The sequence below is a fragment of the Pseudomonas sp. BGI-2 genome (assembly GCF_004310295.1).
Classification (GTDB): Bacteria; Pseudomonadota; Gammaproteobacteria; order Pseudomonadales; family Pseudomonadaceae; genus Aquipseudomonas.
The window spans coordinates 113,172-170,842 of sequence record NZ_SISB01000004.1 but is presented as its reverse complement, the minus strand read 5'-3'; the positions used below and the strand labels follow the sequence as shown (position 1 = coordinate 170,842).

At 57.2% G+C, this 57,671-nt stretch carries 54 protein-coding genes (1 of these 54 only partly in view); 32 read left to right on the top strand and 22 right to left on the bottom strand.

Translation table 11 applies throughout. The annotated features are described in order from the left end of the window. Positions 1–1,431, top strand: the 3' portion of a protein-coding gene (locus EYC95_RS04495; RefSeq protein WP_131059287.1) for a bifunctional diguanylate cyclase/phosphodiesterase. The gene continues 852 nt to the left of window position 1, outside the view; the window shows 1,431 of its 2,283 coding nt (coding positions 853–2,283); the start codon falls outside the window, past its left edge; the stop codon is at positions 1,429–1,431. On the opposite strand, the gene EYC95_RS04490 is transcribed toward EYC95_RS04495, so the two are convergent. Beyond that, positions 1,322–2,218: an NAD(P)-dependent oxidoreductase gene (locus EYC95_RS04490; RefSeq protein ID WP_165557425.1), complete on the bottom strand. Its 897-nt coding sequence runs from the start codon at positions 2,216–2,218 to the stop codon at positions 1,322–1,324. The two genes, EYC95_RS04495 and EYC95_RS04490, sit on opposite strands and share 110 nt — an antisense overlap. 197 nt (positions 2,219–2,415) lie before the next feature. Here EYC95_RS04490 and EYC95_RS04485 point away from each other — a divergent pair, with 197 nt between their 5' ends. Further along, positions 2,416–4,617 carry a hypothetical protein gene (locus EYC95_RS04485; RefSeq protein WP_131059286.1) on the top strand — a complete coding sequence of 734 codons (2,202 nt, stop codon included), beginning with the start codon at positions 2,416–2,418 and terminating at the stop codon, positions 4,615–4,617. Between the two features lie 303 nt (positions 4,618–4,920). On the opposite strand, the gene EYC95_RS04480 is transcribed toward EYC95_RS04485, so the two are convergent. Beyond that, a complete protein-coding gene (locus EYC95_RS04480; RefSeq protein WP_131059285.1) occupies positions 4,921–5,226 on the bottom strand; it encodes a DUF2288 domain-containing protein in 306 nt (101 codons plus the stop codon). Positions 5,227–5,565: 339 nt separating this feature from the next. On the opposite strand from EYC95_RS04480, the gene EYC95_RS04475 reads away from it, so the two are divergent. The 5 genes from EYC95_RS04475 to EYC95_RS04455 all read left to right on the top strand — a co-directional run bounded on the left by EYC95_RS04475 (position 5,566) and on the right by EYC95_RS04455 (position 10,568). Then, complete coding sequence (locus tag EYC95_RS04475) at positions 5,566–6,693, top strand: branched-chain amino acid ABC transporter substrate-binding protein (protein ID WP_131059284.1); 1,128 nt, start codon at positions 5,566–5,568, stop codon at positions 6,691–6,693. A 232-nt stretch (positions 6,694–6,925) separates the two neighbouring features. Then, positions 6,926–7,849, top strand: a complete 924-nt coding sequence (gene livH, locus EYC95_RS04470; protein WP_007947264.1) for a high-affinity branched-chain amino acid ABC transporter permease LivH — start codon at positions 6,926–6,928, stop codon at positions 7,847–7,849. After that, positions 7,846–9,102, top strand: a complete 1,257-nt coding sequence (locus tag EYC95_RS04465; RefSeq protein ID WP_131059283.1) for a high-affinity branched-chain amino acid ABC transporter permease LivM — start codon at positions 7,846–7,848, stop codon at positions 9,100–9,102. The genes livH and EYC95_RS04465 overlap by 4 nt, the downstream gene beginning before the upstream one ends. After that, on the top strand, positions 9,099–9,866 hold the full coding sequence (gene livG / locus EYC95_RS04460) for a high-affinity branched-chain amino acid ABC transporter ATP-binding protein LivG (RefSeq protein WP_131059282.1): 768 nt from the start codon (positions 9,099–9,101) through the stop codon (positions 9,864–9,866). The genes EYC95_RS04465 and livG overlap by 4 nt, the downstream gene beginning before the upstream one ends. Beyond that, a complete protein-coding gene (locus tag EYC95_RS04455) occupies positions 9,867–10,568 on the top strand; it encodes an ABC transporter ATP-binding protein (protein WP_083374874.1) in 702 nt (233 codons plus the stop codon). It begins immediately after the preceding gene. A gap of 103 nt (positions 10,569–10,671) precedes the next feature. Here the strand turns inward: EYC95_RS04455 and EYC95_RS04450 are convergent, their stop codons facing one another. Continuing rightward, entirely contained in the window at positions 10,672–11,910 is a 1,239-nt protein-coding gene (locus EYC95_RS04450; RefSeq protein ID WP_131059281.1) for a DUF2599 domain-containing protein, read from the bottom strand. Between the two features lie 34 nt (positions 11,911–11,944). Then, on the bottom strand, positions 11,945–13,639 hold the full coding sequence (locus EYC95_RS04445; RefSeq protein WP_131059280.1) for a DUF2599 domain-containing protein: 1,695 nt from the start codon (positions 13,637–13,639) through the stop codon (positions 11,945–11,947). Between the two features lie 403 nt (positions 13,640–14,042). On the opposite strand from EYC95_RS04445, the gene EYC95_RS04440 reads away from it, so the two are divergent. Genes EYC95_RS04440 through EYC95_RS04425 form a run of 4 tightly spaced genes read left to right on the top strand, consistent with a single transcriptional unit; the run spans position 14,043 to position 16,481 of the window. Continuing rightward, positions 14,043–14,351: a DUF2282 domain-containing protein gene (locus tag EYC95_RS04440; RefSeq protein WP_131059279.1), complete on the top strand. Its 309-nt coding sequence runs from the start codon at positions 14,043–14,045 to the stop codon at positions 14,349–14,351. Between the two features lie 26 nt (positions 14,352–14,377). Then, on the top strand, positions 14,378–15,232 hold the full coding sequence (locus EYC95_RS04435; RefSeq protein ID WP_131059278.1) for a DUF692 domain-containing protein: 855 nt from the start codon (positions 14,378–14,380) through the stop codon (positions 15,230–15,232). Next, positions 15,229–15,990 (top strand): DUF2063 domain-containing protein, encoded by a 762-nt coding sequence (locus EYC95_RS04430; RefSeq protein ID WP_131059277.1) that lies wholly within the window; start codon positions 15,229–15,231, stop codon positions 15,988–15,990. Before EYC95_RS04435 ends, EYC95_RS04430 begins: the two co-directional genes overlap by 4 nt. After that, positions 15,987–16,481, top strand: a complete 495-nt coding sequence (locus EYC95_RS04425) for a DoxX family protein (RefSeq protein ID WP_131059276.1) — start codon at positions 15,987–15,989, stop codon at positions 16,479–16,481. The genes EYC95_RS04430 and EYC95_RS04425 overlap by 4 nt, the downstream gene beginning before the upstream one ends. A 121-nt stretch (positions 16,482–16,602) precedes the next feature. On the opposite strand, the gene EYC95_RS04420 is transcribed toward EYC95_RS04425, so the two are convergent. Then, on the bottom strand, positions 16,603–17,517 hold the full coding sequence (locus EYC95_RS04420; protein ID WP_131059275.1) for a LysR family transcriptional regulator: 915 nt from the start codon (positions 17,515–17,517) through the stop codon (positions 16,603–16,605). 105 nt (positions 17,518–17,622) lie between these two features. Between EYC95_RS04420 and EYC95_RS04415 the strand changes: the two genes are divergently transcribed. The 3 genes from EYC95_RS04415 to EYC95_RS04405 all read left to right on the top strand — a co-directional run bounded on the left by EYC95_RS04415 (position 17,623) and on the right by EYC95_RS04405 (position 20,768). Then, complete coding sequence (locus EYC95_RS04415; RefSeq protein ID WP_131059274.1) at positions 17,623–18,222, top strand: short chain dehydrogenase; 600 nt, start codon at positions 17,623–17,625, stop codon at positions 18,220–18,222. A 181-nt stretch (positions 18,223–18,403) separates the two neighbouring features. After that, positions 18,404–19,060, top strand: coding sequence for a COG3650 family protein (locus tag EYC95_RS04410; protein ID WP_131059273.1), 657 nt, complete (start codon positions 18,404–18,406; stop codon positions 19,058–19,060). Positions 19,061–19,154: 94 nt separating this feature from the next. Further along, complete coding sequence (locus EYC95_RS04405) at positions 19,155–20,768, top strand: NAD(P)/FAD-dependent oxidoreductase (protein ID WP_131059272.1); 1,614 nt, start codon at positions 19,155–19,157, stop codon at positions 20,766–20,768. 131 nt (positions 20,769–20,899) lie between these two features. Here EYC95_RS04405 and EYC95_RS04400 read toward each other — a convergent pair whose 3' ends face one another. Next, positions 20,900–21,997 (bottom strand): PLP-dependent cysteine synthase family protein, encoded by a 1,098-nt coding sequence (locus tag EYC95_RS04400; RefSeq protein WP_178083818.1) that lies wholly within the window; start codon positions 21,995–21,997, stop codon positions 20,900–20,902. A gap of 247 nt (positions 21,998–22,244) precedes the next feature. On the opposite strand from EYC95_RS04400, the gene nhaA reads away from it, so the two are divergent. The 4 genes from nhaA (at position 22,245) to EYC95_RS04380 (ending at position 25,329) form a co-directional block, all read left to right on the top strand. Then, positions 22,245–23,432, top strand: a complete 1,188-nt coding sequence (gene nhaA / locus EYC95_RS04395) for a Na+/H+ antiporter NhaA (protein ID WP_131059270.1) — start codon at positions 22,245–22,247, stop codon at positions 23,430–23,432. Positions 23,433–23,553: 121 nt separating this feature from the next. After that, positions 23,554–24,780, top strand: coding sequence for a colicin E3/pyocin S6 family cytotoxin (locus EYC95_RS04390; protein ID WP_131059269.1), 1,227 nt, complete (start codon positions 23,554–23,556; stop codon positions 24,778–24,780). Further along, positions 24,737–25,042, top strand: a complete 306-nt coding sequence (locus EYC95_RS04385) for a colicin E3-like toxin immunity protein (RefSeq protein WP_371928404.1) — start codon at positions 24,737–24,739, stop codon at positions 25,040–25,042. The genes EYC95_RS04390 and EYC95_RS04385 overlap by 44 nt, the downstream gene beginning before the upstream one ends. 56 nt (positions 25,043–25,098) lie before the next feature. Further along, a complete protein-coding gene (locus EYC95_RS04380) occupies positions 25,099–25,329 on the top strand; it encodes a hypothetical protein (protein WP_131059268.1) in 231 nt (76 codons plus the stop codon). A gap of 67 nt (positions 25,330–25,396) precedes the next feature. Here the strand turns inward: EYC95_RS04380 and EYC95_RS04375 are convergent, their stop codons facing one another. Then, a complete protein-coding gene (locus EYC95_RS04375) occupies positions 25,397–25,861 on the bottom strand; it encodes a glycine zipper 2TM domain-containing protein (protein WP_131059267.1) in 465 nt (154 codons plus the stop codon). 165 nt (positions 25,862–26,026) lie between these two features. On the opposite strand from EYC95_RS04375, the gene EYC95_RS04370 reads away from it, so the two are divergent. Next, a complete protein-coding gene (locus EYC95_RS04370; protein ID WP_131059266.1) occupies positions 26,027–26,263 on the top strand; it encodes a hypothetical protein in 237 nt (78 codons plus the stop codon). 5 nt (positions 26,264–26,268) lie between these two features. Here the strand turns inward: EYC95_RS04370 and pdxH are convergent, their stop codons facing one another. The 5 genes from pdxH to dinG all read right to left on the bottom strand — a co-directional run bounded on the left by pdxH (position 26,269) and on the right by dinG (position 34,273). Further along, complete coding sequence (gene pdxH, locus EYC95_RS04365) at positions 26,269–26,916, bottom strand: pyridoxamine 5'-phosphate oxidase (RefSeq protein WP_131059265.1); 648 nt, start codon at positions 26,914–26,916, stop codon at positions 26,269–26,271. Between the two features lie 24 nt (positions 26,917–26,940). Further along, entirely contained in the window at positions 26,941–28,059 is a 1,119-nt protein-coding gene (locus tag EYC95_RS04360) for an OmpA family protein (RefSeq protein WP_131059264.1), read from the bottom strand. A gap of 114 nt (positions 28,060–28,173) precedes the next feature. Beyond that, on the bottom strand, positions 28,174–29,319 hold the full coding sequence (locus EYC95_RS04355; RefSeq protein WP_131059343.1) for a serine hydrolase domain-containing protein: 1,146 nt from the start codon (positions 29,317–29,319) through the stop codon (positions 28,174–28,176). Between the two features lie 218 nt (positions 29,320–29,537). After that, positions 29,538–32,033 (bottom strand): beta-galactosidase, encoded by a 2,496-nt coding sequence (locus EYC95_RS04350; RefSeq protein ID WP_131059263.1) that lies wholly within the window; start codon positions 32,031–32,033, stop codon positions 29,538–29,540. 95 nt (positions 32,034–32,128) lie between these two features. Next, on the bottom strand, positions 32,129–34,273 hold the full coding sequence (gene dinG / locus EYC95_RS04345) for an ATP-dependent DNA helicase DinG (RefSeq protein WP_131059262.1): 2,145 nt from the start codon (positions 34,271–34,273) through the stop codon (positions 32,129–32,131). 99 nt (positions 34,274–34,372) lie between these two features. Between dinG and EYC95_RS04340 the strand changes: the two genes are divergently transcribed. Further along, positions 34,373–34,831: a CopD family protein gene (locus tag EYC95_RS04340; RefSeq protein ID WP_131059261.1), complete on the top strand. Its 459-nt coding sequence runs from the start codon at positions 34,373–34,375 to the stop codon at positions 34,829–34,831. A gap of 109 nt (positions 34,832–34,940) precedes the next feature. Here the strand turns inward: EYC95_RS04340 and EYC95_RS04335 are convergent, their stop codons facing one another. From EYC95_RS04335 to EYC95_RS04320, 4 genes are all read right to left on the bottom strand, one after another. Then, positions 34,941–35,699 (bottom strand): collagen-like protein, encoded by a 759-nt coding sequence (locus EYC95_RS04335; RefSeq protein WP_131059260.1) that lies wholly within the window; start codon positions 35,697–35,699, stop codon positions 34,941–34,943. Further along, positions 35,692–35,970, bottom strand: a complete 279-nt coding sequence (locus EYC95_RS04330) for a DUF1145 domain-containing protein (protein WP_131059259.1) — start codon at positions 35,968–35,970, stop codon at positions 35,692–35,694. Before EYC95_RS04330 ends, EYC95_RS04335 begins: the two co-directional genes overlap by 8 nt. Positions 35,971–36,117: 147 nt before the next feature. After that, entirely contained in the window at positions 36,118–36,831 is a 714-nt protein-coding gene (locus EYC95_RS04325) for an OmpA family protein (protein WP_131059258.1), read from the bottom strand. Positions 36,832–36,921: 90 nt separating this feature from the next. Beyond that, complete coding sequence (locus tag EYC95_RS04320) at positions 36,922–37,617, bottom strand: OmpA family protein (RefSeq protein ID WP_131059257.1); 696 nt, start codon at positions 37,615–37,617, stop codon at positions 36,922–36,924. A gap of 189 nt (positions 37,618–37,806) precedes the next feature. Between EYC95_RS04320 and EYC95_RS04315 the strand changes: the two genes are divergently transcribed. From EYC95_RS04315 to EYC95_RS04285, 7 genes are all read left to right on the top strand, one after another. Continuing rightward, positions 37,807–38,304 (top strand): DUF6231 family protein, encoded by a 498-nt coding sequence (locus EYC95_RS04315; protein ID WP_131059256.1) that lies wholly within the window; start codon positions 37,807–37,809, stop codon positions 38,302–38,304. 4 nt (positions 38,305–38,308) lie between these two features. Further along, positions 38,309–38,785, top strand: coding sequence for a YchJ family protein (locus EYC95_RS04310; RefSeq protein ID WP_131059255.1), 477 nt, complete (start codon positions 38,309–38,311; stop codon positions 38,783–38,785). 177 nt (positions 38,786–38,962) lie between these two features. Next, positions 38,963–39,445, top strand: a complete 483-nt coding sequence (locus EYC95_RS04305; protein ID WP_131059254.1) for an LEA type 2 family protein — start codon at positions 38,963–38,965, stop codon at positions 39,443–39,445. A 202-nt stretch (positions 39,446–39,647) separates the two neighbouring features. After that, positions 39,648–40,931, top strand: coding sequence for a tyrosine-type recombinase/integrase (locus EYC95_RS04300; RefSeq protein WP_256656904.1), 1,284 nt, complete (start codon positions 39,648–39,650; stop codon positions 40,929–40,931). Beyond that, positions 40,928–41,728 carry a hypothetical protein gene (locus EYC95_RS04295; protein WP_131059252.1) on the top strand — a complete coding sequence of 267 codons (801 nt, stop codon included), beginning with the start codon at positions 40,928–40,930 and terminating at the stop codon, positions 41,726–41,728. Before EYC95_RS04300 ends, EYC95_RS04295 begins: the two co-directional genes overlap by 4 nt. A gap of 593 nt (positions 41,729–42,321) precedes the next feature. Next, positions 42,322–42,615 carry a hypothetical protein gene (locus tag EYC95_RS04290; protein ID WP_131059251.1) on the top strand — a complete coding sequence of 98 codons (294 nt, stop codon included), beginning with the start codon at positions 42,322–42,324 and terminating at the stop codon, positions 42,613–42,615. 115 nt (positions 42,616–42,730) lie between these two features. Next, positions 42,731–43,060 carry a hypothetical protein gene (locus tag EYC95_RS04285; protein ID WP_131059250.1) on the top strand — a complete coding sequence of 110 codons (330 nt, stop codon included), beginning with the start codon at positions 42,731–42,733 and terminating at the stop codon, positions 43,058–43,060. Positions 43,061–43,490: 430 nt separating this feature from the next. Here EYC95_RS04285 and EYC95_RS04275 read toward each other — a convergent pair whose 3' ends face one another. The 3 genes from EYC95_RS04275 to EYC95_RS04265 are packed head-to-tail and all read right to left on the bottom strand — an operon-like array spanning position 43,491 to position 46,541. Continuing rightward, positions 43,491–44,624, bottom strand: coding sequence for a hypothetical protein (locus EYC95_RS04275; RefSeq protein ID WP_131059249.1), 1,134 nt, complete (start codon positions 44,622–44,624; stop codon positions 43,491–43,493). A 2-nt stretch (positions 44,625–44,626) separates the two neighbouring features. Beyond that, positions 44,627–45,541, bottom strand: coding sequence for a hypothetical protein (locus EYC95_RS04270; RefSeq protein WP_131059248.1), 915 nt, complete (start codon positions 45,539–45,541; stop codon positions 44,627–44,629). Beyond that, a complete protein-coding gene (locus tag EYC95_RS04265; RefSeq protein ID WP_131059247.1) occupies positions 45,534–46,541 on the bottom strand; it encodes a nucleoid-associated protein in 1,008 nt (335 codons plus the stop codon). The genes EYC95_RS04270 and EYC95_RS04265 overlap by 8 nt, the downstream gene beginning before the upstream one ends. A gap of 470 nt (positions 46,542–47,011) precedes the next feature. Between EYC95_RS04265 and EYC95_RS04255 the strand changes: the two genes are divergently transcribed. From EYC95_RS04255 to EYC95_RS04235, 5 genes are all read left to right on the top strand, one after another. Beyond that, positions 47,012–47,377, top strand: coding sequence for a hypothetical protein (locus EYC95_RS04255; protein WP_131059246.1), 366 nt, complete (start codon positions 47,012–47,014; stop codon positions 47,375–47,377). Positions 47,378–47,819: 442 nt separating this feature from the next. Then, complete coding sequence (locus tag EYC95_RS04250; RefSeq protein ID WP_131059245.1) at positions 47,820–48,572, top strand: hypothetical protein; 753 nt, start codon at positions 47,820–47,822, stop codon at positions 48,570–48,572. Between the two features lie 53 nt (positions 48,573–48,625). Next, entirely contained in the window at positions 48,626–49,180 is a 555-nt protein-coding gene (locus EYC95_RS04245; protein WP_178083814.1) for a hypothetical protein, read from the top strand. Beyond that, complete coding sequence (locus EYC95_RS04240; RefSeq protein WP_131059244.1) at positions 49,180–51,414, top strand: hypothetical protein; 2,235 nt, start codon at positions 49,180–49,182, stop codon at positions 51,412–51,414. Before EYC95_RS04245 ends, EYC95_RS04240 begins: the two co-directional genes overlap by 1 nt. 42 nt (positions 51,415–51,456) lie before the next feature. Further along, on the top strand, positions 51,457–55,347 hold the full coding sequence (locus EYC95_RS04235) for a transglycosylase SLT domain-containing protein (RefSeq protein WP_131059243.1): 3,891 nt from the start codon (positions 51,457–51,459) through the stop codon (positions 55,345–55,347). Positions 55,348–55,523: 176 nt separating this feature from the next. Here the strand turns inward: EYC95_RS04235 and EYC95_RS04230 are convergent, their stop codons facing one another. The 3 genes from EYC95_RS04230 to EYC95_RS04220 are packed head-to-tail and all read right to left on the bottom strand — an operon-like array spanning position 55,524 to position 57,557. Continuing rightward, the gene (locus EYC95_RS04230; protein ID WP_131059242.1) at positions 55,524–55,952 is read right to left on the bottom strand and encodes a hypothetical protein; all 429 of its coding nucleotides are present in this window, start codon (positions 55,950–55,952) and stop codon (positions 55,524–55,526) included. A 53-nt stretch (positions 55,953–56,005) separates the two neighbouring features. After that, complete coding sequence (locus EYC95_RS04225) at positions 56,006–56,467, bottom strand: hypothetical protein (protein ID WP_131059241.1); 462 nt, start codon at positions 56,465–56,467, stop codon at positions 56,006–56,008. Next, positions 56,397–57,557, bottom strand: coding sequence for a polymorphic toxin type 44 domain-containing protein (locus tag EYC95_RS04220; protein ID WP_131059240.1), 1,161 nt, complete (start codon positions 57,555–57,557; stop codon positions 56,397–56,399). The genes EYC95_RS04225 and EYC95_RS04220 overlap by 71 nt, the downstream gene beginning before the upstream one ends. Positions 57,558–57,671 lie beyond the last annotated feature (114 nt).

Here is a 57,671-nt window from a genome sequence, read left to right as displayed (position 1 = left end):
TCGCTGCAAAAGGTGGCGCACTACGACGCACTGACCAACCTGATCAACCGCCGTGGTTTCAACCAGATTTTCTCCGAAAAGCTGCTCGAGAAGACTAACGAAGGCGGCATGCTGGCGGTGATATTCCTCGACATCGACCACTTCAAGCGGATCAACGACAGCCTTGGCCATGACGCCGGCGACGAATTGCTCAAGGTTCTGGCCAGCCATATCAAGGCCTCGGTGCGCAGTAACGACGAGGTGGTGGCGCGCTTCGGCGGGGACGAGTTCTGCATCCTCATTGGGCTGCATGACCGTGAAGAAGCGCGGCACATGGCCCAGCGCATCATGCTGAAGATGAAAGAGCCCATCGAGCTGGCCGGACGCAGCATGGTCATGACCACCAGCATCGGCATCAGCGTGTTTCCGCAGGATGGCACGACCTGCGAGGAGCTGCTGAAAAACGCCGACCTGGCGCTGTACCAATCCAAGGGCAGCGGCCGCAACGGGCTGCATTTTTTCAGCCCACACATGAAAACCCGTGCCACGCTGGAGCTGCAACTCGAAGAAGAACTGCGGCACGCCCTGCGCAATGACGACGGATTGATCCTCTATTACCAACCGATCTATGAGCTGAAAACCGGGCAAGTCACCAAACTCGAAGCGCTGATTCGCTGGCAACACCCGGTTCACGGGTTGCTGGCACCGGATCGATTCATTGCCATTGCCGAGGCCAACGGCCTGATCGCCGAACTGAACAACTGGGTGTTGCGCAAGACCTGCGAGGACCTTGGCGAGCTGTCCCGCCAGGGCCGTGAAGACCTCAAGATCGCCGTGAATTGCTCGCCGCTGAACCTTGCCCGCGAGGATCTGGCCGATGAAATCGAAAATGCCCTGCGCATCGCCGGGGTGGCGCCGCACCGGCTGGAACTGGAGGTGACCGAAAACGCGCTGATGGGCAACCTCGCCAACACCCTGGTGCTGCTTAAGCAGATCCGCTCCCTCGGGGTCTCACTGTCGATCGACGACTTCGGCACTGGTTATTCATCCCTGGCCTACCTCAAGCGCCTGCCGCTGAACACACTGAAAATCGACCGCTCGTTCATCCAGGACGTCCCCAAGGCCACCCAGGACATGGAGATCGTCCACGCTATTATCATCATGGCCCACACCCTGCATTTACAGGTCATCAGCGAGGGCGTCGAAACGTCCGAGCAATATGACTTTCTCGAACGCCTGGGCTGCGACTTCGTTCAGGGCCACCTGCTCAGCCGTCCGGTGCCTATGGCCGAGTTGCATGCGGTACTGGAGGACATCAATCAGCGCAAACACGCACGCAGTGTCAGTCCTCTGAGCCTGGCTTGCGGTACAACTGCACTAACGTCGACGGATCCTTTTCCAAAAAGCCCTGGCCCCCATGCAGGCGCATCAGTTGTGCGGCCAATCCGCTGATCGGCGTGGCTGATCCCTGTTCGCGGGAGAATTTCACTGCGGTGTCGAGGTCCTTGAGTAGCGTGCGCACGTGCCACTTCACTGGTTCGAAACGACTCTCGGCCATTTGCGGGGCAAGGATCTGCAACGGTCTTGAATCAGCGAAACCTCCCGCCAGCGCCTCGGCGATCAGGCTGGCGTCGACCCCGGAACGCTCGGCCAGCGCCACCACTTCAGCAATCACCAGCGCATTGCAGGCGACGATCATCTGATTGCAGGCCTTGGTCACCTGCCCGGCGCCGATTCCGCCCATGTGAGTCACCCGTTGACCGAGGTTCAACAGCACCGGCCGGACTCGCTCAAGGTCTGCCGCTTCGCCGCCGACCATAATCGCCAGGCTGCCGAGCTCGGCGCCGACGACCCCGCCGGACACCGGAGCGTCCAGCCAGCGCATGCCGCATTGGCTGACAAGCGCCGACGCCATTTCCCGCGTCGCGGTAGGTTCCAGACTGGAAAAATCCACCAGCAACTGGCCACTTTTCGCCCCCTCGGCAATGCCGACCGGGCCGAAAACCACCTCGCGCACCACCGCCGTGTCCGCCAGGCACACCATCACCACATCGGCATGCTGACCCAGTTCAGCCGCTGTCGCCACTTGCCGGGCGCCGGCCTCGACCAACGCTGCGCACTTGGCCGGATTGCGATTCCACACCGTCAGCGGATACCCCGCCGCCAACAGGCGCCGGCACATGGGCAAGCCCATCAGGCCAATTCCGGCGAAACTCAACGAAGGTAGGGTTGACATCATTTAGCCTCCTTTTGATTAAAGATCGCCGAATATTGGCCGATTCATCATGACTAAGGAAAGGATTCCCCCGAGCGATGCTCAGGCTTTGACCCTGATGCTTGGGCAAAATACGCGCTAAAAAAGTCGCGAGTTCCTATTCCGTGAAGGTTCGACGACACCGTGTCGGCGAGCTAACCAGCCCAGGTACATGGCGCCCAATGACTTCTAAAAATAATCCGGCCACTACGGTTTCCGATTTGACACTGAGCCCCGCGGCGAACAGCCCCTCATCGTCGAAGCCATTGATCCCGTCGCGTCCGCTGGCCAGTCAGCAATACCTGTATTTCACCGAAACCAATACCGACCGCATCCTCGATAACCTCGATGGCCTGCGCGACATGGTGTTTCCGCGCCCACCGCACCTGGAAGGCGACAACGAACAGCACAACGACCAGGAATTCCCCTCGGTATGCCTGATCGGCCTGGGACGTTGCGGTTCCAACATTGCGCTGGACGTCGCGGAACTGGTGTACAACGCCCGCAAGTTCTACCTCAACGAATTCAATAACGAAGACCGTCTGTCGCCGGACAAACGCTACGCCGAAAAGGGTTACAGCCCGGCGCAGTGGATCCGCAACAACCTGCGCCTAGGGCCGAACAAGGCCACCAAACCGGTGTTCCTGGTCGAGCCGCTGGTGATGCTCGGCGACCTGGACAAAGACATCGCCGGGCGCATCCGCTTCTCGCGCAAGGGCGAAAAAAGCGGCTTCCTGCGCGACTACAGCAAAATGAAGATCATGGACTTGTCGGAAGTCCACGCCGGTGGCGCCGGTAACGCGCCGATCCTCGGTCAGTACCTGGCCAAGATCATCCTGAACAAGGACACCCAGCGTTTCTCCAGCCCTGACTGGAAAATGATCCACTCGTACCTGATCGACAGCTGCGGGATCAAGGCCAACCAGTCGCGCCTGTATTTCTCGATCTTCAGTGCCGGCGGCGGTACCGGTTCGGGCATGGCCTCGGAATTCGGCCTCGCCCAGCAGCACTCGTACATGAACAAGACGTTCGACACCAAGCCGATGGATGAACACGACGGCAAGAGTGGTCATTCGTTCGTCTTCGAGCCGATCTTCACCAGCGGCATTTGCGTGCTGCCGAACATTTCCGACCACCGCAGTGAAATGTCTGAGGCGCTGCACATCAACGCCGGTCGCTTGTTGTGCAAATACCTGTCGGAAGAGTGGGACTTCTCCTACAACTTCGCCAACGAAGACAGCAGCGAAGCCAGCGTCATGGGCCGTATCCGCCCATGGAACGCCATGATGCTGATCTCCAACGACATCATGCGTTATGCCGAAGAAAGCGATGATGGCAACATCCAGAACATCGACGTCAACGCGATGGAAAAGCACGCCAACCAATACATCTCGCAGCAGATCTTCAACATTCTGACGGCGCAAGCGGTCACGACTGACTACGACCAGAACTATTTCCGTCGTGCCGGCATCGACATCGGCGAAACCATTCGCCTCGACGCCAACGACCTGTTCATGAGTCTGGCCGGCCCGGTGGCGATTGCCTACGCCGAGTCCGTGGTACCGGAAACCCCGCCGCCGAGCAGCGACAAGTTCAAGGTGTTCGAGAAAGAGCCACAGCGCCTGAACATCGATGACTTGTTCTTCCGCTCCATCGACTTGCCGCACTTCAACAAAGTGACCCAGGCGATCGAAGGCATCAGCCTGTTGCCGATCGAGTCCAAGCGCTATCGCGCTTCGCTGGAGCAGTACAAGAATTCCGGTTATGACGCGGCCGCGTTGCACGACCTGCACTTCTTCAAGAATTGCTCGTCGGTGGTGTCGATTGTTTCGTTGCCCAAAGACTACAAGCTGTCCTACATGGACCTGAACCGGTTGAAGACCCACCTCAACAGCCTGTTCCCGAACACCACGCTCAAGCGTTACGCGCTGGTGATCGGCGCTTCGGCCAACTTGTCGTTGACCACCCTGATCGCCAAGAGCCCGTGCCTGTCGGACGACTTCCTGACGCTGATCGTGGCGTTCATCAAGCGCTGCTTCGCGAAGAACCCGTACCGGTTCGACGACACGCTGGATAACTCGATCCTGGACTTCATCATCAATGAAGACTTCGACGAAGACCTGATCGACGACTTGCTCAATGAGTTCGAGAACCCGGCGAAGATCCTCGACACCAACTGGTACGCGATCAAACCGATGTACGAAAAGAAGTACCGCGAGCTGATCAACGACAAGGACAAGTTTGTCTCGATCAACGACATTCGCTTGTCGCGTGATTGCGTGAAGAAGGCGATCAAGTACCTGCGTGAGATCTACCGTCACCGGATTGGCAAGACCAAGGTTATTTCGCTGAATAACCATACTGGCAAGACGTTCTCGGTCTGACGTGACACCACGTCGCCGCCTTCGCGAGCAAGCCCGCTCCCACATTCGATCGAGTTCCCCCAAAGGGATTGCGATCAAATGTGGGAGCGGGCTTGCTCGCGAAAGCGGCATCAGTTTCACCACAAATCCCAACATTCAGAAACAATTAAGCAGCCCAAAGGCTGCTCAATAAACTGTTCCCGTTACGTTTACGTCACCCTCGCCAAGACCCTTCTGTGGCCTTTCTCTACGGCAACGTGCCATCACGCTACTCACCTACACACTTTTAGTCGCCGACTCGGCGCACCAAAAAAGTGCAGGCAGTCAGTTCGTCGCCCTTTCCTGGATCAGAATCCACGGCGAAACCACCACAGCCCATAGCTCAGGGTCGCGCTCAAAAAGATCCAACGCCCGCGTTTCAGACAGCTTGGCGACCTTGTCGGCGGCCAGCCAGGCAGCCACTTTCTCGCCTTCGTCAGTCGCGACTGCCTCCGCTGCAGCAATCAAATCCAGACCGGGGTCGACCCACAATAGGGCACCCTTGGCGAAGAACGGCTCAAGCTCCTTCCAGGTAATAGATGCGGTTTCACCAAGCAGCTTGGCATAGAGGGTGCTAGGTTCTTGATTCATGGGCGCTGTCCGGAAAAGAAAATCGACGTAATCATAACGTTGGTGGTCTGGCAGAAAAACCCGGATGCAATTGAGTTACCGATTGAAAACAGCAGGAAAGCCAAGGATTGCTGATATTTCAGCTATAACCCCCGCCGCCATTCTGTCTTTTTCTTTCAATAAAGCGACACCCTCAGGTTTTGCCCCCTGGCGCCAGCTTCCCAGGCCCACAATTGGCGCTCTACACTGTACCGGTACAGTTGCCGGGGGCATTTTCCGGAGGATATCGAAGATATCTGACCCGGTTCTGCTGCTACGGCGCCAGGACTATAAAAACTACAACAGTAAGAGTGGAGCACTATGACTAAGGCTACTAAGCAGATTTCCAAACTGTTTGCCGCTATGGTTCTGGCCGGGGTTGCCAGCCATTCGTTCGCAGCTGACACCATCAAGATCGGCATCGCCGGCCCTAAAACCGGCCCTGTAGCCCAATACGGCGACATGCAGTTCAGTGGCGCCAAAATGGCCATCGAACAGATCAACGCCAAAGGCGGCGTAGACGGCAAGCAACTGGTCGCCGTTGAATACGATGACGCCTGTGATCCAAAACAAGCGGTAGCGGTCGCGAACAAAGTCGTCAACGACGGCGTCAAGTTCGTGGTCGGTCACCTGTGCTCCAGCTCCACTCAACCGGCTTCGGACATTTACGAAGACGAGGGCGTGATCATGATCACCCCGGCTGCCACCAGCCCGGACATCACCGCCCGTGGTTACAAAATGGTGTTCCGCACCATCGGTCTGGACAGCGCCCAGGGCCCTGCCGCCGGTAACTACATCGCCGATCACGTAAAACCGAAGATCGTTGCTGTTCTGCACGACAAACAGCAATACGGTGAAGGCATCGCCACCGCCGTTAAAACCACACTGGAAGGCAAAGGCGTCAAGGTTGCCGTGTTCGAAGGCATCAACGCCGGCGACAAAGACTTCTCTTCGATGATCGCCAAGCTCAAGCAAGCCAACGTTGACTTCGTCTACTACGGCGGCTACCACCCGGAGCTGGGTCTGATCCTGCGTCAAGCACAGGAAAAAGGTCTGAAAGCCAAGTTCATGGGACCGGAAGGCGTGGGTAACGACTCGATTTCGCAGATCGCCAAGGACGCTTCCGAAGGTCTGCTGGTAACTCTGCCGAAATCCTTCGACCAGGATCCGGCCAACATCGCCCTGGCTGATGCGTTCAAAGCGAAGAAAGAAGACCCGAGCGGTCCGTTCGTGTTCCCGGCCTACTCGGCTGTGACCGTGATTGCCGACGGCATCAAGGCCGCCAAGTCCGAAGACACTGCCAAAGTGGCTGCTGCCATCCACGCAGGCACCTTCAAGACGCCTACCGGCGACTTGGCCTTCGACGACAAGGGCGACCTGAAAGACTTCAAATTTGTGGTTTACGAGTGGCACTTCGGCAAACCTAAAACTGAAGCAAAACCTCAGTAAGGCGCGGCCAAACTGACTGCCAATAAAGCCCACGGCGTGCCGTGGGCTTTGTTTTACGAACGTATAGGGCCGCGCTGGCGTGATCCGCCAGTCTCCCCACCTGAAAATCTCAAAACCGTCATCAGCGGTTCGCTGGCAAACCTCGCGTTCGAAGTGGATGCAGATCCACGGGGCTCGAGCGGGAAAATGACTCCACCAGTGAAATGCGTATCAGGTTTTTAGGAGCGCTGTAATGCCTGACATCTATCACTTTTTCCAACAACTGGTTAATGGTCTGACCATTGGCAGTACGTATGCCCTGATCGCCATCGGCTATACGATGGTTTACGGCATCATTGGAATGATCAACTTCGCCCACGGCGAGGTGTACATGATCGGCTCCTACGTGGCGTTCATCGCCATCGCCGGGCTGGCCATGCTGGGACTCGACAGTGTTCCGCTGTTGATGACTGCCGCTTTCCTCGCGACCATTGTCGTGACCAGTGCCTACGGTTACAGCATCGAACGGATCGCCTACCGCCCCCTGCGCGGCAGCAACCGTCTGATCCCGCTGATTTCCGCCATCGGCATGTCGATCTTCCTGCAGAACACGGTTCTGCTCGCGCAAGACTCCAAGGACAAATCCATCCCCAACCTGATCCCGGGCAACTTTGCCTTCGGGCCAGGTGGCGCACATGAAGTGCTGATTTCCTACATGCAAATAGTGGTGTTCGTGGTGACCCTGGTCGCCATGCTCGGCCTGACGCTGTTCATCTCCCGCTCTCGTCTGGGTCGCGCCTGCCGTGCCTGCGCCGAAGACATCAAGATGGCCAACCTGCTGGGTATCAACACCAACAACATCATCGCCCTGACCTTCGTCATCGGTGCTGCACTGGCGGCCATCGCGGCTGTGCTGTTGAGCATGCAATACGGCGTGATCAACCCGAACGCCGGTTTCCTCGTCGGCCTCAAGGCCTTCACTGCCGCGGTACTGGGCGGTATCGGCAGCATCCCCGGCGCCATGCTCGGCGGGCTGGTGCTCGGTGTCGCGGAAGCTTTCGGTGCCGATATCTTCGGCGACCAGTACAAGGACGTTGTGGCGTTCGGCCTGCTGGTTCTGGTGTTGTTGTTCCGGCCAACCGGCCTGCTGGGCCGTCCGGAGGTTGAGAAAGTATGACTAGGAATCTTAAACAGGCGTTGTTCAGCGCCTTGCTGGTATGGGCAGTTGCCTACCCGGTACTGGGTCTGAAGCTGACCATCGTCGGCATCAACCTCGAAGTCCATGGCACCAGCAATGCAACACTGATCACCATCGCCGTGTGCTCGGTCCTGATGTTCCTGCGTGTGCTGTTCGATCAGCAGATCAGCTCGGCCTGGCGCTCTTCGCCCAGCATGCCGCTGATTCCGGCCAAGGCCAGTAACTTCCTGACCCTGCCGACCACTCAGCGCTGGATCATCATTGCGTTGATCGCCGGCGCCCTGGTCTGGCCGTTCTTCGGCTCTCGCGGTGCGGTGGATATTGCCACCCTGGTGCTGATCTACGTGATGCTCGGCCTGGGCCTGAACATTGTGGTCGGCCTGGCCGGTCTGCTCGACCTGGGTTACGTCGGTTTCTATGCCGTCGGTGCCTACAGTTATGCGCTGCTGTCGCACTACTACGGTTTGAGCTTCTGGATCTGCCTGCCGATCGCCGGCCTGATGGCGGCCACCTTCGGCTTCCTGCTTGGCTTCCCGGTACTGCGCCTGCGCGGTGACTACCTGGCGATCGTGACCCTGGGCTTCGGTGAAATCATCCGTCTGTTCCTGCGTAACCTGACCGGCCTCACCGGTGGCCCGAACGGCATCAGCAACATCGAGAAGCCGACGTTCTTCGGCCTGACCTTCGAACGTAAAGCGGCCGAAGGCATGCAGACGTTCCACGAGTACTTCGGCATCGCTTACAACTCGATCAACAAGGTAATTTTCCTGTACCTGGTTGCCCTGTTGCTGGCCCTTGGCGCGCTGTTCGTCATCAACCGCTTGCTGCGCATGCCGCTGGGGCGTGCCTGGGAAGCGTTGCGTGAAGACGAAATCGCCTGCCGTGCGCTGGGTCTCAATCCTACGGTCATCAAGCTCTCGGCCTTCACCTTGGGCGCCAGCTTCGCCGGTTTTGCCGGCAGCTTCTTCGCTGCCCGTCAGGGCCTGGTGACACCGGAGTCGTTCACCTTCATCGAGTCGGCGATCATTCTCGCCATCGTCGTATTGGGTGGCATGGGCTCGCAGCTGGGCGTGATCCTCGCGGCCGTGGTGATGATCCTGCTGCCTGAAATGATGCGTGAGTTCAGTGAGTACCGCATGTTGATGTTCGGCGCCTTGATGGTGCTGATGATGATCTGGCGTCCTCAAGGCCTGCTGCCCATGCAACGTCCTCACATGGAGCTGCGCAAATGAGCCGCGAGATCCTTAAAGTCGAAAATCTGAGCATGCGCTTCGGCGGCTTGCTGGCGGTCAACGGTGTGGCCCTGACCGTGCACGAAAAACAGGTCGTGGCGCTGATCGGCCCCAACGGTGCGGGCAAGACCACCGTGTTCAACTGCCTGACCGGCTTCTACAAGCCGAGCGGCGGCAGCATCCTGCTGGACGGCGAACCGATAGAAGGCCTGCCGGGCCACAAGATCGCCCTCAAAGGCGTGGTGCGGACCTTCCAGAACGTACGGTTGTTCAAAGACATGACCGCGGTCGAGAACCTCTTGATCGCCCAGCACCGTCACCTGAACACCAACTTCCTGTCCGGCCTGTTCAAGACCCCGTCGTTCCGCAAAAGCGAGCGCGAGGCCATGGAATTCGCCGAGTTCTGGCTGGAGAAGGTCAACCTCACGCAGTTCGCCAACCGCCCGGCCGGCACCCTGGCCTACGGTCAGCAACGTCGTCTGGAAATCGCCCGCTGCATGATGACCCGCCCGCGGATCCTCATGCTCGACGAACCGGCCGCCGGCCTGAACCCGAAGGAAACCGAGGACCTGAAGGCGCTGATCAGCATGCTGCGTGAAGAGCACAACGTCACCGTGCTGCTGATCGAACATGACATGAAACTGGTCATGAGCATTTCCGACCACATCGTCGTGATCAACCAGGGCACGCCCCTGGCCAACGGCACACCGGAACAGATCCGCGACAATCCCGAAGTGATCAAAGCCTACCTGGGGGAAGCGTAAATGCTGCAATTCGAAAACGTTTCCACCTTCTACGGCAAGATCCAGGCGCTGCACAGCGTCAACGTCGAAGTCCGTCAGGGCGAGATCGTGACCCTGATCGGCGCCAACGGTGCCGGCAAGTCGACCCTGCTGATGACCCTCTGCGGTTCGCCGCAAGCCCACAGCGGCAGCATCCGCTACATGGGTGAGGAACTCGTCGGCCAGGACTCCTCGCAGATCATGCGTAAAAGCATCGCGGTGGTGCCGGAAGGTCGTCGGGTGTTTGCCCGTCTGACCGTGGAAGAGAACCTGTCCATGGGCGGATTCTTTACCAACAAGGGCGATTATCAGGAACAGATGGACAAGGTTCTCGGGCTTTTCCCACGCCTGAAAGAACGCTTTGCCCAACGCGGCGGCACCATGTCCGGCGGCGAACAGCAAATGCTCGCCATTGGCCGTGCGCTGATGAGCAAACCCAAGCTGCTGCTGCTCGACGAGCCATCGTTGGGCCTGGCACCGATCATCATCCAGCAGATCTTCGACATCATCGAACAGCTGCGCAAGGATGGCGTGACCGTGTTCCTGGTAGAGCAGAACGCCAACCAGGCGCTGAAAATTGCCGACCGTGCCTACGTTCTGGAGAACGGCCGGGTGGTGATGACAGGCACTGGCGAAGCACTGCTGACTGATCCGAAAGTACGTGAAGCGTATCTGGGTGGTTGAGTCTTTGCGGTAAACAAAAAACGGCCTTCGGGCCGTTTTTTTTGTGGTGGGTAATCTGCCGATACTGGGGTATCGGTAGATCAGGTTTCGCCGCTAAAAAGCCTCAGTAAGGATTACAGTCCTTCGCTACAGCCGTGGCTTGGTCGACGTAAGGCCGTGCCGGTTCAAGGTTCCATTCGGGCTTGTTCCTGGCAGGCCTGTCGTCGAAGGTTGCCGCCAGATGACATACCATTTGCCGGCGGAGTGACCCGCCATTGACGCTGTACTGCCGCCATTGCTCATCGTTTTTATGCTTGTTGTACAACTCGGCAAACATTCTGTCGGTCTGATCATCCTTGATAGCGCGGCCGCAAGCGGTAGGCACTACCGAAAGCGACCAGGTGTTCGGCCCTAGCACTGGATCGGGACGTTGTACCCAGGTGCTTGATTCGATGTACTTGTCACAGAATTGTTGCGTCGGCGGCTGCGTGGTTTTGACGCACGAGAAGGTGGCCTTGCTGGTCGGGGTTCTGGGGAAATCAATCTTGACGATGTTGCGATCCTTGCCCGTCTTGGCTTTATAGTCCCGCTGATTGGCCATGGCATCGTTCAATCCACGTTGATCGCTGACAAAAAAAGCCAGAATCGGTAGCTCGTCGTCTTTAGGGTTGCCCAAGCGTAACTCTGTCTGGGTTTGAAACTCACGGCTATTGATGACTTTCCTTGCCCCCATGAAGTTGCGAAAGGCGTCTACCCGATCCTTGCTGCTCATGGGGTTGCGCATATTGAAGCCACACTGCAACTGGTCCTGCTTTTTGTCGTTGCTGAACCTGGTGAAATGCGCGACCCAGGCATTCGGGCTGAGGATTGGTGGCGCCATGGCCTGGCATACGGCTTCGGTCTGTGTGGTGTTTTTGTTGTTTCCACAGCCTCGGTCATTTCGAAAGTCGGTCCAGGCGTCATTAGGAAACGCACAGTAGACATGCACCGGCGTCTCGGGATCGCGTACCAGATCTATTGGAGCGATGAGGTAGCCGTTCTGGGTGCTCATGCCAGGATCTTCATAACTGATGCCGTCGGCACGCATATAAGAGGCGGCAAAAGTACCCTTCTCTATTGCTGTCGGGCTTGGATTCCATACATCCCATTTCTGCCCCTTTGCCGGGTCGGCCCGATGCGTGCCCCTGATCATCAATCCCGAGCAGTCCGACGCTGGATCCGGCCCGCAACTATCGACTGTTTTGTTGTACAACGTTTCAACCTTTTTTAGTGTCTCTTCGCATGACTCGGCATGGGCCCATGTCGCCTGAACCAGCAGCGCAAACATGAGTAATGGGGCGATCCTGTTCAGACGTTTTTTCATGGCTTGCATCTCCTTGATTAGCCAAAACACACCTTTAACGCGGGACCGGGTTGCAACCCGCGGCCCGAGTCTCGCTGTCCGACAACGCAGGCCTGAAAGGCTCGAGATTCCAAGGCGTCTTGCTGCGGTAATTGGCCACGACGCAGCTCAATTGCTGGCGCATGCTGCCGGCAGAATGTTCATTGTCACGCCAGTTGCTATCCGCGCCTTTGAGGGCGAACAGCTGGTCGTACAGAGCCACGGCCTGCTCGTTGGGCAAGGCGCGACCCGCCGCCGTGGGCACCACGCTCAAGGTCCACTCATCCTTGCGGGTGCCGGGGTCGTAACGCTTGACCCAGTCGGCAGAGGCGATGTATTGCGGTGCCTGAAGGGGCAGTGGGTTGCAACCAGCCTTGGCCGCGTCCTGGGGACTGACATTGGGGCGGAAAGGCTCCAGGTTCCATTCGGTCTTGGCCGGATAGTTCTGGATCAGACAGCTCAGTTGCTGGCGCATGCTGCCCGGTGATTTCTCGTTGTCGCGCCACTGGCTATCGGCCCCACGCAGCTCGAACAGTTCCTTGTACAAGGCGTCCTGGTCGCTGGCCTGAATCGCCTTGCCCGGGGCGCTGGGTGTGACCTTGAGGGACCATTCGTTTTTCTTGCTGCCCGGGTCGTAACGCTCGACCCAGGTCGCGGAAGCGATGTACTTGGGCGCGGGTACGACCGGCGCGGGCTCTGCCCCGCCGGCAACCGTCAGGTCTATCGCCTGGTCGGCGGCGACATAGCTGAAACGCTGCTCCGCAGGCTTGGTGAAATCCAGCCGCAGGATCGGCACGCTGTAGCCCTGGGCCTGGAGTTTCTTCTGGAAGTTGCGCGCGCTGGTCAGGCCATTCTCCGGTTTCGGGGGTGCCTGGTCACCGCGGGTGGCGAAGTTCTGCGTGCTGTTGACGTTGTAGATGAAGGCATCGATGTGTTTCATGTTTTCGCTGCCGTCGTTGGTTGCCGAGGCATTCTTCAACATGAACTCGTTGACCTGGCCACTGAAGGAGAAGGGGTCCTTGTTGGTAGTGTTCGGCCGGGACTCGTGAACCTGAATCATGGCGTTCCAGTCGCTGGGTTTTTCCGCGTTCCAGGAGCACTGGCTTTGTTGTATCGGTCCCTTCCACAGCCCGGTGTATTTCTGGGTCCATTGCTCGGCGGTGCTCACCCCGGCTTCCGCGCAGGTGCCGTAGGCGATGGCGGAATTGCGGTTGTTCATCACGCCCTGGGCCGCGCGCGGAGGCTCGCGGCTGTCGAAAAAGCCGCAGCCGTACCATTTGCGCTCCGGCCCGGTACCACCATCGAAGGCGAAGATGCAGGTCCAGCCCTGCTCCTTCACCGGTAAGCTCAAGGCTGCAGCATCTGTTGGAGTTCGCAGGACGAAACCGGCCGGGTGAACGAGGATTCGGGTGCTCAGATCCTTGCGGATACATGAATAGGAAGTCGCGCCGATCTTGATCGCGTAGGGGCTGTAGTCCCAAGGGTTGAAGGGTCCGTCGTTGACCATGCGCAAGGTCACGCCGCTGCAGTAGTAGAGACCACGCGCGGCACCGGTATCGGGTTCCTGGCAAGCGTCCTTGAGGGTGTTGTAGTTGTGGTTGATGCGCATGAGAGTGTCCAGCGGATCAAGCAGCGGCTGGGCGGCAACCGTACAGAACACCAGGGGCAGAGTGCAGGCCAGGGCAAAAGACGAACGCACGGCTGCGTACATTGCCGACCTCAAGGTCTGCCTTGCGGTGATAAGCGACCCGCTCTCTCCACCCGCAAGCTGCAAAGTCGACGGCAACTGCAAACCTGAGGCTGATTGATCATTCGTCATGAGGCGCCGTCCTTGGCAAAGAGGCCCGGGAGAATGGGCCGTACAGGTGCCTATAGAACATCCTCGACAGGCGGTTGGCTACTGTCAGAAATTACAGGTAAGCGCTGTTTCGCGACGAACGGTCGTTTGCTACTTGAGCCCGTTTGTTAATCAACAACCCACGCAAAGCATGGGAATGATCACCCCAGTAAAAAAGTTTGAGCTCGGCTGTAACGCATCACCACCTCGTTTCTCTAAAGGGACAAGCAAGCGCAAATCGCTTGTTAAAAACCCTGACTCAAACCGGAGAACTATCATGACTGCTACTACCCGCACCCTGTCCGCCACCGCCCTCGTTCTGGCCCTCGGCTCTGCGCTGAGCATGGCCGCTGTCTCCACCGTCCAGGCCGCCGACAACAGCAACATGGAAAAATGTTTCGGCGTGTCCATGAAAGGTCATAACGATTGCGCAGCTGGCGCTGGCACCACGTGCGCAGGCACCGCGAAAACCGACCACCAGACCAACGCCTGGAAACTGGTTCCGAAAGGCACCTGCGCCACCACCGAAAGCAAGACCTCGCCGACCGGTTTCGGTCAGATGGAAGCCTTCAAAGCCAAAGCCTGATCCGCCTCCCAGCCTGAGTGTCGACCATGAACAATTCACCGTTCGGGCTCCCGCCCCGCGCCGGGCTGGGCCTCAAGACCGGGCACTTTCGTGAAGTGCTCGGTTCACAACCGGACATCGGTTTCTTCGAAGTCCACGCCGAAAACTACATGGTGGCCGGCGGTCCTTTTCATCACTATCTGGGGTTGATCCGCGAGCAGTATCCGCTGTCGCTGCACGGTGTTGGCCTGTCCATTGGTGCCGAAGGTCCGCTGGACCTTCAACACCTGCAACGCCTTGCCGAGTTGATCGAGCGCTATCAACCCCACTCCTTTTCCGAACACCTGGCCTGGTCCAGCCATGGCCCGGTGTTCCTCAATGACCTGCTGCCGCTGGCCTACGACAACGCCACGCTGAACCGCGTCTGCGAACACATCGATCAAGTGCAGACCACGCTCAAACGCCCAATGCTGCTGGAGAACCCGGCGACGTACCTGGCGTTCAAGCGCTCGACAATCGATGAAGCCGACTTCATCAGCGAAGTCATTCGCCGCACCGGTTGCGGGTTGTTGCTGGACGTGAACAACGTCTATGTGTCGAGCATCAATCATCAACGCGATCCTTTGGCCTACATCGACGCCCTGCCCCTTCACGCCGTCGGTGAGATTCATCTGGCCGGATTTGCAGAAGACACCGACAGCCTCGGTGACCGTCTGCTGATCGACGATCATGGCGCGCCAATCGATAACGCCGTGTGGGCGCTGTACGTGCAAGTGCTGGAGCGCGTCGGCCCGATGGCGACACTGATCGAACGCGACAATCACCTGCCGGCCTTCAACGTGCTGCACACCGAAGCGCGTCAGGCCGATGAGTTGTTGCTGTGCGCCGGGGTCCGGCCATGAGCAATCAAGCCGATTTCGCCGCCGCCCTGCTCAATCCGCAACAGCCGTGCCCCGACGGATTATTCAGCGTAAATGGCGCCGATCCGGCCAGCCGTTTTACGGTGTATCGCAACAATGTGCAGAGCTCGCTGATCAACGCGCTGACGGACAGTTACCCCGTGGTTTTGCAATTGGTCGGCGAGGAGTTCTTCCGGGCCATGAGCGGAATTTATGTGCAGAGCACCCCGCCACGGAGCCCTTTGATGAATGGCTACGGCGATGATTTCGCAGCGTTCATCGAAGGCTTTGCGCCCGCCGCCAGCGTGCCTTATCTGGCCGATGTCGCCCGATTGGAGCGACTGCGAGTCATGGCCTATCACGCGGCCGATGCGCAGCCATTGGGTAACGAACAGATCGCCGCAGCACTCGCCGATCCGCAAGCCCTGAGCGAGTTCACTGTCGAACTACATCCCTCCCTCAACCTGTTGAATTCAACCTACGCCGTGGTCGCGATCTGGGCTGCGCATCAACAGGAAGCGACGCTGACGGGGATTGATTTGACACAGGGACAACACGCGCTGGTGCTGCGTAACGGTCTGGACGTTGAAGTGTTTGCCATCGATCAGGGTGCCAGCGCATTCATCCAGAACCTGCAAAACGGCCACTCACTGTTGCAGGCGTTGGAAGCAGCCCCCGCCTTCGACCTCAGCCAAACCCTGACGCTGCTGATCAGCCGCAACGCCATCACTCATTTACACAAAAACAAGGTATCGCCATGAACACCCGGACTGAATCACAGAACCCCATCACCCGCGCCATCGCGTTACTGGAGATGATCCCCCACACTCTGATCGCCTTTATCGCGCGCTTCTCCATCGCCGCGGTGTTCTGGAAGTCCGGGCAAACCAAGGTGGAAGGCCTGGCCATCGACCTGTTTGACGGCTCCTTCCAGCTGGGCGTGCCACATCTGGCGGACTCGACCATCCCGCTGTTCCAGAGCGAGTACCACGTGCCGTTGCTGTCCCCGGAACTGGCGGCGCACCTGGCAGCCTTCGCGGAGCATTTCTTCCCGATGCTGATCCTGATCGGCTTCGCCACGCGGTTCTCGGCGCTGGCCTTGCTGGGCATGACCCTGACCATTCAGCTGTTCGTGTACCCCGATGCGTATCCAACCCATGGCACTTGGGCCGCCGTTCTGCTGTACCTGATGGCCACCGGGCCGGGCAAGTTGTCGATTGATCACCTGATCGCCCGACATTTCTCCCGCTAACGCAGCCCCCTGTAGGAGTGAGCCTGCTCGCGATAGCGGAGTGTCAGTCAGCATCATTACTGGAATGTCACACCGCTATCGCGAGCAAGCTCGCTCCCACAGGGGGTTAGGGTGTGAGTGGCTATTGCTGAAGACGGGCCAACGCCTCGCCGCTGCGTTTGAACCACTCGATCAGGTAGTCCGCCAATACTTGAGTGCGTTTCGGCAGGCCGCCCTGATATGGATGCACCAGGTACATCGGCATGCTCCGCGTCTGATAATCGCGCAGGAGCCAGCGCAAGCGTCCGTCAGCCAATTCCGTTTGCAGCAGATAGGATGGCAACCGTGCAATGCCCGCACCCGCCAGCGCCGCTTTTTTCAGCAGGTTGTAGTGATTGCTGGCAAACGGTCCCGAGACCCGCACCCGCAGCAATTCGTGCTGCTGGTGATAAAGCCATTCTTCGCGACCACTGTAATGGCTGTTGAGCAGGCAGCGATGCTCGGCCAACGCCTGGGGCGTCTGCGGCTCACCGTACTGTTCGAGATAGACCGGGCTGGCGCAGGTCATTTCATGCCAGGCCAACAACGGACGCGCGACCAGGCGTTGGTCATTGGCCACTTCGGATCGGATGGCCAGGTCAAAACCGTCTCGGGACAAATCGTGAAAGCTGTTGTTGAGGTCCAACTCGATCTGCACCTCGGGATACTTGCGGGAAAACTCCAGCAATAAGCCATCGAAGAACGTTTCACCCAGCGACACCGGAACCGTCATACGCACCGGCCCGGCCATGTCGTCCTTCAACCGCGCCAATGCCTGACGCGCCTTCTCGACTTGTACGACCAGCGCCTGGGCTTGTGGCAACAGCGCCGCGCCTGCCGCCGTCAAACTCAAACGGCGGGTGGTGCGCTGCAACAGGACGACGCAGAACCGAGTTTCCAACAGGCTGATGCGCTTGGACAGCTGCCCCTTGCTGCAACCCAATTGCTGCACCGCCAAGGTGAAACTGCCCGCTTCGATCAACACCGCGAACGCCGCCAGATCATCCATCTCGCTCATGGATTGTTTCCATTTGAAAACCAAAGGTTGCCTATTAGTGCGCTTATCAACAGAAAAAACCACTCTAGACTGCAACCTCGTTCAACCACTTCGAGGAACAGCACGATGAAAATTCTTTTGATAGGCGCAGGCGGCACCATCGGTTCAGCGGTCGACAAAGAGCTGGCCCAGCGTCACGACATCATCCGAATCGGCCGTAACAGCGGCGATTTCAATGTGGATATCAGCGACAGCGCCTCGATCCGCAAGCTGTTCGAGCAAACCGGCAAGTTCGATGCCCTGGTCTGCGCGGCCGGCAACGTCACCTTCGCGCCTCTGGATGAAATGACCGAAGAAAGTTTTGCGCTGGGCCTGAAAGACAAGCTGATGGGCCAGGTCAACCTGCTGCTGATCGGCCGTGAATTCGCCAATGACGGCGCCTCGTTCACCTTCACCACTGGCGTGCTCAGCCACGACCCGATTCGCAGCGGCGCCTCGGCCGCATTGGTCAACGGTGCGCTGGACAGCTTCGTCCGTGCGGCAGCCATTGAGCTGCCACGCGGCCTGCGGGTGAACTCGATCAGCCCGACGGTGCTGGTCGAAGCCATGGGCAGTTACGCGCCGTACTTCCGTGGCTACAAGCCGGTTCCGGCAGTCGATGTGGCGTTGGCTTACGCCAAAAGTGTAGAGGGCCTACAGACCGGCCAGACCTTTCACGTCGGCTGAAACACCACCATCACTGTAGGAGCGAAGCTTGCTCGCGAAAGCGTTGTGTCATTCACGACGATGCTGGAGGTACTGGCCCCTTCGCGAGCAAGCTTCGCTCCTACGGGAGATCGAACATCGCCGGGGTTGTGATGAACGGTCAGGCTGCGTAACGTGGCGGCACTTGTCTGGAGAGCCGAAGATGCGTGTTGCCCGTTCCTTAGTCCTTGTTGCCCTGCTTCCGTTGTTCGCTGCCTGTCAGTTGCTGGATGGCCCGCGTGAAAACGCCTCCCACGTGGGCCAGACGCGCATGCAGGGCCAATTGACGGCGGCGGACGGCAAGTTGCTGTTCCAGCCGTGCAATGAGCAGCGCAGTTATGTGGTCAACGACACCGGCGGCACCAGCGTCCTGCAAGAGGCCGCGACCCTCGCCGATGCTCAGGGCAAGCTGTTCGCCGACGTGCGTGGGAACATCGTTGCCGATAGCCGCCTGGATCTGGAGCAGTTGTACCGCGTCGAACGCTCGGGCACCGCGTGCGATGATCCCAATTTCAAACTGCTGATCCTGCGCGCCGCCGGCCACTCGCCCGAATGGAACGTCAAGGTCAGCGGCAAAGGCATGGTCATCGACCGCGCCGACCAGCCACCCCTGGCCTTGCCGTACGTTGAAGAGCAACTGGGCGATGGCCGTTTCAACCTCAGCACCGAAGCCAATAACCAACACATCGAACTGTGGGTTGCGCCGCAACGTTGCGTCGACAGCACCACCGGCAGTGTCCAGCACATGAGCGCCGAGCTGCGCATCGATGGTCAGGTGCAACGCGGTTGCGGGTATTTCGGCGGCGCGCGTAACGACTGATCGTTTTTGCCTCACGGGAACGGCGTTTGGGGCTTATAATCGCGGCCTTCAAACGCCTTGGCGCAGTTGTGCGCCCCGCGAACCGGATCCTGTCATGTTACGAATCACCGAACTCAAGTTGCCGATCGACCATCCCGAAGAAGACCTGCGCCCTGCCATCGTGCAGCGCCTGGGCATCGCCAGCGATGACCTGCTCGATTTCACCTTGTTCAAGCGCAGCTACGATGCGCGCAAAAAGTCCTCTGAACTGTGCTTCATCTACACCATCGACCTCAACGTTCGCGATGAGGCTGCGGTGCTGCACACGTTCGCCGATGACCGTAACGTCAACGTGGCGCCGGATGTCAGCTACAAAGTGGTCGGCCAGGCGCCGGCTGACCTTGAGCAACGTCCTGTCGTTGTGGGCTTCGGTCCGTGCGGGATTTTCGCCGGACTGCTGCTCGCGCAAATGGGCTTCAAGCCGATCATCCTCGAACGCGGCACCGAAGTGCGCCAGCGCACTAAAGACACCTGGGGCCTGTGGCGTAAAAGCGTGCTCAACCCTGAGTCCAACGTGCAATTTGGCGAGGGCGGCGCGGGGACGTTCTCCGACGGCAAGCTCTACAGCCAGATCAAGGACCCGAAATTCATCGGTCGCAAAGTCCTGCATGAGTTCGTCAAGGCCGGCGCGCCGGAAGAAATACTCTACGTCAGCAAACCGCACATCGGTACGTTCCGTCTGACCGGCGTTGTGGAAAACATGCGTGAGCAGATTCGCGCACTGGGCGGCGAAGTGCGCTTCCAGCAGCGGGTCACCGACGTGTTGATCGAGGACGGTCAAATGGTCGGCGTCGAGCTCAATGGCGGCGAACAGATTCATTCCAAACACGTGATTCTTGCCTTGGGCCACAGCGCCCGGGACACCTTCCGCATGCTCCATGGCCGTGGTGTGTTCATGGAAGCCAAGCCGTTTTCGGTGGGTTTCCGCATTGAACACCCGCAGTCGCTGATCGATCGCGCACGCCTGGGCAAATACGCCGGCCACCCGAAACTCGGTGCCGCCGACTACAAACTGGTGCACCACGCCAAGAACGGCCGTTCGGTCTACAGCTTCTGCATGTGCCCGGGCGGCACCGTGGTGGCGGCGACGTCCGAACCTGGCCGCGTGGTCACCAACGGCATGAGCCAGTACTCGCGTAACGAGCGCAATGCCAACTCCGGGATCGTCGTCGGGATCACCCCTGAGGTCGATTACCCGGGCGGCCCGCTGGCGGGTATCGAGTTGCAGGAACGCCTGGAATCCCACGCCTTTGTACTGGGCGGCAGCAACTACGAAGCGCCGGCGCAACTGGTCGGTGATTTCATTGCGGGCAAGGCGTCCACCGAGTTGGGCAGCGTTGAACCGTCCTATAAGCCAGGCGTTGCCTTGGGTGATCTGGCGCTGGCTCTGCCCGCGTTCGCCATCGAAGCGATTCGTGAAGCACTGCCGGCATTCGAGAAGCAGATTCGCGGCTACTCGCTGCACGACGCGGTGTTGACCGGGATCGAGACGCGCACCTCGTCGCCGCTGCGCATCACCCGTAACGAGTCGATGCAGAGCCTGAACGTCAAGGGCCTGTTCCCGGCGGGTGAAGGTGCGGGTTATGCGGGCGGGATTCTGTCGGCGGGTGTCGATGGCATTCGCATCGCCGAAGCCGTGGCACGCGACATCCTCGGCCTCGAAACCTGACCGGCATTTCCTGAAACACCAAGAAACCCTGTAGGAGCGAGGCTTGCCCGCGAAGAACGATAACGCGGTCCTTCAGGAGGCGTTAACTTCTTCGCGGGCAAGCCTCGCTCCTACAGGGGCAATGCGCGGCTTTAGATATTTGCGCGGAGTACGGTGGCTGGCAAAGGCTCCCCACGCTCCACACTCGCCGCCACAACATCCATCAACCCACTCAACTCATACCCCTGGGCCTTGAGCCAGTCCTGATCGTAATAGCTGGTCTCATAACGCTCGCCGCCGTCGCACAGAATCGCCACGATCGACCCCGACTCCCCCTCTGCCGCCATCTGCCCCGCCGCCATCAAGGCGCCGATCAGGTTGGTCCCGCTCGATCCGCCGACACGCCGTCCCAAATGCTGCGCCAGGTAATGCATGGCCGCCAGCGACAACGCGTCCGGCACCTTGACCATCGCATCGATCACCTTGGGCAGGAACGACGCCTCGACCCGTGGCCGGCCAATGCCTTCAATCCGTGAACCATGATCCAATCGCAGCGAGGCATCACCGGTCTTGTAGTAATCGAAGAACACCGAACGCTCGGCATCGGCGCACAACACGCGGGTGCAATGCTGGCGATAACGCACGTATCGACCGAGGGTCGCGGTGGTGCCGCCGGTGCCGGGGCTGGAAATCAGCCAGCTCGGTTCAGGGTGCAATTCGAAACGCATTTGCTGGAAGATCGACTCGGCGATGTTGTTGTTCGCCCGCCAATCAGTGGCACGTTCGGCGTAGGTGAACTGGTCGATGAAATGCCCGTCATGTTCGTGGGCCAGGCGCTCGGACTCGGCGTAGATCTGCGTCGGGTCGTCGACCAGGTGACTCTTGCCGCCGTAAAAGGCGATCTGCGCGATCTTCTCTTTGGACGTAGTCGCCGGCATCACCGCAATGAACGGCAACCCCAGCAACCTGGCGAAGTAGGCCTCGGAAATCGCCGTCGAACCGCTGGACGCTTCAATCACCGGCGCACCGGGTTTGAGCCAGCCGTTACACAAGGCGTAGAGGAACAATGAGCGCGCCAGTCGGTGCTTGAGGCTGCCGGTGGGGTGGCTGGACTCATCCTTGAAATACAACTCGATACCCGGGAAACCCGGTAGCGGCAAGGGGATCAGGTGGGTGTCGGCGCTGCGCTGGAAGTCGGCTTCGATGATCCGGATGGCTTCGCGGGCCCACTGTCGGTTGTCGCTCATGATGGTCTTCTCGTTGAATCGGACAAGAGTCGGCCTTGTCGCAAGGCTCAGCCAATAAGCTTAGGAAAAATCCCACGCCACGCACAGATACAGCTGAGGCCCGATACAACTGGCAACTGCTAGGCTAAGGTCCGTGCCGGCCCTTCGCGTTGTAACGGCATATAACAAAAAAGAATATAACTTTTGTTTTAACAACTTACGGTACGGGTTAGGGTGTGCCACCTTTTTGATTATTCGATGGAGAGCGACCTTGCCTCTGCGTAGCACTTTCACGCGTTTCTTTCAGTTGGAAGCTGCAAGCGGTCTGTTATTGATCGCCGCGGCAGCCCTGGCCCTGATCATCAACAACTCCCCGTTGTCGTGGCTTTACAGCAGTTTTTTGGACACGCCGGTGGTGGCGCAGGTCGGTGCGCTGCAAATCGCCAAACCGGCGCTACTGTGGATCAACGACGGCCTGATGGCCCTGTTCTTCCTGCTGATCGGCCTGGAAGTGAAGCGCGAAGTCCTCGACGGTCAACTGTCGAAACCTTCGCAGATCGTCCTGCCCGGCGCGGCAGCGATTGGCGGCATGGTCGTTCCGGCGCTGCTCTACTGGTTTTTCAATCGTGACAACCCGGCCGCCTTGAGCGGCTGGGCCATCCCGATGGCCACCGACATCGCCTTCGCCCTCGGCGTCCTCGCCCTGCTGGGCAAGCGCGTGCCAGTGTCGCTGAAACTGTTCCTGATGACCCTCGCGATCATCGACGACCTCGGCGCCATCATCGTCATTGCGATCTTCTATTCCGGCACGCTGTCGACGCTTTCCCTGGCATTGGCCGCATCCTGCATCGTCGCGTTGATCGCGATGAACCGGCTCGGCGTGGTCAAGCTCGGGCCGTACATGATCATCGGTTTGATCCTCTGGGTCTGCGTGCTCAAGAGCGGCGTCCACGCGACACTGGCCGGAGTGACCCTGGCGTTCTGCATTCCATTGCGCACGAAAAACGCCGAGCCGTCACCGCTGCTGACCCTCGAACACGCCCTGCATCCCTGGGTGGCCTACGGCATCCTGCCGCTGTTCGCCTTCGCCAACGCTGGTCTGTCGCTCAGTGGTGTGACCATGGAAAGCTTCACCCACGATGTGCCGATGGGCATCGCGGTTGGCTTGCTGCTGGGCAAAACCCTCGGCGTGTTCGGCCTGACCTGGCTGGCCGTGAAAATCGGCATCGCCGCCCTGCCCCAAGGTGCCAATTGGGGTCAGGTGCTGGGCGTTGCGATCCTCTGCGGGATCGGTTTTACCATGAGCCTGTTTGTCGGCTCCCTGGCCTTCGTGCCCGGCGCCAGTGAATACGCCGGGATGGACCGGATGGGCATTTTGACCGGTTCGATTCTGGCGGCCTTGATCGGTTATGCGGTGACGGCGGCAGCGAGTCGCAAGCGCACCACGCTGCAATCCTGAGTGATAGAGAACACTCTTAACGACATTCAGGATTCGTCCTACAGCCACGTTTAACCTCGTTCGTTAACGTCGCACAGCCCACTTTTTTGGGGCTGTCGACGTACGAATGCAAGGAAGATCAGTGGCTGGAAACAAGGAAGTCCCCAGGGTTAAAAACCCGCCGTCCGGCGACGGACATCACGTCACCCACCGCTTCATGACGGCCACCGAACTGGCCGAGCGGGACGCCCGACAAAACGCTTACGATGCGATGCTCGCGAGGCAAGAAGCCTTCGAACGCAGCCGTGAGGTCGTCGCCAAAAAGCACGAATCCGTTCGTGCGGGATGCGTCTTCGCCAAGTCCTGCAAGCTGCCGGACGCCATCATCGATTACTCGAATCCTTCGGGCATGGTGCCCACCGGCAGCCTCAAGGATTACGGGGAAGTCGCCTGGCTCGGCGCCCGTGAAGCAGACGATGCCGGGCTGCTGAATCTTGAAACCATCAGCGGCAGTACCGTCTCGCTTGGCATTGGCCGAATGGCACTTCGCGCTCCGTCTCTCACTGCTCCAGCCGCAGCAATCGGCGTTGCCGGGGCCACCGCATTGGCCACGGTGGCCGCGTTGTTCTGGACGCCAAGCCTGGGCGACAGTGCGCTCTATACCGAAGATCAGTTGCGTGCCTTGAAACAGGCGAGAACCCGCGTTCGTCTACAGGTTGAGCAACAGGCTGATGGCCGTCTCAAGGGGTATGGCTTCTATACCGGCAAGAACCGCGATTGGGAAATGGTTGATGTTGTGCAGTTCACGTTGCGCGGTAGTCAGCAGGTGGCGGACCTGGGGGATGGGGTTGAGCTGATCTGGACACCGGCTGTGGATGGTTCGGACATCCTTGGTATTCCAGCGCTGGAGGCTGCACCGCAAGCGCCGCATATTTGGGTTTATCCGCCGACGAAACAGGCTGAAAGTATCATCGTCGATCCGGTTTATCCGCCTGATTACAAGGATTTCATTCTTGTGTTTCCGGTGGGTTCCGGAGTTTTACCGCTTTACATTGTCGTCAGCGCTCCTCGTAAAGGTTTACCAGAAGCGGGTCACGGTTATCATCCAGTACCGAAGACCGAAGAAATAATTGCATTTCCTGGCCTTAAAACAGCCAAGAAAATGAACCCTGTGCAAGGAGGTGGGGGCTTAAGACCGCGGTGGACAGATGCAAAAGGTAAAAAGATTTATGAGTGGGACTCTATGCATGGCGAGCTGGAAGAGTACCGCGCAAGTGATGGCAGCCACCTGGGAGCGTTTGATCCTGTAACAGGTGAGCGACGGGATGATGCTCAATCTAAACGAAACATTCCTAAAAAATACTTGTGAGACGACGATGGGATTAAAACTAAGGCTGGAATGGTTTGACAAGCAAACGGAAAATTTTCAGGGCGAAGAGTTCTCTGATGATCTGGGCGATGATGAATCTGTACTTAATGCTCTCGGAATCCCTGTAGAGAACAACATTAACAACGGAGGTTTTAATGTTGGTAGCCAATGGCTCGCCATTATCCAACCTTACTTTCGCCACACGATTGAAATCACCGACTCTGACTACCAAATCTCTTTTGACTACCGCGAAAATTGGTAATCGAACAAGTACGCTGGCCCGTTCTCAACCCCCTTGTCCACAGAAGGCGCTGAGTATTGATTTATCGCGTTGAAGCTTTCGATATCGAAACTGAATTCCTCGCCTTCAAGGTAGATGTACCCGACGGATTGTATGACCAACTGAAATCAATCATGGGGTGGAGTTCAAATCAGCAAGGCTGGGAAGGTTACAACCTGTCCCCATTGCAACTGTCAGCGATCGAACGGCTGATAGGAAAGTCCATTCACGATCCAGACCACCACTTCCAACTTACTTGCAATGTGTGAAAGCCCCAGACACAAAAAACCCCAACCAGTCACCTGATCGGGGTTTTCTTTTACCGCTCGTTCCCGCTTAGTGCGAAACGCGGCTTGTCCCATCTACAGTAGCAATCCGCACCCGCTCGCCCACACGGAACACTTCATTCTCCTGAACCTGCTGCACATAGGCGCGCATGCTGCCGTCGTCTTCACGTACGGTGATTTCGACGCCTTGGGCACGGGTCAGGCCTTCTTCGGTGGCCGAGCCGAGCAGGCCGCCAGCGACGGCGCCGATAACCGCCGCCACGATGCTGCCACGACCGCCGCCGATGGCGCTACCGCCGACACCGCCGACCACTGCGCCCGCTGCGCCGCCGATCGGGGTCTTGGTGCCTTCGATTTTCACCGGGCGCAGGGATTCGATGGTGCCCATGCGAACGGTCTGCACACGACGCGCTTCGTCACGGGAGTAGGAGTCACCGGTCAGGCTCGATTGGCAGCCAGTGAGCAACATCGCCATCGTGGAAAAGGAAGCAACCAGCAGAACAGACTTACGCATAGCATCAACTCCAAAGGACAGGTATTCATTAAACTCCGCAGCTTGACGCCTGTCACGGCATCGCCCGGATAAAAATGGTTTCATTCAGGCCCGGTACAGGCGCCTCGGACTCACCACACAGTAGCGGCAAATTGAAAAATCTGCGCCACCGACCCAAGGATTTTCATGGATTACTTCATCATTGTCGTCACCACTGTCGCCGGTTTGTACTTCCATTGGTGGCTGTACGTGCGGATCAAACGCTGGATGGACCGCGATCTGGCGTTGGCACTGGCGGGTAAAGACGAGCAGAAAAAAGCGTTCATGCTCGAACAACTGGCAAGCGCTAAGGCGCAGAAGATCAAGCGCCGGGACCTGCCCCAGTGGCTTGAAGCCGCTGCGGCGGGCTATCCCGATCGGTAGACTGCTTAAGGTGCCAGACGTTCAAGAATCCAGTCGGCGCCTTGCAAACGGTAGTTGAGGCGATCGTGCAGGCGGCTCGGACGGCCTTGCCAGAACTCGATGCGCTCGGGTAGCAAGCGGTAACCGCCCCAGTGTTCCGGGCAATGAGGCTGAGTGTCGCTGAAGCGTTGCTCGGTGTTCTTGAGCAGCGCTTCCAGTTCAGCGCGATCGGCAATCACGCGGCTTTGGGGCGAAGCCCAGGCACCGAGGCGACTGCCCAGCGGGCGGACCTGGAAATAGGCGTCGGACTCTTCAGCCGCGACCTTCACCACCCGCCCTTCAATGCGCACCTGACGCTCCAGGGTCGGCCAGAAAAACGTCATGGCGGCGAACGGGTTCGCCGCCAGATGCTGGCCTTTGGCGCTGTCGTAGTTGGTGAAGAAGGTGAAGCCCTCCTCGTCCAGGCCCTTGAGCAGCAGAATGCGGCAATGCGGCCGACCGTCCTGATCGACCGTGGCCAGGGTCATGGCATTGGCCTCCACCGGCGGTTGCTCGGTTTTCACCGCGTCGGCAAACCACTGATGGAACAGCCCGAACGGCTCGGCCGGGGCTTGCGCCTCGGTCAGGCCATCACGGGTGTAGTCGCGACGCATATCAGCCAGGCCCTGGGTCATTGCGCATTCCTTTTGGTTAACGAATTACTTTTTGTCTGCATCGGCGGTAACGACTTTCTTGTCCGCCGCTGCGGCTTTGGCTGGCGCCGTTTTTTTCGCAGGCGTTGCAGTTTTAGCCGGTGTTTTCTTGGCTGGAGCCTTGGCCGCTTTCTTGGCCGGGGCTTTTTTCGCAGCAGGCACAGCCGCTTTCTTCGCGGCTGGCGCAGGGGTAACCAGCTTGACCACTGGCTTGACGTCTTGGGCAGTGACCATCTTCACTGGCGCCGGAGCCGGCATGTTGTACTTGCTCAGCAGCGCGACCATGGTGTTTTGCGGAGTCACCAGCAATTCCACACGACGGTTCAAGGCACGGCCTTCATTGCTGTCGTTGGCAGCACGCGGGGCTTCGCCGCCCATACCGCGCAGCATCAGACGATCACGCTGCAAACCGCTGAGGCGGAAAATTGCGGCCACGGCTTGTGCACGCTCCTGGCTCAGCTTTACGTTGGCCGGTGCAGCGCCCGAGGTATCGCTGTGGCCGAGCACCAGCACGGCAGTCTTTGGATCGACTTCAAGGATTTTCGCGACGCGAGTGAACGGGCCGAGGGTCACCGGCAGCAGCATGGCCGGACGGTCCGGGTTGAACGAGCCTTCTACCGGCGCGATAACCACCAACACGTTTTCACGGCGCTCAAGTTTCAGGTTGCTGTCCTTGATCGCTTCGCGCAGGCGCGGCTCGTAATCGTCGAGCCAGGCCTGGGTGACTTTAGGATCCGGCATCGGCACGACTTTGGCGGTCGGTTGTTCTTTACCACCGAACGGCCACCACCATTTGCCACCGGCATCGGCTTCAGCCTTGGCCACTTCGACAGGCTTGGCTTCAGGTTTTACTTCTGGCTTTTTGTCGACCACTTCATCGGAGCCGAACGGCCAGTACCACGGGCTGGAGCTTTCAGCCTTGGCCACTGGAGCGGCGACGGCAGGTTTCAAAGGGGCTGGGGCTGGAGCTGGAGCTGGAGCAGGGGCTGGCTCTTTCACCGCGACTTTGTCGGAGGAGCCGAACGGCCACCAGCTGCTGCCATCCGAATCACTTTGTGGAGTCTGTGCACAACCGGTGATAGCGACGCACAGGGCCAAGGCAAGGGTGGTTTTATTGAATGACATTGGATATCCACAAAAATGAAGTCATAAAAAATCAGGCCGGCGTGACCCGGATAAACAGACGCTTGGAAACCATAAAGGCCTTCGGGTTCCGACCCTGGAGCCCGTGAGTGCGTTTTACAGACAAGTGGCCAGTACTCGCGCTAGCTTCTGCGCGCGTGGATCCATCAAGACGTACGGCCCCAGGGTATTTGTCACAAAACCGAAGGCGACATCGTGTTCCGGGTCAGCAAAACCGATGGAGCCGCCAGCGCCCGGGTGGCCGAATGCCCGTGGGCCGAGGCCGTAGGTCGCATTGGGAACATCCGGTTGATCGAGCATGCAACCCAGGCCAAAACGGGTCCGGGTCAATAGAGTCTTGTCTTCGCCGATGCTGTGTTCGCGAGTCAGCTCCTCGAGCATTTCGCTTTCCAGCAGGCTGCCGTCGAGCAGGCCGGCGTAGAAACCAGCGAGGCTACGGGCGTTACCGTGGCCATTGGCGGCCGGTTGTTGCATCCGGCGCCATTCGGGTTTGTTGGTGCTGGTCATGATCGACGGCGGGTTGGTGAAGGCCCGGGTGGTCATGGCGGTCGGCTCACGCATGGTCACTTGCAACAAGCGCTGGGCGGCGGCATCGCCAACATTGCCCTTGCCACGCGCGATGTGCGCCACGCGGTGGAACTCTTCGTCCGCCAGGCCAACGTGAAAATCCAGCCCCAAGGGCTTCGCAACCCGCGCCACAATGGACGCGCCCGGCCCACGACCGTCGACACGACGCAGCAACTCGCCCACCAGCCAGCCGTAGGTGATCGCCGCATAACCGTGACCTTCGCCCGGTGTCCACCACGGCGTTTCGGCGGACAGGGCATCGACCATGGTGTGCCAGTCGTAAAGCGCTTCAGGCGCCAGTAACTCGCGCAGCGCCGGCAGGCCGGCCTGATGGCAGAGCAACTGACGCAAGGTGACGGACTCCTTGCCGGCGGCGGCGAATTCGGGCCAGTAGCGAGCCACCGGGGCATCCAGTTGCAGCTTGCCTTCGGCCACCAATTGCAGGGCCGTGACGGCGGTGAAGGTCTTGGTGCAGGAGAACAGGTTAGCGATGGTGTCGCTGTGCCAGGCTTCCAGGCCATCCTTGTCGGCGGTACCGGCCCAAAGGTCCAGGACGGTTTCGCCACCGACCCGGATGCACAATGCCGCGCCACGTTCCTGAGGATCGTCGAACAGCGCCGCGAAAGCTTCGCGTACCGCTTCGAACTTAAGCTCGTAATGACCCTGAATCTGCACCCGCAACTCCCCGAATTCTACAAAGTGGTCCGCATTGTTCCAGCCCTTGGGGGATTTGGGAACAAGTGCGGGCTGGGCGGTCGGTTGCCCGTGGATTGGATCTGAAATTTGTGGCGCCTTGGCGGGCGCCATCGCGGGCAAGCCTCGCTCCTACGGATCGCACGGACCTGTAGGAGCGAGGCTTGCCCGCGAAGAACGATAACGCGGTCCAGCAGGACTCAGTGGCTGTTGGCCGAATGCCCGCCCGCATGATCCGCACCTTTCCCCGCATCTTTGCCGGCGTCAGCTTTCCGGCCGCCCTCGCCCTCGTGGCTGGCTTTTTCGGCTTCAGCCCTGGCCTTCTCGGCCTCTTTACCCAACTGATTGACGGTCGCCAGGTTGCTCTTGCGCACGCTGTCGACGAAGCCCTGGAACGGCAGATCGGTAATGCCCACCAGACCAAAGTGACCGTTCTCGCCATCCAGCAGACGGCCGGTCACGGGTTGATCGAGGTACTGAAACCAGTGCACCCCGACAATCGACGGTTCGCTCAGTGCTTGTTTGAGGAAGTTGGCATACGCCGGCCCACGGTCTTCTTCCTTGGCCAATTGCGTCACGCCGCCCCAGAACGGGCCGCGATCGGCAGAGCCGAAGTTGAACTCGGTGATCAGTACCGGTTTGTCCAGGCTGCGCAATTTGGCGAAGTCATAGCCGTCCTGCGGTTGCAGGGTGTACATGTTGAAGCTCAACACGTCGCAATACTGCGCGCAGGACTCCACGGCTTCCGGGGTGCTGATGGCGAAGCGACCGCCCAGCAACAGCTGATTCGGCGCGTGCCACTTAAGCGAATCGGAGAGGGTCTTGAAGTAGGTATCGGCGAAGACCTTCTGGAAGTATTTGAAGTCGGCTTCGATTTCCGGGTGTTCGGCGCTTGGCAGCGGCGGCACGAAGCCCGGGTCTTCCATCAATTCCCAGGCAGGCAAGTCGATGCCCCAGGCCTTGGAAAGGCCGGCCTGATTGCGGTACTTGTCGCGCAATTGCTTGAGGAACGCACGTTTGGCCGGCACGTCGGTGGTCATTTTCAAGGTGCCATAGGCCAACGCGTAACGGGCTTTCGGATCATCGCCGGGGCCGGCCCAGGCCAGTTCGTTGTCGGCGAAGTAACCGATCAGCCAGGGATCGTCGCGGTGGTCGCGGGCAGCGATGGCCACGGCCCGTTCGGTGGCCATGGCGAAACGCGGGTCAAACGGGTCGGGCATACCGCCCCACCAATCGGTGCCGGTACTGATGCTGGCGTAATCGCCGACGATCGACAGCGGCAGGGTGTACGGCACACGGTCAGCATTGGCCAGCGCCGGGGCGCTCCAGTTGCCGACGGTGTTGAAACCCCAGGCTTGCAGGCGATCCAGGGTGTGGCTGGCCCAGCGTTTTTCATCAACCACCGCTTTGCAGGGTTCGGCGGGGGCTTGCTCAACGGCTTTCGCGGCAGCCGCTTCGACTGCGCCGGTCTTGGCAGCTTCGGCGACACCGGATTCGGCAGTCGTCGGCGCGACCGGTTGCTCAGCCGCCTTATCGGCCGTTGCCTCGACCGCTTCGGCGACACCGGCCTTGGTATCGCTGCCCAGCGCGCAAGGTTCGCCATACAGGCGCTGCAAGTTAGCGCCATAAAAGTCGTACCAGCGACCGGCGTTATAGCCACGGCCCTGATCGGCGCCGTTGCCGCCGCGGTTGTCGCCTTCGCCATAGTGGCTGGCCAGCGGCTCGTCGGTTTTTGGCAGGGATTCAAACATCCACTCGCGGCCGGCGATGTAGGTCTGGTTGACGTCCGGGGTCACGGTGTTGACCCCGAGCGAATAGAACGGATGCCCTTCAGGAGTCACCAGGTACCAGCGACCGTCACGTTTTTCAGTGCGGAAAAAACCGCTGGCCTTGAACGCCGGTCCTTTGTTCCAGCCACCAAATTTGTCCAGTGACGTCTTCTCGCGCTCGGCGAGCCAGGTTTTCGTTTGTTGCTGTTCCTTGGCGGCGGCGCTTCTCAGTTGCTCATCGCTACTGACCTTCTCCGGCCATTTGGCCCGGGTCAATTGACCATAGGTGTCCACCAGGCCGCCATAAGCGGCCTTTGTCACCGCTTCACCGTCCTGCACGCCGAAGCGCTCAAGCAAGATACTTTGGGCCACTTTCGGCTGATCCATCGACAACGTGACCGACACCACCTGGCTGCGATCCAGCTCACCGGCGCTGCTGGCCAGCAATACGCGTTGGCCGTCAAACGTCATCGGCATCGGCGGCCCGGCCTTCATGCCCAGGCTCAGCGACGAACTCGGCTGCAGCGGCACCAGCAGGGTCTGCGCCGGTCCGGCCGGCAAATCGACACGACTGATCAGCGTCTTGCCATCGTTGCTCTGGATTTTCACGTACAGGGTCACGGCCCAGTCCATCGCGCTCTGGATGCGCAAGCTCATCACGCCTGACTGCGACCAGTCCCAGGCCCCGGTTTGCGGGGTCAGACGCAAGGTCGGTTGCGCCACCGGGTTGAACGTCACCCGACGCAATACTTCGCCTTCGGCCGTTTGCTCCGCATTGGATTGCGGCAGGCTGGCATCCTGAGTCGCCACCTGGACGACGTCGGCGGGGCGCACAAAATTGAACAGCGTCTGTTGGCCGGCAGGGGCTGCCAGCAAAGGGGCTGCGAACATCAGAGCGAAAACAGCGGGCAACGAACGGCGAATCATAAGAACGAAGTTCTCCCTAACGACCAACAATGGCCAGTGGAAAAGCGATGGCTAAGGGATAGACAACGGGTTGGGCAAAATTGCCCAGCCCTGTATCAGGAAATTTCACGACGAAAAGGTGGCAACGCATTGAGGATTGCCTTGCCGTAACGCTGGGTGACCAGCCGTCGATCGAGCAAGGTGATGGTGCCGCGGTCTTCTTCGGTGCGCAGCAAGCGACCGCAGGCCTGGACCAGTTTCAGCGAGGCATCCGGCACGGAGATTTCCATGAACGGATTGCCGCCACGGGCTTCGATCCACTCGGCAAGCGCCGCTTCGACCGGATCGTCGGGCACCGAGAACGGAATCTTCGCGATCACCACGTGCTCGCAATACGCACCGGGCAAGTCGACCCCTTCGGCAAAACTCGCCAGGCCGAACAGCACGCTGGAGTCTCCGCCATCAACACGTGCCTTGTGCTTGTTCAGGGTTTCCTGTTTCGACAGGTTGCCTTGAATGAACACTTGCTTGCGCCAGTCACGGTCCAGGCCGTCGAACACGTCCTGCATCTGTTTGCGCGAGGAGAACAGCACCAGGGTGCCGCGCGAACCTTCCACCAGTTGCGGCAGATCACGGATGATCGCCGCGGTGTGCGCCGGCGCATCACGCGGATCGGCCTTCAGGTCCGGCACCCGCAGCACGCCAGCGTCGGCATGATGGAACGGGCTCGGGACTACGGCGGTCACCGCTTTTTTCGGCAGGCCGGCGCGCATGCGGAAGCGGTCGAACGTGCCGAGCGCGGTCAGGGTCGCCGAGGTTACCAGCGCGCCGTAGGCCACATTCCACAGGTTGCGACGGAGCATTTCCGCCGCGAGGATCGGGCTGGCATTGACCTCGATATCGAACAGCGAACCGCTTTCGGCCAGGGTCAGCCAACGGGCCATGGGCGGGTTGTCTTCCGGGTCTTCCGCGGTAAACGCGACCCACAATTCCCAGTTGCCCGAAGAGCGGGACAACAGGCTGCCGAACAGCGGATACCACTCCTCGGCCTGGTTGCTGGCGATGCCAATGTTGACCTCGCCGTCCATGCCTTCTTTGAGCAGTTCGGTGAGCCGGGTGAACAGGTCGGTCAGACGGGCAAAGCCCTTCTTAAGCTCGATGCCCATTTCGCGCATGTGCTCGGGAATCACCCCGCCGACGAAGCGATGACGTGGCCGCTCGCGGCCTTCAACGTCTTCACCGGGTTTGAAATCGGCGGCCTGCTCGCAGGCGGTGAACATGAATTGCTGCTGGGTCTTGATCTCCCGCGCCAGTTCCGGCACTTGCTCGATCAACTTGCCCAAGTCGCCCGGCAGCGGATGCTGGGCCAGCAGTTTGGTGAGGTTCTTGGCGGTGGTTTCCAGCCAGTCGGCGGTGGAACGCAGGCGCGTGTAGTGGGCGAAGTGACCGATGGCCTTGTCCGGCAGGTGGTGACCTTCGTCGAATACGTAAATGGTGTCGCGCGGGTCCGGCAGGACGGCGCCGCCACCCAGGGCCAGGTCAGCCAGGACCATGTCGTGGTTGGTGACGATCACGTCGACCTTGCCCATGCCTTCGCGGGCCTTGTAGAAGGCGCACTGGCCGAAGTTCGGGCAATGACGATTGGTGCACTGGCTGTGATCGGTGGTCAGACGCGCCCAGTCGGCGTCTTCCAGGGCGGTGGACCAACTGTCGCGGTCGCCGTCCCATTTATTGCCGGCGAGTTTCTCGATCATGCTGGTGAACAGCTTCTGACTGGCCTCGTCGACCTCGATCTTGAAACCTTCTTCTTCGAACAGCTGCGCCGTAGCGGTTTGCGCGTGACCTTCCTGGAGCAACATGTCGAGCTTGGACAGGCACATGTAGCGCCCGCGGCCCTTGGCCAGGGCGAAGCTGAAATTCAGCCCGCTGTTGCGCATCAGGTCGGGCAAATCCTTGTAGACGATCTGCTCTTGCAGGGCCACGGTGGCCGTGGCAATCACCAGACGCTTGCCGGCGGCCTTCGCAGTGGGGATCGCGGCCATGCTGTAGGCCACGGTTTTACCGGTACCTGTGCCGGCTTCCACCGCGACAATCGCGGGGTCGCCACTGCGCCGGCCTTCGTCGTCGGTGTCGATGTCACCGAGGACTTTGGCGATTTCGGCGATCATCAGGCGTTGGCCGTAGCGCGGCTTGAGGCTCTTGGCTTCAAGAAAACGCGAGTAGGCGCCCTGGATCGTGGTTTTGAGTTCGGTGCTGATCATGGATTGTCGGGCGCAAAAAACGCTGGATAAATTTTCAGTGGTTCGGATCGGCCGCTATCATACCCCGCTAATTAATCCCGCGCAGAACGGAGTACCTCAATGACACCTTTTGGCATCGTTTACACCCTGCATGTCCTGTCCGCCCTGGTGTGGGTGGGCGGCATGTTTTTCGCCTGGATGGTCTTGCGCCCCGCGGCGATGAAGGCCCTGGAAGGCCCTGCCCGTTTGAAGCTGTGGGTAGAAGTGTTTCAGGGTTTTTTCCGCTGGGTCTGGGTCGCGGTGGTGCTGTTGCCGATCAGTGGGGTGGGCATGATTCATTTGCAGTACGCCGGGTTTGAGGCCGCGCCGCGGTATGTACAGGTGATGATGGGGCTGTACGTGGTGATGACCGCGCTGTTTATCCGGATTCAGGCGCTACTGCTGCCGGAGTTGCGCACGGCGGTGACGGCGCAGGATTGGCCGACCGGGGCCGCGACGCTTGGGAAGATTCGCAAATTGGTGGGGATCAATCTTATTGTCGGGTTGGTGCTGGTGGCGATCGCTGCGGCCAGACCGTGATCGTTCCCACGCTCTGCGTGGGAATGCCTCAAGGGACGCTCCGCGTCCAGTGACGCGGAGCGTCACGGGCTGAATTCCCACGCAGAGCGTGGGAACTATCGAACAGTTCTTACAACCGCTGAACCGTCACCGAACCCGCAGCACCCGCAGGCCCCGGCTGTCCATCAACCCCAGGGCGGCCGCTTTTGCCGCCATCGGCCTCGTAGACGAGGCAGCCCTTGGCCTTGCCGCCCGCGCCCGGTTTACCGCCAGGCCCCGCAACACCACCGGCACCACCAGCCACCTGAACCTTGATTTGTTCCACCGGATAATCACGTGGCACTTCCAGCCTGACCAGCGCACCGGGCGCGCCCGGCTGACCATCACTGCCATTGCTGCCATCGGCACCGCGACCCGCCTGGCCCCAGGTGCAACCCGGTGCCTGACCGTTGGCCCCGTCGAGCCCCACAAAACCTGGCGCACCCGCGCCACCGCGAGCGTCCACCGACAACTGCGGCGCATTCAGCGCCTTGATCTGCAAATTCAGGTTGCGTCCCGAGCGGGCTGCCTTGAGGTAAGTCCCCGGCGCCCCGCGAGCGGTGATCTGGCTGCCTTCGGACAACTCGGCACGGCTGACTTTCAATTCCAGTGCCTGTTCACTCGGCACGATGGCGATCCGCGCCTCACGACCCAGATGCAATTCGCCGACGGTCACTTCGGTCACGTTCGAGGGAATCAACAAGGTGCCGTAATCGGCGACTTCCAGTCGTTCCAGCTGCAAAGTGCTGGCGGTGTTGGGCAGGCGCATCAACGAATTGGTTTCGACACTGACCACCTGAGCGCAGGCCAATGGGCTGATGAGTGCGGCGAGCAGACAGAGTTTACGCATGGGAAGCCTTCGATGCGGTCGGAGCCGGGAGGGTTTGCAGGTGGAATACGCCGAAAAACAGGATTTTCAAGCGATCACGCCAAGGGTGGGCGCGACCTCTGAGGCTGCGGAAACAGAACACCGCCTCAAGTAGATGAAGGGACGCCAACACGCCACCGGCCAGATCGACCAACTGGTGCAGCGGATTGACAAACGGCATCAGCAGATTGACCAGCACCACCAGCCAGAACAGCAGGGTCAATAACTTCCCCAGCCCCCAAATCACCTTCATATGCCCCCCGTTGAGAATTATTCTTTGCGCGCACAGTAACGGCATCCGCGAGGGATAAGCCAGAGCGCAACGGAAAATTCTTCATGAAGGCCACCGAATGGCCGTCGGATCAATCGTAAATATCGTCTGACGGCTCTAGTTCGGGGTTTAGCGATTAACGTGCAACTCCACCCGACGGTTTTTCGCGCGTCCTTCATCGGTATCGTTGTCGGCCACGGGCTGGCTTTCGCCCTTGCCTTCACTGGTGAGTTTGTTCGGCGCCAGGCCCTGGCTCAACAGATAGGCCGCCACGCTGCTGGCGCGCCGTTCCGAGAGTGCCTGGTTGTATTCATCCGAACCCACGCCGTCGGTGTGGCCGATCACCTTGATGCTCACCACATCGGCGTTTTGCAGTTTGCCCATCAGCGAATCCAGCTGACTCTGCGCGGAGGCACTCAGCTCAGACTTGTTGAAGGCAAACAGCACGTCGCTGGGCAGGGTGATGACCTCGGGTTGCACAACTTCGGCAGGTTTCACGCTGGCCGGATACTGCGGCAGTGGACAACCATGATGTTCGACAGGGGTATTGGCCGGGGTATCGGGGCAACGATCACGTCGATCGAAGACACCATCGTCGTCCTCATCGCCATCCTGGGCGTAACAGATCAAGCCACCGGTCAAGATACCGAGCGCTGCTCCACCGCCTGCCCAACCGGCACTTTTGATCGCGCCCAAGCCTCCGCCGACCAGTCCGCCGATGATGCTGCAGATCGGCCAGGTACGTTGATTGAGGGGGGCGGTGCCATCGCTGTGGGTTGCGCAGCCGGTCAACAGGCTGCCTATTAGCAGAACCGGCAAGACGGTCCGTGTGAGAACACTCATATGGAAAGCTCCTGTGTCACCGGCCCATACCGGTTACACAGGAGTAAAGACCCGCATCCGCGACTGCACAAGCCGCGGAGCGGATGGGGCTTAGCGGTTGATTTTGATTTCCGTGCGACGGTTCAGTGCACGGCCGTCAGCGGTTTTGTTATCGGCGACTGGCTGGCTTTCACCGGCACCGGCCACAGACACGAAGCTGCTGCGTGGCACACCTTGGGAAATCAGGTACTCCACCACCGAGTGCGCGCGACGATCCGACAGTTTCTGGTTGTAGGCATCACTGCCCACGCTGTCGGTGTGACCGGTCACAGTCAACTGTGCGGTGCTGGCTTCCTGCTTCAGGCGAGTGGCGATTGTGTTGAGTACATCTTTGTCGGAAGGGGTAAGCGTGGCTTTGTCGAACTGGAAGTGAACATCGCGGATGACGATGACTTCTTCCTTGACCACCACGGCTTCTTCGACCACTGGCGCAGGCACCGGTGGAGGGCAACCGTCAGCATCGACTTTCACGCCTCTAGGCGTACCCGGGCACTTGTCGCGACTGTCCGGCACACCATCGCCGTCTTCGTCGCCATCGCCATGCACCCAGCAATACGCCGCCACCGTACCGCCGACGACCAGCGCACCATACCCCGCCCATGCCGAACTCTCGGTCGCACCGAGACCGGCACCGATGACACCGCCGACCGCCGCACAGGTCGGCCAGTCGGTTTTCTGCAAACCTGCGCAACCAGTCAACACACTGGTTAGCAGAACCAAAGGTAATGCTGTCCGAACTATGCTCATCTAGTTTTCTCCTGAGGGATCGGCATGAAACCGATTCAGGGAGTAAAGACCGGAGTTTTAATCTCCGCCAGCAATAGGCCACCGCTGTTTTGCCCCGTATTCACGGTAGATCGCCGCTTTTTGGGGAAAGCTGCTCTAGGCCCGGACGTTTGGGCAGGCTAGTCTTGGTGCTCTGATTGAGGATCTCTGATGATTGCAGGTATTTCTTCGCGCACGCCGCAGCAGGCGTTGGCCGCTTTGCTTGATCGATACGCCCCCGCGCGCCTGTTGTTGATCGGCGCCAGCGAATTTCCCGCGCTTGAGGCGTTCAAGCTCGCGCACCCGGACAGCTGCGTGGCGCATGCGGCACCTGGTGCGCTGCCGGCCGAACTGGCGGCGCGCCGGTTTGATCTGGCGCTGGTGGTCGATTGCCTCGAACACTTGCCCAAGCACGAAGGTCTGAACTTATTAGGTGGCATCCGTAATCTGAACGCCAGTCGCATTGCGGTACTGGCGGATTTGCCGGCCAGCGGCTGGCAGGAGACGGATTTCTTTTCCCTAGCCTTGCAAGCCAGTGAATGTTTCCAGCGCGACGATCAAGTGCTGACGCTGTTCACCTACGATCTGCTTGACTATAAACAGGTGCCCGACTGGCTCAACTCGCGGTTCTGGGCCAATCCGGAAAACTTCGGGAAATATTGGTGGTAACGCAATGAGTACATCCATTTGCCCTTGCGGCAGCGGCACCTTGCTCGATGCCTGCTGCGGTCATTACCACGCCGGACATCCGGCGCCGTGTGCCGAAGCCTTGATGCGCTCGCGCTACAGCGCCTATGTGCTGGGGCTGATCGACTATCTGGTGGGGACCACCCTGCCCGCCCAACAACCCGGCCTGGATCGTCAGTCCATCAGCGACTGGAGTGCGCAAAGTACCTGGCTGGGTCTTGAGGTGGAAAGCTCCGAGGTATTCGGCGGTCAGCCGGAACACGCGTTCGTCACATTCACCGCCCGCTGGCATGACGGTGGCGGTGAACACAGCCACCGCGAGCGCTCCTCGTTCGTGCAGAACGCCGGGCACTGGTACTTCATCGACCCTACCGTGCAACTCAAGGCTGGACGCAACGACGCCTGCCCGTGCGCCAGCGGGCAGAAATTCAAGAAGTGTTGTGCGGGTTATTTCGGCAATTGAGGTGATCCCTGTAATTGGAGCCGCCCGAACCTGTAGGAGCGAGGCTTGCCCGCGAAGAATGTCCCCCGATCCTTCAGGTAAATCGCGTCATCGTTCTTCGCGGGCAAGTCGGATCGCCGCACCGCTCGCTCCTACAGGTCGGGCGGGCTTCGCCAGCGGCTACAAGGAGACGTCACCATGACCACCCAGCGGCGCGTGTTACAGATGCTTACTCTGCTCCTGCTTCTCGGGCTCGGCGGCTGCGCATCCTGGTTCGGTGGCGATCTGCCGGATCCGCAAGTGCATCTGGTCAAGGTCGAAGTGGTCCGGGCCAAATTGATGGAGCAGAAATTCATCCTGCACTTTCGCGTCGACAACCCCAACGACAGCGACCTGACGGTGCGTGGGCTTGAATACCGCATTCACCTAGGCGAGATATTGCTGGCCGAAGGTGAGCATGAACACTGGTTCACGGTCGGTCCCAAACGCAGTGCCTATTTCAAGGTGCCGATCCGCACCAACCTGTGGCCCAAGGTGCGGGATCTGGTGAAAATGCTGAAAAAACCCGATCAGCCCATCCCCTATCGGCTGGAAGGTGAAATGGAAACCGGTTTATTCATCGCGCACTACGTGCACCTGGCGCGCAATGGCGTGATAATCCCCGCCGATTTAACTGAGTAAGGACGGAACCCAATGAACACAGGGGTTTCAACCTATGACCAGTCTCAGATGTGCCAAGCAAGGCACTAACCTGTTACAAACCATCCTCGCTAAACCGTGGCACTTCAGGCGCAACGGCCGTTACTACTTGCGTCTACGCCCTCGCAGCACCACTCAGAACTACTTCACGATCTCTTTACGCACAGCAGACCGAACCACAGCAATGGACATCTCTAAAGACATCCTCAGGGCTCTTGCAGTCTTCCACCTCGACAACCCAGCAGCTACATGGGAGGACCTGCGCCCTCGCCTCTTGGTCATCGCTGAGGAATGCTTGACGATGGCCCATGGTGACGACTCGTTGGTGGCCTACGAGATGATCTATGACGAGCTCAAGTCCGCACTGACTATCGCGTCGGCGCATAAGCCCTTTACAGAGCCGCAGCAGCGGACAGTCGGGTACGGCAAGCGGATCATGGCGGGCTCCCAAGATCGGCTGAAAGGTGACCCTGAAGCGCTCTTAGGCATCATTCGGGAACTCTCCGAGGGGGAACAACCCGCGTCTGTGTCCCTATCTGTATACGACCAGCAAGCGCCTCTGCTTTGGGATGATCTTTCAGCTCAGTTCATGAGGGAACACAGAGACAACATCAAGGATTCATCACTGACCCAAATTCTGAGTAACCACAAGATCATCGGTGAGACTCTGGAGGCATGTGGGATAGAGGACCTAAGGAAGCACACTCGGGCCGATATGGTGGCCGTAAGAGCTGAGCTGTTAGAAACCCGCAAGCCGTCCACGGTGAACACTATCCTCGCGAAGCTGATCGCGGTGATGGGTTGGGCGGTAGCTAATGATTACTTGGTCAAGGCGTACACCTCTAAACTCAAGTTCACTAAGGGCACTGAGAGCCAGCGTGAAGCGTTCAAGCGGGATCAGGTAGAAGTCATCATGTCTCACGCAAACTCCCTACCAGTATCGTCGTGGGAACGTTGGGGCCTATCTTTGTTGGTGGTCACTGGGGCTCGTGTTGGTGAGGTCTTGCAGCTCACGAAAGACGACATTAAGAAAGAGTCAGGGCACTGGTGCATCAGTATCAACGAAGAGAGCGCCGACAAGTCCATAAAGAACAAACACAGTGAACGTGTAGTACCGCTGACTGATGGCGCTTTAGGCTTCGACCTGGAGTTGTTTCTTTCGGCTATCGAGAGCGGCTATCTCCCTTCTGCTAACAAGATGTCCATTCCACGGAATAGCGGAATCCTGAGGGGAGTCATCAAGGAGGTACTTGGGGAGACCAAGACAGAGAACCAGACTCTGCACTCCCTGAGGCATCATATGGCGTCGTCCTTACAGGCTCGCGGTATCCCTGCTGCATTCACGCAGGGCATTCTCGGGCACGCGAGCAACTCTATTTCCTACGACACGTATGGGTCGGGTGTTCCTGTTGATGTCCTCGCAGGAGCTCTTGGAGAAGTTTGGACGCCCTTTGGCGGCGGTCAGTGACTGAGTTGTTGGGGACCGTTGTGGCACCCCCCTACCTGTATGTGCGTAACAAGGTTTACACCCTGCGCTTGCGTGCTCGTGGGGTTAAGTCGGATAGCATTACCTTCTCACTCCGCACTACCGATAAAACCGTGGCCACAAGAATCACCAAGGACATTCTGAAGCGCCTCGATACGTTCCAGTCTGGAGAACCCTCAGCGACATGGCAGCAGCTTAGGGCTCATCTGGATAGCATCGCACCCGTGTGCGTGGCTATTGCTCATGGAGAAGCCGCAATGGCTGAGAATGGGCATGTTCCAGAGGGAAAGCAGTTTGAGAAGGTGCCTGTTTTTCAAGCGCCTCTCTTTGGCATCCCCGTGAGCACGCTTCGCTTCTCCATCACAATGGCAAGTGGTGCGAATAAGTCGGGTGTCCCTATGCTTCGTACGCAGGGCTTTGAGTTTACGGTTGGGCGCAACTCAAGTGGTACGGAGGTGACTGCGCTTTGGTACTCGATAGACGGTGATTTACTGACCATCACGCAAGATAGTTATCCCAAAGATGCCCCAGAAGAACGGTGGGATGAGATGTTGACGAACGTGCTTGAGGTGGATGGCTGTACCAAATTTCAGGACAGGATAGCGCAGGCACCTCCCCCCGGTAAGCAGAGGGACAAGTGGAATGCTCTGCGAATGGCACGCGTTGACGATCTCCTAACCTCGTATGTCGAGCGACTCAAGCTTGAGGAGCGCACACAGTTCATTTTTAAACTTGCTGAACTCACGGGACCGATTGAGTCCACGTTGTTGAAGGCGTGAGACAAAGCACGGAGCCCAATCACACATAGTGTCGGCGGGTGATCTGAAGACCAAGCGCGAAACGCCGTGGCGTTGTCGGTTAAAACCGATCATGCAGCCAATTCAGCGCGGACCACTTAGGAGGGACAATACCTACTGAGCCTTCTCGGGTGCTGCCTCTTCCATTGCGACCCTTGGGCTGCGCTAAAGGCGACCTCCAAAAACCCTCACTAAAACGGAAGGACATCACGTCCGACTAATTTTGAAGAGGGAGCACACCATGCACGACTACTTCACTGCACGTAGCAGTTTCCAGCATTGGGCTGACCGGCGTCGATCCGATCCCCTACTACCAGAGACGCCGAGAGGGCTTTCCGTTGTGACAAAAGAACGACCCTACAGGAACCCTGAGGAGAAACAGCCTACTGGTTCTCGGTATGGTCGACCTGAACTCAATACACCGAACCCAGTGTCTTCCGTGATGCCCTTGTTGTCATCTGATCGGCCAATCAGCAGGTTTACGAATAGTAGTCGTTGACATATGTGAGCAGTATTCGTATATTCGATTTTCTTCTTCAAAGCCTACGAGATGCAACGTAATGACAAATTCAACCATGACTGTGACCAATACTTCGGAGCCAGCTATTTACGTTTCGATGGAGTTTAGTGATGACTACGATCTTTGCGGTTCAGGTACGTGGAAATGGGTCGCTAAGCGCTCTTGGGTCTATGGCGGCGCAACTCGCACAGAAATATTCGAGGTTCCTCAAGGTGCAGAAGGTGCAGATAAGGAAGATGTGCTTAGTATGATTCAAGCACTTACTCGTTCGCCTTTAGGGGGCAACGCTAAGTATGCGGTATCCCGAGCAGATGAAGAGCCAAAGTATGTAGCCGTTCGTATCGAGTAACTGGAAAGCGGGCGTGTGCCAATAATAAGGATGCTCCTTTCAGAAAAAACTAATACCGTGTGTGAGCAGGGATCGTATATCTTAAGTGGCTTAACGCTACCCAAGGATTGCCTATATGCCTACTCCACGCTTTGTAATCGACAGCCTCGCTATTGCAAAGGCGACACCGAAGAGACGTCATGTGGACCTCAAAGTGAGCCTGACTGCTGCCCTTAATGAATTCGTTGAATTGGGGCTGTTCGAAGGCGTGGAGGGGCCTGAAGGCTTAACCACTTGGAGTCTGGTCGGCGGTCCCGTGGTCGCTCAGGAAGCTTTCTATGAGGACGCGCTCAAGAGGCAGTTCGTATTTACTCAGTTGACCCGAGACGCTGCTCTGGGTGTGGTTCTGCGGGCGAGGCATACGGGCGACCGAGCTGCACTTGTTGAAGCAATTCGCAAGGCCTGATGGGGGGCAGGTTTAAAAACCCTCACTAAGAGCGAAGAGACCTCATGGTCCTTCAGATTTAACTCCATTTGAAAAACTGAGATTTACTGATGAGCACAGTGCACTTAAACAGCGCAGACAATCCATCGATGGATTTTCGAATTCCACCGGCTTGGGGTAGAGATACACTTTTTCTTTGACATCGGGTCGCATCATGGCGAACTGGCTCCTGAGGGAATCGGGAGCACAGCATCCGGGATCAGCTAAGCGCTTTGAATGTGGGGTTTGTGGTGCGCTTACGGTATTCTTGATAACTCCCGCGAACAGTTGTAGAGCAACTACACGAAAGCCAGTTAGAAAAGATGCCACCACTGCCCGCTAAAGGAACATTGGATATCACCAAGATCCTCGAAAGCGAGTTTACATTCACTTAGCTCCATAAAATAGTGAATCACGGCGTTGTGAGGCTTACAAAACTTAACGCGTTATCCCTGACTTGCTGGACTTGTTTAATAATGCTTTTCCTAACGGAAGCTTGGCTGCTTTTTTCAACTCTTGACAATCGGTCGATACAGAACCCGAACATTGTTCCTGAATAGTCATCACCACGAGTCGACTTGCCAGAAAAATAATATTCGATGCCGCAGGTTCCCACGTTAGCGCCGAATTTAAACGCATACGTTACGGTCATTTTTACAAGGAAGTAAAATTGGTAGTAGTCCGGCTCGTAAAGAAGGAAGATTTTTCCGAGGTCCTTTCCATTTATCTTTATTTTGTTGACCGTATCCTCCATCCAGATGATTTGTGGATCTTGGGGAAGGGTTCCGGCCGTTTGATCTCGAATGATTTCAATACCATCTATTTCTGAAAAGCTAAACTCTTTGGAATTTACTGATGTGAGCTGAAGGAAAAAGCGTATGCGGTCGCTATTTACGAAGTCATCGAAGAGAATTGCGTCTGGCTTCTCGTCTTCCGTTACCCCTTTGGCCTTGCAGAGTCTTCCAAGAGCTCGTGTGATTTTATCGTTCATTCTGTCGGTGTCTTTCGAAGTGTGTGATCGGTCGGCCTCCACACTTAGGCCGCTGCCAGACACTTTTAAATTGATTTCAGCTGGGTAAATGAGTTCCTGCTCTATCCAATCTTTGCTGAAGTCTAAAACGCGCAGCGAGTAGGTTACTTTTAAATCGCCATTAGGTTCCACCGAGAGAGCAGGTTCGGATGCGAATTCTTTGTCCGTGTCAGTTTGTAGTCCCCCAACGGCCTCCTCAAAACCATTGAGCAGAACCGTTTTCCAATCAGCGGAAGGCGAAGTAAGCTTGAATGTGCACGATGAATATTTTTTTCCGGATTCTCTAACGAACGAGCGTTCCACCAGTCGTCTGAACTCGTCAGGAGTCAGAAGGCAAGAGCTTAGTAGCGGGACAGTTATTGACTTCTCATTGCTGTCTATGAATATACCCTTCTCTCTGAGGGTCTCATTTATCTCGCCGGGGCTAATATGCTCGCTGTTGAGTAGGACACGAAGGTGATCCCCCCAAAGCATCGTGCGTTCAAAGTCAAATTTACGGGCAGGTGACTTTTCCATTATTAGTACTCCAGCAGGTCAAGGATTGACTCTTTGTAACAAAATACTTTTATGTTTGCTGCTCGCTCTCTAAAAGTCATTAGCACCTGGTCTTTTGATTCTCTATCATCAGCTGGATGATATTCTTCTAACCCAATGAAGATTTGCTCTACCCATCCATCTGCAAAGTCGAATGCCAGGCTGCACAACTTCTTCAGTGATTCCGCGGAAAACTTCTCTTTTGCGTACAAGCAAAGCGAGGGTTTGTCTCCCAGCATAAAACGTAACGGTATTAAATCGGAGACTACGAGCTCTATAGGCAAAAGTGGCCCGAAGCGTTCATCTACTGTTGCAATTATGCTCCCGAGCTTCGGATAATAAAAACTATAGGCACCGTGATTTGTAGCATTGAAATGGCCAATCACTTCTTTTATGAACGATGCCCGTGACATGTCGACCAAATAGATCGGGCAACCTGATTCGAGATTGAGCTGTACCGCCCCCAAGTGCGGCTTTATGTTCCGTTCAAGCTCCTCTTTATTCCCGTGCAACCAGAACAGCAAGCCTGTATGTCTCTTTTGTTTGCGCCCGCCGAAAGATTTTATCGCTTCGTTAACTTTTGAGTTTAATTTTGAACAAGAGATGATTTTATCGAGTTCAGCCAAGTGTTTTTTAAATGTCGTTCGTACACCTTGCTCGCCCTTGCTGTAGCCATCCTTTTCATTTTTTGTAGAGATATAAACAACATCAGTCCGGTTTTCATGCAGCGGATTATCGTAAAGATACAGAAAGTCGTTGCCGTGAGTTTGTTTTTCGTGATGTTTGATGTGGCACTCTACGCTGACGCCTCGCATGGGGCTATTCCAACCGATTAGTCGCAGTATCTCCTCAGTGATTTTCTCACCATTCTCACCCGACGTTTTAGATGCTTCACCCATGTTTGCTCTCCAAGACTATGTTAATCAGAATGGTTTTTCCGTTGAGCTCGAAATCAACCTTGTCAAACGAAAGGTTGTTAGGGATCGTCAAGAGAATGTCGTTTCCCAAGTCCACTCTGTTTAACGTTTTCCTTAGTTTTGGCACAAACTTTTTAACGGGGATTTTTATTTCATCTAAGTCCATCAGGCTTTTGCGCTGCGTTATATTTTTTAACTCGTCTTCCCAAACCCCTTCCTGAATATAGCGCTCTGAGATTTCTTTGAGTTCGGACCCAAGAATTTCTTCTCGCTCGGTACAAAGGCTTATAATTTCCTCGCCGAACTGCTGTCGAGCGATAGGGTTTTCTATGTCGCTTCGTACTTTCTCTATCAAACCTATAGCTATAGCCGACTTGGTTTTTTCGTCAGGCACCTGTTTCGCCTTCAGAAAATCTTCCATCCAATACTTTGTGCGCTTGCTGAATCGGTCTAACGCATAAACCCCCATTGACCCTTCGGTCAAAAGCGCCCCTTTATCTATTAGCTCAGGGTTGATGCCAGTCAGCACCTCAAGTTCAGGAGTGCCTCCTTCGGTTTTTTTCGAGATGTATTGGTTCTTAGATTCTGACTTGTATATGCCGATCGCCGAGCAGTACTCACCATCTGTTTTTATTTTATCAAATAGGATTATAAATAAATCCCCAGATGCTATATTTGGATGATGAGTTGAGGTGTAAAGATGCGTTGCTATTCGTTGAGAAAGCTCTATGAAACTTATGTTCTTCTCAAAGAAGCTTGTTACGTGATGGACCACGTCATTCAGTGAAATATCAGATTCATGAGTCAGCTGGTGTAGGTTTTTTTCATTGACGATACCATGCAGATAACCACTCAGAATTAAGTTCGATATATCACCTGTACTGGCGAAGCACTGGTCGGCTAAAACCAAGGGCTCTTCCCGTAAACGATTCCCAACCTGATGCACGATGATCGCTTGAACGACCGCTTCGCCTATTTCCACGACTGCTCCCTGTCCGATTCATTCGGCTTAATCGCTTAGAATCGCAGTTATTTTGTGGTGCATCAATAGCCAATTGCCACTGCTTTCCCTCGGCTCACCCTGAACACGATTTGCTGTTCGTAGCGACTCAGGTGGCCCGTGCTGCTGGCCTGAAGAATCCCAAAGGCTCCGTGCAGTACGTAAAAAGCGCCGCGGGGAACATGCAAGCTAAGGAACTGAAAGTACAAGAATCTTGCACTCTTGAAATCTTAAAAGCCGCCAGTGGTCGGCGCTGGGCTGACTCTTGGCTATTCACTGAGGGGAACTTGTACCGGATGCTCATGCGTGGAGGCACTGACAAGGCGACGTTCTTCTTCATTTGACACACGGGCAGCGGTTGCGGGCTTCGACGCTTGAGCGCCGCTCAGTGTGCGTTGCAAAAACACCCACTATAAGGACCACATCCTCACACATTAACCTGGAGAACCTTGATGACCCACCCCGCATTCAATTCCGACTCATCACGCGACATGACCCCAGTCCACACCATAACGTCACTCGACATGGCCGCACTCACCGACCGCCCACGGCGTTTCATTCACCGTAACATAACGACTCTTCTTGAGAAGCTTGCAGACGCTGGCCTTGTGGGCAAGCAAATTGGTGATGCGGGCTTAGTGCGGTGGTTTAATAAAAAGGCCGATGTCTCTTCTTACTGGGTTGCCGCGGAGTACCAATACCTTGACTTACGCAACCGGAAGCAAACAGCCCTGTACATCGCCAAGGACTTCTTGATGATGATTGCAGGCCGTATCGACTGCGATGTGACGCGTAAGAAATATGTTTCTATGATCTAATCAAACTCAACGATCCGCTCCCCAGAGACGCCCAACAAGGGCGCCTGACTGGTGACCGAGGAGAGTGCCTGCATGTCATAAGCCGGTTTATCCCGGTCACTACAAGGTTTGAGGCTCCTTGTATGTGTGGCATGTGGAAGAGGCGTTTAACTTTAAGATCTTAGAGAACCCTCTAAGTTAATCATTGTTTCAATCTCTTAAGTAATCTTTGCTTTATCTTAAAGAAGGTTGCTTGTCCGTGGTCGTGAATAAAGTTTTGAACTGTTCATGCCTGACCACTGCTTCAACATCGACAGCATACAGGCCCGACCGCCTGCTATGGATCTCATCGTTTATCACAGCTTCTTTTGGCTGAACTTCTTGGAACCTGAGAGTAACCCGTGTGGGGTGCTGTGAGGCTGTCAGGAGGTCGGCCAAGAAGTTCAACCAAAAGGAATCACACATGAACATTTCAGATAATGAAACTGAGCTACTGCCCATCGCTATCCAAGGCCATACATTCTATTCGGGAAAAAATGGATTATGGAGTCTCAATGAGATTCACCAAACGCTTAAACTTTCCGAAGCAAAGCGCCCATCTGAATGGAACAACGCCGTGTCCTCAGAATTGGTAGCTTCCGGTAATTTCCGGAAGGTATCTAAGGTCGGTTCATTCGCTGATGAATTGGGGACCATCGCCTATGCAATGTGGGTCTCGACTGAGTTTTACCTGATGGTCGCTCACGCATTTGTAAAGGTACGCAATGACTCGATCCTGAGAACCCGTATGGCTCTCATCGCGGCTGCTACTTCCGATAACAGGCTTGCCACGGTCGCCCCCAAAGCGGAACTCATTGACACCCGACTGACTGGTATTGGAATCACCTGGAGTCAAGCTTGTAGGTTGGCCGGTGTTTCTCAACCTCAATTGGCGAAGACGTATCTGGTCAGCATCAAGCGCTTCACGTCCATGGACCATCCGACCGAGCATCGCAAGATACTCCGGCCCAAACCCGAGGGCTTCTCTCTCGGATTCTTCAAGGCCTGTTCCACTGCTCATGGTAACGCTGATGGTTTTCGCGTGACCGCTAAGGGCCTCGTATGGCTCGAAGAGAAGGCAAAAGAAATCAATGAAGCATGCCGTCAGCGCAATGCTGATGTGGCCAAGAAGGCCCGCCTCCTGAAAGCTCAGGCCAAGAAGCGGGGGGCAATCTAATGTGCGAACCCGTAAGTATCGGCATGGCAATCGTTGCGGTCGCTGGCTCCGCTATGAGTGCATCCGAAAGCGCCAAGGCCAAGGGGCAGATGACCGACAACGAACGTAAGCAACAAAACGAAGTCGTCAAGCAAGCAAACTTCGCTGAGAACGATCAGAAGCTTGCCACCGTAGACAAGCAAGACGAAGCCCGAAGGCAACTCACTGAAGTCAATCTTCAGACCATCCGAAACCAAGGGATCATCAATGCGGCAATTGGTGAGTCTGGGATGTCGGGCAACTCAATGGATCGCCTGAAGAATTCAGTGGCAAACGATGCGTCTGCCGAGAAGATGAACATCACCGAAAACTATGAGCGCGACTATCAAGCCATCTTCGCCAATCGTGTGGGCTCCTCGGAGAACGCTAAGGCCGCTGTCCGTGGTCTGGGTGGTAACAACCGCAAGGTGAACAACATCGCGAACGCTCTGAACATCGTATCGGCAGGCGGGAGCGCTTATGTGGGATCGGGCGGTAAGTTTGGTCAAGGCAAGTCAGCGGCCCCGAACGCACCCGCACCAAGATCGTCAGACCCAACCCGCAGCATTAACAATGGAGGAACTCGCTAATGGCTCAGAATGAAATTGCACGGGCTCTGGGTCAGTCGGCCCAGACCACAAGTGGCCGTCAAGGCTTCCGCGCGGGTACTGGGATGGGCTATCAAGCTGCCAGAATTGCTAAGCCTGATGCCCCTGACCATACGCTAAGCGACTCCTTACGAAACTTCGTACAGGCAGGAGGTGCGATGGTAGGTGCCTATGACGTGATGCGTGATACCCAAGGGAAAGAACGCGCCAATGAAATCATTAGTAAGCTCTCTCCAGAGGAGCGCCGATCAGCACGGGAACAGGGCGTATTGCTGAACCAAGACGACCCATATGCAATGCGACATCTGAACGAACTGACCGGCAGTAATGCAGCCAACGAGCTGGATCAGGAGATTCAAAATTTGGTGACGCAGGGAAAATTCAAAACCCGTGCTGAACTGGATGAGCACAGAGCGACGCGCTTAAAGGAGGGCGCCAAGTCTTTTGCGTCGATGAATGGAATTGACCCTGAGGACAGCGATTATCAACGCGGCTTCAATGCCAGTATCACTCAACGTAATGCCGCTGTGATTGACCAGTTCGGTCGCCGTCAATCCGAAGAGTTTCAGGTGAATGCTGGCATCCAATCGCGGAGTGACCTTGGATCGCTTCTTTCTGATCCCGGTTTTATGCGGACTCCAGAGGCTGCTACGGTCGTGTCTGGATACATTAACAACGGACTCCGCACTGGCATCATTCCTACGACCTCAGCAGCCGTAGAGCTTCTTCGTGGCTCCCTTCAGGATGCGACTGCGCGTGACGGCGGAGTTTCCCTGCTTAGCAACATCGGCTCACAACAGGTGAACATTGGGGGCGAGATGGCCAACATCACCGATGTGGTGGGAGCCGATGCCATGGAGAATCTCAAAGCCAAAGCGGCTCACTACGAGCAATCCTCTAAAGCTGATCGTGCTGAGCAATTCCACGGGCAACTTTCGGGGATCATGGCGGGAACGGATACCAATGCGGCACTTTCGGCGCTCGATAAGCTCCGTGCGCAAACTGTGGGGGCGACCCCTACGGACGTAATGACTCCAGAACGTCAGGCCATCATGGGCAGCCGAGAGCAGCTCCTGAATCGGCAGAGGGCAGAGACTGCGAAGTACCAGACAGAGGCCGTCAAGATCGAGCAGAAACAGAACCGCTTGGCATTACTTGATGGTGCCTGGCAGAGAAAGCTTGATGGTGAAATGGTCTCTGTTGATCCTAAGCTTCTACCCACCAACGAGATGACCGGGACGTTTACCGCTGAGGATGAAGCGAATTACGCAAGCCTCAAGATGAATCAGATTGCTTCGTGGAATCTCCCAGAGAGCGACAAGACCAACTTGATGCTTCAGTACGTCAAGGCCGACCGTAAGGACGGACCTTTCAGAAAGATCATGGGTGAGTTCGTTGACACCGCAAGTGCTGAATGGGATGGCGCAGTCATTAGTGGGAATACTCAACGTGATTACCCTCAGCTTGATCGTCTGCGAGAACTTTCAAAAGCAGACCCTGTGTCTGTCGCCATGCTCTTCCCTGAGAAGGCTGACCTTGTAGCAAAGCTCAACGCCATGGATCGCTACGGGATTGACATGGCTACTGCCGTGGAAGCCGAAAAGGCTCAGAGCAAGTTGACCCGTGAAGAGAGGAATCAGCAGGGCCGAGAGTTCACCACGATGATTCGCAGGTCCAAAACGGCAGCCCAGTACATGCCCGCCGAGATGAACGAAATGGCCCGCACCATCTACGAGGCCAATGTTGCGCTTACAGGAAATCTCTCGGCTGCACAGTCTGCCGTAGAGTCTTTCGTGGAAACCAACACGGCTCAGTTCAAGACATCCGGCGCACCGATGGGCGCAGTCTTCAAGGCTGACATTCTCATGGACCCGAATGACGTTACTTCGTGGAAAAGTGGGCAGGCCGCTGTGCAGGCGAAACTTGATGCTTTCTCTCAGGCACACCCAGATGCAGCCACAGGCGGTGCCTTCGTAGTCTCCCGAAACAACCAACTCTATATCCAGACCCTTAACGGTCGAGTGGAGCCATTGCATATGCAGGACATCCGGGACGAGAACGCACGGGCAGCAGCTCAGGCGCGTGAAGAAGCGAAGCGCCGCGAACAGGAAGACATCAAGCGCTCTCAAGAAGGCTTCAAGCCTTACGCAACGGAACGCGAAGCGAACGCCCGCAAAGTCTTCGAGTACCAACAAACCCATCAGAAACCAAAGTGAGGCCTTCGGGCCTCCTGATCCACTTCTTAAAGGAGGCCATACATGACGACAGAATACGAAAACATCAAAGCCACTGGCACCCAATACGACAACCTAATTCGTTCCGCTGCTGAGTCCGAAGGTGTCCGTTACGACCTGCTGCATAAGCAGATTTACAATGAGTCCTCGTTCAAGTCTGACGCAAAGTCCCCCACAGGCCCATTGGGTCTCGCACAGTTCACTGAGGCCACCGGTCGGGCATACGGTTTGATGTCCCCAGAAGATCGGTTAGACCCCGTGAAGGCCGTCCCAGCGATGGCCCGTCATATGCGAGACCTCATTGATAAGTATGACGGTGATGAGCTGGCAGCGGCCCTCGCGTACAACCAAGGCGAAGGCCATCTCGGAGCCCCTCAGGTTTCTGCCATGCGTTCGGGTGACTTCTCGAAGCTGTCCGCCGAAGGTCGTGGCTACATGGCAAAGTTGCTTGATGTGGCAGTCAGTCCCCATCGGGATGCCTTCAAGAGCCTCACAGGTTCCGTAATGCCTCAGCAAGGCGCATTGGGCCTAACCGGCCAGCCTGTCGATAAGGGCATGACTGTGGGGGAACTTGCTACCTCACAGGGAAAGCCTCTATCCGGTGACGCAGAGCTTGGTGCATGGGACGGCACAGGGAAAGCCTCTAAGGCAGCCTTGGCGACTTCCGTGATAGGCACTGCTTACCGGGGCTACGCAGAGGAAGGCGCAGACCTTGGGACTGTCGTTTCAATGATGCGGCCCGTGTCGAGAATGCAGGACAACCCAATGACCGAAGAGGACTTTGAAACCCTCGATAAGCTTGGAGTGCAGCCTGAATATTATCGACAGTTCGCATCGGCGGAACGTGAAGAGTGGAAGAACATTCTCCCTACCGTCCTCGACTCTCAGGATTATCAACAAGACTTCGATTCCGCTGGATGGGCTGCCCAAGTAACAGGTGGTCTTGTTAGTGCTGCAGGTGACCCGACGAGCTACTTGCCCGTAGTTGGCCTTACAGGTTCTCTCGGAGCCCGTGTGGTTAAAGGTGCTGCCTATGGGTCCGCCCTGGCTGTGGGTAGTGATCACCTTCGGTCGCGGGTGGTTGGTGGCGAATCCCATTTGGCCGCTTCCGCTGCTGGTGGCGCGATTCTTGGAGGCGCTCTTTCAGGTGCCTTCGGGAAAAACCTTGTGGTCACTCACGGTAACGCGGCTATTGAACATGTTGGTGATCCTTTCACGGGCCCTGTAATCCGAGCTGAGTCTCGCGTGCGAGCGGCGGAAGCAGGCACCCTTGACCCAACCTTGATGCCACATACGGAAGGCACTCCAACTGCCAACGTGAACGGTGTTGACCTTCAGCCGGTGCCTTTTGAGGACGGTGCGGTGCGTCTTGCTAACGGTACGATTCTCAGTGGCTCCAACCCGCTCAACCCCGTAACTGTCGCTCGCATGGAGCAATTCGAACGTGCTGCGCCGGGCGCTCACATGGGCGGGTTCACTGAGATAGGTCATACGCTCAATCGGAGCGAATCGGCGGATGTTCGTGGTATCGCGGGACAGTTGTTTCGACCGCCCACAGGCACCGTCTCGGGCTCAAATGGCCGGTTTGCTGCTGTCGCCAGTGACATCGCTGAGCGCGAACGAGGTCAGGACAACTTGAGCTATCAGTCCCTGACACAGCTTGCTGATGACGCTATGGGTTCCAAGTGGTACTCAGCGCTTCCCGGTTCGCGCACAGAGGCTCAGCAGTTGCTTGACCGGCGCGCCATTGAGGCTCTCGAAGACCCCACGGGAACCGCAAGGAGTTCTTTGCGAGCAGAGGAGCGGGCCTACATGGACGCGATAGGTGCTCACACAGAACGTAAGCACGACAGCCTTAGCAATCCAGCGAAGTATGGCAACAGTAACGCTGTCTCCTTGATGGACTCAACGCGCCATGCTGGCCATTACTTTCCTAACGTCTACGACCGAGGAGCCCGTGCCCTTTGGTCCGAACGGCTGGGCGGCACAGATGCCCTGCAAGACGCCATTCGGGAAAGCATGCTGCGTAGTTACGCCGCTCGACCTGCTACCCGTGCCCGCGTGGATGCTCACATCACTGACCTGTTGAATGCTGAAGGGGTCCCTGTGACACCACAGGCCATCGCTCAGCGAGTCCATCAGTACGCCAACGGTAAAGCTTACGGGATCACACAGGACAACTCTCTGACCACTCAGGCCTTTGACATCAATCAAGGACAGTTCGGCGGCAACATCACGGAAAATAACTTCCTCAAAGGGCGCCACCTGTTTGATTCGGATGTGCGAGTTACTACCCCGCACGGAGAGTTCTCGGTGAACGACCTTCGTGACTTCTCTGTGGGCAGGATTCTGCAAGCCTATGATCGGCGCGTTAATGGTGATGTGGCCGTAATGGGCTCCACAGGCAAGACCGTTGGTGAGCTGGAGGCTCAGATTAAAGCACTGTCTGATGACATCAAACCCGACGAACGTGCCGCGCTGGATCAAGCCCTTAAGGTCCTCACAGGCCAAGCCCGTCGAGATACCCCGGAAGGGGCTTTGGCGACAGTCGGTCGGGCCCTCAACGACACAGCCTTTACGCTCAAATCGTTCTTCATGCCCTTTCAGAACTTCACGGAGATGGCTGGCCTTGTCTCTCGTGGCTACGGGCACATGTTGGGCCATAACATTCCGGCTTATAAGGAACTGGTAGCGGGTAAGTACAAGATGACAGCTGAGGGCCTTAACGACCTGCACGCGGGTCTCTTTGGTCGTGAACTGGATGGCTCTATCGTGCCTGCTCGTGCGGACATCATTGAGCGCCTCCGTGAGCAGGGCTCCAGTGAAGCAGTGGCTCAATCTGTTGGGTCGCTCAAGTGGGCCACCGGGGCGATGTCCCGTCGATCCCCTGCGGGTTACATGCTGCCCGAGACTACCAATCACCTCATTGATGCAGGCCGTAAAGGCATTCTTGGGGACATCGTGCGGCACACGCTCGCAGGTGGTAAGAGCCCGATGGATAACTTGCTGATATCGGAACCTTCTCTGCTTCGCTCCGCGAGTATCACACCGGCTCAATGGGACGGCATTAAGGACCTCATCAGAAGCTCCATGGTGCGCGATGCTGAAGGCAAGTATTCGGTGCGTGATATGACTGCCTTCCAGTCTGACCCTCGCTCAATGCACCTCTGGCGGTTGGCTGATCGCATGGCGGACGAGGTGGTAATCAGGCCCCATAAAGTATCCAACCTTGATACGAAGGCTTACGGCGTTGGCGTGAAGATGCTCATGCAGTTCAAGAGCTTCCTTGTGAAGTCCCTGAATGAGCGCCTGATGCGAGGTGTGAATGAGGCTCGCATGAATGGTCGAGTGATGGATCAGGCCTACACAGCGGCTTTGTCGGCCATGGCTGGCGGAAGCTTCTACGCCTCAACTGCTTATTTGAAAGCTCAGATGATGCCGACTCATGCCCGCACGCAGTACCTGAAAGATGCCCTTGATCCCAACATGATTGCCTATGCGGCTCTGACACGTGGGTCGTACCTCGGCACCCCTTTCGGCCTGGCTAACATCGTGGCCGCGCCATTGGGCTTTGATCAGGCTGCGATGGTCCGAACTTCGATTCTTCCTGAGGCTGCCCGTAAGAAGGCCCCGAAAGAGAAGGCATGGTTGTATGGGCTGAGTGACCTCGACAAGCCCGGTGAGATTCTCACAGGTGCCTTGAAGCAGGTTCCAGCGGCTGGCTTGATTAGCAGTGCGGCTCAGGTCGGATATAACCTTTCGGGACTCGCAGGAACGATTAACAGTCCCGACATGGCTCAAACGTACCGCACAGGCATTTTCAATGGATTCCGAGGGTTGATCCCCAACGACCCTGTGAGTCAGCGTCTAACCGTTGAGATGTTCGAGCGATGGGGTATTGATACGACAAAGTAAATTGCAGTGTCATTAAAAAGGGGACCTTAACGGGTTCCCTATTTTTTCAGAATGACCACCTCTGAGAGGCCCGGTCTGCAAGGCCTCCAAAACCCCTCACTATAAGCAGAGGGGACTTAAGGTTACTTCTTCAGGAACCCTCGTAAAGATAACGCTGAGGCTGCCCTGTCAGATTATTACCGCCAATCCTTATACAGATCACGAACAGCCAATACGGCCAGCCAAGCGAAGGAAAGCAACCAGACGTAGTAGCCGTAGGTATAACCAGTAATAGTGAATCTGCCGTCTTCATCGTACCAAGTGACAAGCTGTAGTTGCACTGACAGCCCCGCGAGTAATGCGAGTACTGCATAAATGAAGCTCCGCTTGACGCTCCGAGTCCGGTAAGCAGCGATGAATAAGGGGTTCGCTAACCATGCAGCGTAACCGTAGACCATTGATAGTAACCCTAAGATAAATGCCCACCACCCCGGCAAAGCGTTTTGAGTGAGGGTTTCATAAAGCCAGTTATCATCTTCTTGCCACACGGCTGGTAACATAAGGCTGAGTAAGTACAGAGCCATGCCGATATCGCGAAGTTCGAGACGTCGCGTGGGCCACTTCATTGTCGAGATTCTCCGTCGCCGTTAGACGTTCTTTATTTGCTGGTCATATATGCTTAAAGCCGAAAAGGGTCAGGTTCACCCTCACACTTGTTCAAACGTTCGATAACCTCGGGGGGCGTCTTGTTAACGTCTACTCTGCCCGATTCCGTGAGATATATGTCTATCGTTGCCCAGCGTTTGGGTGTTATGTCGATACATCTCATACTGCCCTTGATGGGTCCCCAAAAGAAAACCATAAAGAAGTCTTCATCGGGGAATATGTGACCAACATCAGATGTGGCTTCTCCCGGCAGCATTCTCTCTCTATGGATGTCGTGCTGCGTATCCCAGACCAATCGAAGTTCATCCCTACCTTCTTTGGAGTAATGAATAATTACGCCGGGGGTGGCAGCATACCAAGCCGCCAACAGGGCTATTAATGCGAAGAGAACGACATAACGGGCCTTAATTTTTCTCGCATTGATGATCAATGACACCTGCTCCCCATTCTTGTGGTGCAACCGAAAGAACCTCATCCATCACCATTTTCGCTGTGATGCCACCATTAGGATGCTGGTTAAAAAGTTTAATACCAATACCGACAGATATCCGGTCGGGATCGTCGTCCCATGCGCGGAGCCCCTCGACGTTCTCGGCACGTTGAGGCCCTCGGTGTTTTCTTCTTTCCTGTGGTTTTGTTATGTCAGTGAGCGCCCCGACAGAGTCTGAGACTATCTGCTCCAACCCTGCACCGTCGGCCAGTACGCTCTCTGAAAGACCACCTGCGCGCCCAACATAGCCATAGTGGATGTTGGACCAAATATCATAGAAGTATTCGTACTCGCCTTGCTTGTGGTAATACCCACCGAACTTCTTATGGATTTTCGGCTTGTGGTCCCAATCCCGATACTGCCCCACGCGCTCAGTCCAGATCGCCATAGCAGCAGCGCCATTTGCAGCACCAATAGCTTGTGGGCTGGTCGCACCTACTTGGGCATACCAAGGCAGCTCCATTTGCTTACGGGTTTCTTCCGCAACGTCATAGCTGAGCAGTTCCTTCATCTTCAGGACAGATGGGTGGTGGATGTTGTTGTTCATCTCGTCGGCTATATATGCCGCCAGTTCTTCCATCATGTCTGGGTCTTTGCAGACGGCAGGTTCCGCTTTCTCTTCAGGTTTCTCCTCGGGCTTCTTACCAGCAGCCTTAGAATCTACCAAAGCGTTCGCCGCTAAGGCTTTCTCCTTGAGATTCGGGTCGGCCAACAAGGTCGCCATCTTCTCATCGTCTACGGAACCGTCTGGCCGGAAGGCTCCCAGCGCCATGAAGTTAATAATGGCCGCGCCACCAGCGTCACCCATGACAAAGCCACCACCGACATCGCCTGAGCCCGTGATGATCGTCCCACCGTGACTGGTAGGGCTTCCCAAGTGGGCCATTGGACGGCCATTCACCTGAATAGAAGGAAAGCCCGTAGTGATGACCGCTCCACACCCACAGGTATCACCCACACGGGCAGACCCCATGAAGTTGATATTCACGTCACCGGAGGCGGAAGCGATAGGTGTAGTCCCGTGACCGGGTAAAGGGCAGACGTGTTTGTCACCCAGTCGTGCAGAAGAAATCATTGAGCATCGTCCTTGCGTCTTTCGTCCATAGACAATAACCAGCCTTTAGGCGAGCGCGTGGGAGGCTACCGGAAACGGAAAGGCAGGTCTGTAGGAAAAGTCTTAATTCTGAAC

Coding starts and splice junctions, on each gene's coding strand:
- EYC95_RS04490 (WP_165557425.1), bottom strand. CDS start 2,218: ATGATGTCAACCCTACCTTCGTTGAGTTTCGCCGGAATTGGCCTGATG.
- EYC95_RS04485 (WP_131059286.1), top strand. CDS start 2,416: ATGACTTCTAAAAATAATCCGGCCACTACGGTTTCCGATTTGACACTG.
- EYC95_RS04480 (WP_131059285.1), bottom strand. CDS start 5,226: ATGAATCAAGAACCTAGCACCCTCTATGCCAAGCTGCTTGGTGAAACC.
- EYC95_RS04475 (WP_131059284.1), top strand. CDS start 5,566: ATGACTAAGGCTACTAAGCAGATTTCCAAACTGTTTGCCGCTATGGTT.
- livH (WP_007947264.1), top strand. CDS start 6,926: ATGCCTGACATCTATCACTTTTTCCAACAACTGGTTAATGGTCTGACC.
- EYC95_RS04465 (WP_131059283.1), top strand. CDS start 7,846: ATGACTAGGAATCTTAAACAGGCGTTGTTCAGCGCCTTGCTGGTATGG.
- livG (WP_131059282.1), top strand. CDS start 9,099: ATGAGCCGCGAGATCCTTAAAGTCGAAAATCTGAGCATGCGCTTCGGC.
- EYC95_RS04455 (WP_083374874.1), top strand. CDS start 9,867: ATGCTGCAATTCGAAAACGTTTCCACCTTCTACGGCAAGATCCAGGCG.
- EYC95_RS04450 (WP_131059281.1), bottom strand. CDS start 11,910: ATGAAAAAACGTCTGAACAGGATCGCCCCATTACTCATGTTTGCGCTG.
- EYC95_RS04445 (WP_131059280.1), bottom strand. CDS start 13,639: ATGTACGCAGCCGTGCGTTCGTCTTTTGCCCTGGCCTGCACTCTGCCC.
- EYC95_RS04440 (WP_131059279.1), top strand. CDS start 14,043: ATGACTGCTACTACCCGCACCCTGTCCGCCACCGCCCTCGTTCTGGCC.
- EYC95_RS04435 (WP_131059278.1), top strand. CDS start 14,378: ATGAACAATTCACCGTTCGGGCTCCCGCCCCGCGCCGGGCTGGGCCTC.
- EYC95_RS04430 (WP_131059277.1), top strand. CDS start 15,229: ATGAGCAATCAAGCCGATTTCGCCGCCGCCCTGCTCAATCCGCAACAG.
- EYC95_RS04425 (WP_131059276.1), top strand. CDS start 15,987: ATGAACACCCGGACTGAATCACAGAACCCCATCACCCGCGCCATCGCG.
- EYC95_RS04420 (WP_131059275.1), bottom strand. CDS start 17,517: ATGAGCGAGATGGATGATCTGGCGGCGTTCGCGGTGTTGATCGAAGCG.
- EYC95_RS04415 (WP_131059274.1), top strand. CDS start 17,623: ATGAAAATTCTTTTGATAGGCGCAGGCGGCACCATCGGTTCAGCGGTC.
- EYC95_RS04410 (WP_131059273.1), top strand. CDS start 18,404: ATGCGTGTTGCCCGTTCCTTAGTCCTTGTTGCCCTGCTTCCGTTGTTC.
- EYC95_RS04405 (WP_131059272.1), top strand. CDS start 19,155: ATGTTACGAATCACCGAACTCAAGTTGCCGATCGACCATCCCGAAGAA.
- EYC95_RS04385 (WP_371928404.1), top strand. CDS start 24,737: ATGATGCTCAATCTAAACGAAACATTCCTAAAAAATACTTGTGAGACG.
- EYC95_RS04375 (WP_131059267.1), bottom strand. CDS start 25,861: ATGCGTAAGTCTGTTCTGCTGGTTGCTTCCTTTTCCACGATGGCGATG.
- EYC95_RS04370 (WP_131059266.1), top strand. CDS start 26,027: ATGGATTACTTCATCATTGTCGTCACCACTGTCGCCGGTTTGTACTTC.
- pdxH (WP_131059265.1), bottom strand. CDS start 26,916: ATGACCCAGGGCCTGGCTGATATGCGTCGCGACTACACCCGTGATGGC.
- EYC95_RS04360 (WP_131059264.1), bottom strand. CDS start 28,059: ATGTCATTCAATAAAACCACCCTTGCCTTGGCCCTGTGCGTCGCTATC.
- EYC95_RS04350 (WP_131059263.1), bottom strand. CDS start 32,033: ATGATTCGCCGTTCGTTGCCCGCTGTTTTCGCTCTGATGTTCGCAGCC.
- dinG (WP_131059262.1), bottom strand. CDS start 34,273: ATGATCAGCACCGAACTCAAAACCACGATCCAGGGCGCCTACTCGCGT.
- EYC95_RS04340 (WP_131059261.1), top strand. CDS start 34,373: ATGACACCTTTTGGCATCGTTTACACCCTGCATGTCCTGTCCGCCCTG.
- EYC95_RS04335 (WP_131059260.1), bottom strand. CDS start 35,699: ATGCGTAAACTCTGTCTGCTCGCCGCACTCATCAGCCCATTGGCCTGC.
- EYC95_RS04330 (WP_131059259.1), bottom strand. CDS start 35,970: ATGAAGGTGATTTGGGGGCTGGGGAAGTTATTGACCCTGCTGTTCTGG.
- EYC95_RS04325 (WP_131059258.1), bottom strand. CDS start 36,831: ATGAGTGTTCTCACACGGACCGTCTTGCCGGTTCTGCTAATAGGCAGC.
- EYC95_RS04320 (WP_131059257.1), bottom strand. CDS start 37,617: ATGAGCATAGTTCGGACAGCATTACCTTTGGTTCTGCTAACCAGTGTG.
- EYC95_RS04315 (WP_131059256.1), top strand. CDS start 37,807: ATGATTGCAGGTATTTCTTCGCGCACGCCGCAGCAGGCGTTGGCCGCT.
- EYC95_RS04310 (WP_131059255.1), top strand. CDS start 38,309: ATGAGTACATCCATTTGCCCTTGCGGCAGCGGCACCTTGCTCGATGCC.
- EYC95_RS04305 (WP_131059254.1), top strand. CDS start 38,963: ATGACCACCCAGCGGCGCGTGTTACAGATGCTTACTCTGCTCCTGCTT.
- EYC95_RS04300 (WP_256656904.1), top strand. CDS start 39,648: ATGGACATCTCTAAAGACATCCTCAGGGCTCTTGCAGTCTTCCACCTC.
- EYC95_RS04290 (WP_131059251.1), top strand. CDS start 42,322: ATGACTGTGACCAATACTTCGGAGCCAGCTATTTACGTTTCGATGGAG.
- EYC95_RS04285 (WP_131059250.1), top strand. CDS start 42,731: ATGCCTACTCCACGCTTTGTAATCGACAGCCTCGCTATTGCAAAGGCG.
- EYC95_RS04275 (WP_131059249.1), bottom strand. CDS start 44,624: ATGGAAAAGTCACCTGCCCGTAAATTTGACTTTGAACGCACGATGCTT.
- EYC95_RS04270 (WP_131059248.1), bottom strand. CDS start 45,541: ATGGGTGAAGCATCTAAAACGTCGGGTGAGAATGGTGAGAAAATCACT.
- EYC95_RS04255 (WP_131059246.1), top strand. CDS start 47,012: ATGACCCACCCCGCATTCAATTCCGACTCATCACGCGACATGACCCCA.
- EYC95_RS04250 (WP_131059245.1), top strand. CDS start 47,820: ATGAACATTTCAGATAATGAAACTGAGCTACTGCCCATCGCTATCCAA.
- EYC95_RS04245 (WP_178083814.1), top strand. CDS start 48,626: ATGAGTGCATCCGAAAGCGCCAAGGCCAAGGGGCAGATGACCGACAAC.
- EYC95_RS04240 (WP_131059244.1), top strand. CDS start 49,180: ATGGCTCAGAATGAAATTGCACGGGCTCTGGGTCAGTCGGCCCAGACC.
- EYC95_RS04235 (WP_131059243.1), top strand. CDS start 51,457: ATGACGACAGAATACGAAAACATCAAAGCCACTGGCACCCAATACGAC.
- EYC95_RS04230 (WP_131059242.1), bottom strand. CDS start 55,952: ATGAAGTGGCCCACGCGACGTCTCGAACTTCGCGATATCGGCATGGCT.
- EYC95_RS04225 (WP_131059241.1), bottom strand. CDS start 56,467: ATGAGGTTCTTTCGGTTGCACCACAAGAATGGGGAGCAGGTGTCATTG.
- EYC95_RS04220 (WP_131059240.1), bottom strand. CDS start 57,557: ATGATTTCTTCTGCACGACTGGGTGACAAACACGTCTGCCCTTTACCC.